This window comes from Bacteroides faecis (assembly GCF_020091505.1).
Classification (GTDB): Bacteria; Bacteroidota; Bacteroidia; order Bacteroidales; family Bacteroidaceae; genus Bacteroides; species Bacteroides faecis.
The window spans coordinates 6,109,938-6,167,608 of record NZ_CP081916.1 but is presented as its reverse complement, the minus strand read 5'-3'; the positions used below and the strand labels follow the sequence as shown (position 1 = coordinate 6,167,608).

Genomic DNA, 57,671 nt, shown 5'->3' with positions numbered 1-57,671 from the left:
CAGTCCGATCGCTCCGATTCCGAATTCGCCGGTAATCGCCCAGAGGAATATGAAGAGTCCGATGCCTGTGAAGGTGTTTCTGATACCTTGCGTGCGTTGATCCGTCGGTTTGCTTTCCCGGATGAATCCTTCCGGCAGCGGCTGTCCGGCTGCAAGTGCCTGTTCGGCAAGGCGATAACGTGCCTTCCGGTTCTTGTAGCGGAAGAAGAAGACTACAAATATGATGAATACCGGCATTCCGAAAATGGCAATGATGCTGATAATGGCTACCAGAATGCCTCCTCCGACTGCATTTCCGAAATTATTGAACGGGAAGTCGTCATCGTCAGAAACGATGGAGATACTTGCTTTTCCGTGCGGTCCGCGAGGGGTGCTCGCTTTGCTTGTACTTACATGGGTGGTATCGGCGTCTTCGTCATCCATGCCGACCACTGTCACGGCAGTGTTGCCGGCATTTGTTTTTGCATCTTTGTCCTTGGTCACGGTCACTTTTACGTTTCCGGTAGAATCGTTGATAACAGTGGTCTGTTTCTGGGCATTTGCCAGAGAAAAAATGGTCATCAGGACCAGTAAAGCAATTACAATTCGTTTCATATGATTATTTTTTTATTTGTTTCTTTGTCTGTTAGACGTAGTTCGTATGTCAGAAAGTTGCAAAGAGACGAAATATTTTTGATATTTGCAGGAATTAATAAATGAAAAATGAATTTACCCGCTTCTTTTATCGACTATACCCGTGCCTTGCTGGGCAACGAAGAATATGAAAAACTGGCTGTCGCCTTGCAGCAAGAACCTCCTGTCAGCATTCGATTGAATGAAAAGTTGGGAGCACTTTCACAAAATGCCGGCGCAGCCCATTCTTCATTCTTCATTCATCATTCTTCATTAAACAAAGTTCTTTGGGCATCCGACGGCTACTACCTTGATGAGCGTCTGACGTTTACGTTCGATCCGTTGTTTCATGCCGGTTGTTATTACGTGCAGGAGGCGTCGTCCATGTTTGTGGAGCAGGTGTTGCGGCAATATGTCAATGCTCCGGTGATGATGCTCGATCTTTGTGCGGCACCCGGCGGGAAGTCTACTCATGCGCGTAGTGTGCTTCCCGAAGGAAGTCTGCTCGTGGCGAATGAGGTGATCCGAAACCGTTCTCAGGTGCTGGCGGAGAATCTGACTAAGTGGGGGCATCCGGATGTGGTCGTAACCAACAATGATCCGGCTGATTTCTCAGCACTTTCGTCTTTCTTTGACGTCATTCTGACTGATGTACCCTGTTCGGGTGAGGGAATGTTTCGTAAAGATCCCGTAGCTGTGGAGGAGTGGAGCCCGGAAAACGTAGAAATCTGCTGGCAGCGTCAGCGGCGGATTATTGCGGACATCTGGCCTTGTCTGAAACCGGGAGGTATATTGATATATAGTACGTGTACCTATAATACCAAAGAAGATGAAGAGAACGTACGCTGGATTCAGGAAGAGTTTGGTGCCGAACTGCTGCCTTTGGATGTCCGGGAAGAATGGAATATAACGGGGAATTTACTCAATGGAGAGGGCGAGTTTCTGAAGAGTTTTCCTGTCTATCATTTCCTTCCCCATAAGACAAAAGGCGAAGGTTTCTTTTTGGCCGCACTTCGCAAACCGGAAGTGGAAGAGGAGGAGAATGTTGTATTTTCTTTTTCCAAAGTGAAGGCTGCAAAGAAGAAAGATAAGAAAGGAGGGGCGGTGACTTCTTCTCCTGTTTCGAAAGAAAATAGGACGTTGGCAGGCAGTTGGCTGAACAGTGAAAATGCTGAAAGATATGCTCTGTTGGCGGAAGAAAAAGAGGTAAAAGCCTTTCCGCAGCAATATATGGATGAGCTGGCTGCCATGAAGCAGTATTTGAAAGTGGTGCAGGCAGGTGTACTGATAGGTGAGGTGAAGGGAAAGGATCTGAGTCCTGCTCATGCGTTGGCTATGAATGCTTCACTTTTGCGGCAGGATGCTTTTGATACGGAAGAAGTGAGTTATGAACAAGCTATCGCTTATTTACGAAAAGAGGCTATCGCCTTGTCGGAAACAGCCCCTCGCGGTTATGTATTGCTTACTTACCGGAATATTCCTCTCGGATTTGTGAAGAATATCGGTAATCGGGCCAATAATCTTTATCCGCAGGAATGGCGCATCCGTAGCGGGTATTTGCCGGAGGAGATACGGACTTTTTAAAATGAAGAATAAAGAATGGGCTGCGCTATCCACGCTGCACAGTAATTCTTCATTTAGTTCATTCTTTATCAGAAAAGAATATATTTAGGCACGGATTACACGGATTAACACGGTTGTTTTACGTAATCATAGCACTAAAACCGTGAAATCCGTGTAATCCGTGCCTAATCCTCAATTTATAATTTAGTTCATTTCTGTACAGTTTTGAATGAAGAATGGGCTGCGCTATCACGCTGCACAGTAATTCTTCATTCATCATTCTTCATTTAGTTCATTCTTAAGGAAGTATTCCGGTAGGTATTTCCTTATAATTCAGCATGAAACCGATTTGTCTGCCTGTTCCCGGTTCTCCTCCTTCCGTAATTTCTTCCAATGTATAGGATGGAGGCGGCTCGGGCGATGTCCGGGTATCTTCGAGAGGCGGTGTCCCCCAGTTCAGTTGCAGGTTCTTGTCCAGTCGGTGAGATAAGTAGGGAGTTCCCCATAAGATGAATTTATGTTCTGAGGGCGGTGCTGCGTCCAGCGAAAAAGTAAGGCTTAATGTCAGTCTATCCTCCGTTCCTTGTTCCAATGCATAACTTCCCTTGGTGATTAACTCCAGTCCTGATGAAAAGGCAGTTTGCTTTCCTTGTTTGAAGAAGTAAGCGTCCCGGGCAGCGTTGCTGATGAGAAAGATGTCGTCGATGCCGGGCAGGAGATTCTTGTCTATGTTGGGACGTATAGAGTTGCGAATCAGATTTATATCTTCGTAGTTATCCACTACTTTGATGGGCAGGGTACACGTTTCCTGTGTGGCATTGTCCGTCACTTTCAGGTAAGTGCTTCCGGTGAGAATACCGGTTACGTAAATCTGGCATCCGGCAGGAACTCCGCTCCAGCCGGTTTCTGTTCCGGCACTTGCGATGTGAGCATTTCCAATTTCCAGTGAGTAATCTCCGTTTCCGCTTTCAATTCCCAGGTAGCGTCTTCCACCCATGGGCACCTCGTATTTGCTGTCATAAAACCGGAGAGGAGCGTCGGCATCCTCTTTGCAGGCACTCCATAAAAGAAGAATGCAAAACAAAATGGAGGAGTAAGAGAGGGTTCTAGTTTTCATAATAGTTTAGTGTTTTTATACTCCCCAAATGTAATGCATTCTTTTTATTTATTCAATCATAAAGACGAAATAAAGAAGAATTTATAACTTGCTTTTATAAATCCGTGCCATCGCCTTTTGATATTGATTCTCCAATTGGAGATAATTCTGGTGACTTTGATAAATGACGGATACTTCCACAAAATACTCGATCATACTGATTTGTCCCCCTGTCAGAGCCTGTTTCAGCAGGGCGAGGTCTTGTTGCGCCTGAAAGGTTTTCCGGTATTCCTCCATCGAAGTATGCAGCGTCTTGGCTTCCCGATAAAGCTGCGCCAGTTCAGATTCCACTTGCAGGGCGGCGTTGTCTTTTTGCAAGTCGATGTTCAGCGCTTGTGCTTTGGCTATCTTCACTTTGTTGCGATTCTCGAAAAGCGGGAAGGAGAAGCCGACTACTACTCCGTTGAATGGAGTTCCGGTTTCCGTGTTCCGGCGATAGCCGAGTTCCAGCTTCGGGAGCCATTGCGATTTGTTGACGGCGATCTGCTTGCGGGCAACGAGGCTTTCGTTGTTGAATGCCATCAGGGTGCGGTCGGCAGAAAGCACTTCCGATTTCAGCATCTGATAATCGGCGGGGAAAGGCGTTGCGGGATACGCGCTTTCTTCGAAAACTACGGGGATGTTGCCGTTCAATGTGTTCAGTTCCTGCAGTTTATTGCGCAGGGCGGTCTCATTGAGCGAAGTTTCCGTTTTGACATTCAGCAGTTCCAGATTGATTTTATTCGTTTCCAGTGCGTTCGCATCTCCGGTTTGCAGGCGTTTAGCGTACATTTTGGCGAGTTCTTCCGCATTGCGCAGCCGTTCCTCCAGAATGTGCTTTTGCTGGCGGAGCATAATAATATCCAGGCACACCTCTTTCGCCAGCAGTAACTTTTCCTGCCGGAAAACGCTCGCCTGACTGTCAAAAGCACCTGCCTTCAGCCGATTCAGTTTGTTGCGGGTGGCGTATAAACTCGGAAAATCGAAGCTTTGCGAGACAACAAGTTCGCCAATCGTTTCGTTTTTATCTTTCGCGCCCCAAAGGTGAGCATAAGACAATGTCGGATCAGGCAGGTTGTTGTCCGTTTTGGCTTCCAGCTTTTGCGAAGCGATCAGCTGGGCGTTTGCCTGCAACTCCTTATTGTTGGTTTCAATATTCTTCAAAACCTGTTCGATGCCGCTTTGGGCGCGCACTTCGCCCGTCGGGGCGAGAAGTGCGCAACTTATCAAAGAGCCTATAATGATGATTCGTTTCATACTTTTTTCTTTATTCGTTTCTATTTATCCTCCGTAGCCGGCTACACGGTTTCTGTTGCAACCTCTATCGTTCCTCCCTGAATTTCAGCGACTTCACCTTCTTTTTTCCGGTGCATCATCAGATAAACAATCGGAACGATGAAACCGTTCAGGAAAGTCGATGTTAAAAGTCCGCCCAGAATCACCTTCGCCATCGGGCTCTGGATCTCGTTGCCCGGCAAATCACCGCCCAAAGCCAACGGAATCAGTGCCAGGGCAGAAGAGAGGGCCGTCATCAGAATCGGGTTCAGGCGGTCGAGAGAGCCTTGTATCACACTGTCGTATACATTCAATCCCTCTACCTGTTGCAGATGGTTGTAGTGGCTGATGAGCAGCATACCGTTACGGGTCGCTATGCCGAACAGAGAGATGAAACCGATAATTGCCGGAATACTCACTTCTCCGGTCGTGATGACGAGAGCAAAGACACCGCCGATCAACGCCAGCGGCAGGTTCAGCAAAATCACACCCGATTCTTTGACACTGCGGAATTCGTGGTAGAGCAGCAGGAAGATAATGACGATGCTCATAAAAGAGGTCAACGCCAAGGTACGGCTGGCTGCCTGTTCGCTTTCAAACTGGCCGCCATATTCGATGTGGTAGCCTTCGGGCAACTGGATGGAGGCATCAACCTGCTTCTGAATATCGTTGACAACACTGCGGAGGTCGCGGTCGGCTACATTCGCGGAGATGACGATTTTCCGTTTTACGTTTTCGCGGTTGATCGTGTTCGGTCCCATCGAGGAAACGACTTCCGCTACGTAGTTCAGCGGAACTTTGCGTCCGTCGTTGGTATCCACCATTAAGTTGCGTATTTTCTCCATTTCGTCGCGTGCGTCGTCCTTCACCTTCACGATGAGGTCGAAGCTCTTGCCCTGCTCGTACACTTGCGAGATGACTTTTCCTGCCAGCGCTACGTTCACGTATTCGGAGAATTCCGGCAAGGTGATGCCGAATTTCGCCAGCATTTCCCGTTTGGGCTGTATTTTCAGCTGCGGGCGTTCGATTTGCTGTTCCACGTTCAGGTCGGCAATTCCCGGAATGTCACTGATGGCTCCCTTGATCTGATTTCCCAGTGAGAACATCTTGTTCAGGTCGTCTCCGAACAGTTTGATGGCGATATTTGCTTTCGTACCGGACAACATCGCGTCGATACGGTGGCTGATGGGCTGACCGATTTCGATGTTCGCTCCTGTGATCGTTCCGAGCTTTTCGCGTACCTCGGCAACGAGTTCGCTGCGCGGTCGGTCTTTCAGTTCGAACGGGGCCTCTATTTCCGAAACGTTTACTCCGAGCGCATGTTCATCCAGTTCGGCACGTCCCGTTTTGCGGGCTACGGTTTGTATTTCGGGGATGGTGAGCAGCAGTTCTTCGGCACGGTGTCCCATTTTGTTGCTCTCTTCCAGCGAAATACCCGGCAGGGAACTGATATTGATGGTAAACGAGCCCTCATTGAACGAAGGCAGGAAGCTGCGTCCGAGTGTGAAGAATACCCCCAAGGCAACGAGAAAGAGGGCGATTGTACCTCCTAGCGTCGCACGTTTGTGTGCCAGCACCCATGTCAGCGCTTTCTCGTAAATGCCTTTCATCCAGCGGGCTACGAACGATTCTTTCAGTTCTTTATTGGTCTTGTTGCTGCCCAGCAGATACGAGCAGAGTACCGGAGTCAGTGTCAGGGCAACCACCGTAGAAGCGAACAGCGCCACGATGAATGCAATGCCCAGCGGCACCAGCATGCGTCCTTCCATTCCGCTCAGGAAGAACAAAGGGATGAAGCTGACAACGATGATCAGCGTTGAGTTAAGAATCGGCATTCGCACTTCCTTCGAAGCGTTGAATACCACTTCCAGTGTGCTGAGTCGTTCAGCTTCCGCTTTCTGACGGTTTTCCCGCAGTCGCTTATATACATTTTCCACATCGACAATGGCGTCGTCCACCAGCGAACCGATGGCAATCGCCATACCTCCCAGACTCATCGTGTTGATTGTCAGCCCCATGTAGTGAAGCGTGAGGATAGAGACGAGCAGTGAGAGAGGCAGTGTCACCAGTGAAATCAGTGTGGTGCGCACATTGGCCAAAAACAGGAAAAGTACGATGACGACGAAGATACCTCCTTCGAAAAGGGACTTCTTCACGTTGCCGATAGAGCTTTCGATAAAGCGGCTCTGGCGGAAAATGTCTGTAGAAACTTTTACGTCCGCAGGCAGATTCTTCTGAAGGTCTTGCAGGGAAGCTTCCAGTTTGTCCGTCAATTCCAGTGTACTGGTGGCGGGCTGTTTGGTGACGGTCATTAATACCGCGGGTTTGCCACGTTCCGAGGCAGTACCCAGTTTCGGGGCTTTCGGCCCAACTTTTACGTCGGCGATATCTTCCAGTGTCACCGGAAAGCTGTTCACCGTCTTCACTACCGCTTTGCCGAGTTCTTCCACTTTTTGGGTGGAAAGTACTCCGCGCACGATGTATTCATTTCCGAATTCATAAAGTACGCCTCCGTTGGCGTTCAGATTCATATCTTGGGTGACAGCCATTACTTCGCCCATCGACACCCCATAGTGGCGCATCCGTTCGGGGTCCAGCTGAATCTGGTATTCCTTGATATCACCTCCGAGCACTGCTACTTGTGCCACCCCTCCGGTGGAGAGCAGGCGCGGGCGGATGGTCCAGTCGGCAATCGTCCGGAGATCGAGCATAGAGGTGGAGTCGGCGGTCAGACCGACAATCAGCATTTCGCCCAGGATGGATGACTGGGGGCCCAGCGTGGGTTTGCCTACGTTGACAGGAAGTGACTCGCTGACTACCGCCAGTTTTTCGCTGACGATTTGACGGGCGAGGTATATATCTGTGCCCCAGTCGAATTCTACCCAGACAACGGAGAAACCGTTGGTAGACGAAGAACGGACACGGCGCACGCCGGTAGCCCCGTTTACGGCTGTTTCGACGGGGAAGGTGACGAGCTGTTCCACTTCCTCGGCTGCCATACCGTTGGCTTCGGTCATGATGACCACTGTCGGGGCGTTCAGGTCGGGGAACACGTCTACTTCCGTATGCATGGCGGTGTAAGTTCCCCCGATGAGCAGGAGAATGGCCGCGCAGAGCACAACCAGTCGGTTGTGCAGGGAGTAATGTATGATTTTATTTAGCATGATATTTCATTGATTAAGTTTGGTTCCCCCGTTCACTTTTGAAGAAGCTGTGCAGGGGGTAAACTTGCGTAATTATAACTAATTCTGTGTGCACTGCAAGGAAATCCGCTTACGGCACCTTGCTGCTGTCGCTAATGTTCGTGGCTGTGCGCAGGTATGGCGTTGCTTGCACTTGCCAGACGAACCTGATAAGCCCCTTCGGTCACTACGCGGTCTCCGGCCTTGACTCCGGTCAGTATTTGTACGCTTTTGCCATTGTCGGCACCGAGAGTTACTTCCTGCTTCTTATAGCCTTCTTCATCCAGTTGCAGGTATACGAAGAAGATACCTTGCTCTTCCGTTAAGGCAGTGCGAGGTAAAGAGATCACGTTTTCCAGTTCAGAGGAAAGCAGGTAAACTTCGACAAATGATCCCGGAATCACTTCGCCTTTATTGTCAAATTCGAAAGTGACGGGCACATAGAATGAGTTGTCTCCGGACGTTTTTCCGAAGGAAAGCAGTTTGCCGCTCAGTTCTTTCAGTTCGTACACCTCATTATTATAAGGAGTCTGGAAATTGGCGGAACTGATAGTGCGCAGGTATGGATAGTATTTTTCCGATACTTCAGCGCGGAGGAAAAGCCGGCGGTTCTGCGTCACGCTGACCAGTGGCTGACCGATGGTGACGTAGTCTCCCTCGTTGACCAGAATGCTTTTCACGTATCCGGCAATGGGCGCGGTGATATTCTGGCCTATGGCAGAATGATTTTTGGCAAGTGCTTCGTAGCTGAGACGCGCATTCTCGTAGTTCTGCTCCGCTTGTGCGAAATCTTTGTCAGACACAATCTTGTTTTTGACAAGTGACTTCATTCGCTCGTATTCCTTTTTAGACACCTCATAAGCGATTCGGGCACGTTGTACCGGATCACCGTCGGCGATGTTGTGCGAAGAAATGGTAATCAGCGGAGTGCCGCGGCCAACGCTCATTCCTTCCGTCACTTTTCCACGGAAAGAAACGACTCCGGCTACCGTAGCTACGGCAACCGATTCGTCTCCTTGGGCAGCTAATACCTGTCCGCTTGTTTTGATGACTTGCTGGAAGGGGGCCGGTGTGATGGTGCTGACCTTCACACCGGCTGCGTCGGCTTTCGCTTTCGGGAGAATGATTTCGTCGCTGTGTTCTCCGGCTGGTTCACTGTGTTCGCCGGCAGCCTTACTGCTCTTTCCGGCATCCTTGTCGTGGTCGTGGCCTCCGCTGCATTCACCTTCGTGTGAATGGTCGGCACCTTCGGCTTCGTGGTCATGTCCTTCTGTTTCGTGATCATGTCCTTCGTGCTCATCATGATTGTGTGTGACGGTTTCGTGGTCATGTCCTTCATGACCGGTCTTTTTACTATTGCAAGAGCCAAGGGCGAATAAGCCCAGCACTCCTATAAAGATAAGTTTCTTCATAAATGTAATTTTCCTACTAAGTTTTACTGTTTATTTTACGCTGCAAAGATAGAGTAACGCAGATGCAACTTGCTTGCATTTACGTCTTTACGCAAAAACAGAGTAGGGAGGGGCGCGAAGGGAGGAGGTACGAGGAATTTTCGTACCATGCAGGGATTCACGATAGATGTAGTAGTTCTTGACTCGTCTTTCCTGCGGTCGTAATAAATGTTCGATGATCACATCCGTAAACAGGGTGGCGATGAATACGTAGTTCGGACCGCTGTCAGTGTGTACGGAGGGGATAGGAGAATGGAAGCGTGTCATGCATTCGCTGCTGCAGCATGAGTCGCTGGCGGGGTGATGATGGTGGTTGGGGCATTGCTGCTCAACCGGTTGGTCCTGCTTCATGCAGATCATCCCGTTGGGGTGGTGATGATGGGGAATAACGGCGGCTACCAACATAATAATGTTGATAATGAACAGCATCGTTACTATAAATCGTTTCTTCCCTTTCATCCTTTATTTTACAAAAATGCTTTCAAATTTAGTGAAACTTCCAATATATCTTTAATTGTAAAACTTCATTATTTCTTTTCCGACCCTATCCTTTTCTCTTTCTCTTGTTCCTGCAAGCGTTCGAGCAATTCTGTGGCGGAAACGTAAATCACTTTTCCATCGGGCGTGCCTTGGCTAAGGAGTTTACCGTGGCGGGCATTTTTTTCCAGTAGCCGTTGTTCGGCCAGTTGAAGCCCACGCCGCAGTTTATCACTCAATTCTTGCATTTCATTATTTGACATAACTTTTGATGCGATTAAAAAGTTCAAGTTCGTATATCCGGTCCTCACCTTGTTGGCAGCCTTCGGCTACGATTACTCGGGGAGAGACACTGTTATCTGCTAATAACCAATAATCTACACGTGACGCATATATTCGGAACAGGTTGTTTATGCCTGCCTGATAGCGGCGGTAGATTGTATCTATAGGCACATTGTGCCCTCCTTCGTTGACCCGTTGTAATACACGGTTGACTGCTAATTCCGGAGAATTCAGCCAAAAATAGATCAGGCTTACTTTATATCCGGCATTTTGTGCTCTCGTAATGAGTCGTGTATACGAGCGAGTCGCTAATGTCGTTTCAATGGAGAAACTAATTCTTGCTGCCAATAGCTCGTCAATACGTTTCAACATTAAACGTCCGGCTTCTATAGCCATACTTTCCGGATTGAACGGTGATAACCCTTTTGCAATCTCATCAGCATTGACAAATTCTTTGCATAATAATATTTCAGGCAATACAGTGTAAGAAGCTGTTGTTTTTCCAGCTCCATTGCATCCGCTTATAATATATAATTGCCTTGTTTCATCCATTTCAAATTATCTGTTTCAGATATAATGTGACAAATATACAAATACTTTTCTTTTCACCTAAAGCAGATCATGTCTTTTTATTGTTTATTATTTCTTTTCCAGTTCCTGCAACGAGTCCATTTTCTTCTTTTCGAGGAATTCGTAGATGCCGCAAAGATGCTCTGTCACCTTCTTATTGCCGAATTCGTAAACTTTCGTCACCAGTCCGTCAAGGAAGTCACGGTCGTGCGAAACGACAATCAGCGTACCGTCAAAATCCATCAGCGCTTGTTTGAGGATATCTTTGGTTTTCATGTCGAGGTGGTTGGTCGGCTCATCCAGAATCAGTAGGTTGACCGGTTCCAGCAAGAGCTTGATCATTGCCAGACGGGTACGTTCCCCTCCCGAAAGCACTTTGACTTTCTTCATAGACTCCTCCGGTCCGCCAAACATGAATGCACCGAGCAAATCACGTATCTTGTTGCGTATTTCTCCTTTGGCCACATCGTCAATTGTCTGGAACACTGTCAGGTTTTCATCCATCAGCGAGGCCTGGTTCTGGGCGAAATATCCGATTTGTACATTATGTCCCAGTGTCAGTGTGCCGTCATGGTCGATCTCGTTCATGATACATTTGACAAGCGTCGATTTTCCCTCACCGTTCTTGCCTACAAAAGCCACTTTATCGCCACGTTCAATCGTCAGATTGGCATTGCGGAATACGACATGGTCTCCGTATGTCTTTCCTACGCCTTCCATCGTGACAGGATAGCTGCCCGAACGGGGCGAAGGAGGGAACTTCAGCCGTAGTGCCGAGGTATCTTCTTCGTCTACTTCCAGCAGCTCCAGTTTCTCCAGCATCTTGACACGGCTCTGCACCTGTAAAGTCTTCGAATACGTCCCCTTGAAACGTTCGATGAATGCTTCCGTCTCGGCGATGAATTTCTGCTGTTCGTCATAAGCTTTCTGTTGCTGTTCGCGACGTTCCTTGCGCAGTTGCAGATATTGGGAGTAGTTAACTTTGTAGTCGTAGATACGTCCCATCGTAACTTCGATGGTGCGGGTGGTGATGTTGTCCACGAATTTACGGTCGTGGCTGATCACGATGACCGCTTTGCCGTTATTTATCAGGAAATCTTCCAGCCACTGGATCGATTCGATGTCCAGATGGTTGGTCGGCTCGTCGAGCAGGAGTACGTCCGGTTTTTGCAGCAACAGTTTGGCGAGTTCGATACGCATGCGCCAGCCACCGCTGAAGTCGCTTGTCTGCCGCTGGAAATCTTCGCGGGTAAAACCGAGACCAAGTAATGATTTTTCTACATCCTCTTCGTAGTTGGTGGCGTCGATGGAGTAAAATTTTTCGCTCAGGGCGGATACTTCCTCTATGAGCGCCATATAACTGTCGCTTTCGTAGTCTGTTCTCGTTTCCAACTCCTTGTTCAGTGCGTCGATCCGTGCTTCCATCTCGTGCAGATGTGCGAAAGCCTGTGCTGTTTCGGCAAACACCGTTCTGCCGTCTTCCGTCATCAAATGCTGTGGAAGATAGGCTACCACGCAGTCTTTTGGGGCCGATACCTTACCACGGGTAGGCTGTCTGACCCCTGCCAGAATCTTGAGTAACGTACTTTTCCCCGCTCCGTTTTTTCCCATCAGGGCGATGCGGTCTTTTTCATTGATAACGAAAGAAATATCACTAAATAGGGTAGTGCCGCTAAACTCTACGGCTAGTCCGTCTATGGAAATCATACAATTCTTTATAATTTGAGGCGCAAAGATAGCGAAATATATCAATCTTTTTTATAACTTGCGGGCTGAAAAGCATTATTAACTGAAATATGTTGACTAAAAAGTAATTAAAAAGAATAAATTTAAAAATAATATAGAAACGATATGGAAGGCGGACAAACAAATGAATTCAGACCTCTTATCCTAGTGGCTGAAGACGACGACAGCAACTTCAAACTGATCAAAGCAATCATCGGAAAGAAATGTGATATACAGTGGGCGAAAAACGGTGAAGAAATCGTGGCACTGTTCAAGGAATACGGCAAAGAGGCCAAAGCGATCCTGATGGACATCAAAATGCCTGTGATGAACGGACTGGATGCTACAAAGATTATTCGCGAGGAAAACAAGGAAATTCCTATCATCATGCAGACTGCCTATGCTTTCAGCTCTGACAAGGAGAATGCGATGAATGCGGGAGCCAGTGAAGTGCTGGTGAAGCCGATTACGTTGTCGATTCTTCGCGGTACGCTGACGAAGTATTTTCCCGAACTTGTCTGGTAAGCCGTTTTTTCCCGGTAAATAGTCCTTTGCTTCGGTAAAAACGATCTTTATTCGGCAAAACGGTATTGAAGAGTAGAAATAAGGTATAACAACGCAGGCGTTTTTTCCTGTTTTGTATTTGTGATATTAACAAATGGCTGACGGGGATTATATGGATTCTTATATATGAAAATCCACATTGTCCCCGTCAACTATGTCCGGACGTTTCAGTGTAAACCGGGTTTTCAGATTGATCCTGTAACCCGGACGTTGGAGTGGCTTGCCCCTTTGGCGGGAAAAGCCTTTAAAAGTAAAATAGGCGAACCTCACGGTCAGCCTATTTCTGTTCGTTTCCGTTAATTTGTTAGAGTTCAGAAACGACTCTATGTAAAGCTCTCCTTTGAGAGATTTAAGAGCAATTTTTATCGGCTTCCGCCTGCCCACCAAACGGGTTCGGAATATACGTATTGCCCGTCACCGAAGGCTTCTTTAATGGCTACATTGGCCAATACGTCATCTGCTCCGTAACCAAAACGCAGCGGGAATCTGTTTGAGTTCAGCGGATTTTTCAGCTCCACTAAATTCTCGTTTGCGCCTTTCATACGACGATAATCGTTGTAAGCTTCCAGAGATTCGCCGGATGCTCCGAAGAATGCCAGATATTTTTGTATCATTGTTTCTTTTAATGGGTTAGCGGCAAAGAGAGGAGCTACTTCGTTGTCAAAATAAGCTTCAGCAACGGCATTACCCAAAAAGTCGGCTTTTCCACCTAACCAGTTTCTGGCAGCGTCGGCAACTGTATTTTCCAGATTGGAGAATGCGGCGACAACTGCATCTTTCAAAGCTGCTTTGGCATCATCAGTTCTGCCTCCAAGGCGGCACAGTGCTTCTGCTTCAAGGAATTTAACTTCATGATAGCTGATCAGTTGTGTAGGCGCAGTCATAGCCCATGAGGCCATAGACATGCCGTAATTATTCTGTAATTCCTGAGGGGTGCCGTTAGGAGCCACTTTGATAGCATCGATTGTAGTGGCTTGCTTTGCACCACCTCCGTAAGCGACATTTCCGCTCGGATCAGGTTGAGTAAATGACCGTGGGGCTCTCGGGTCATTTCTTTCTGCAAATTTCTCGATAAGGCTTTCGCTGGCAGCAAGACTGTTGCGGCTATAACTGAAAGCCCAGAGAGGATTTAACTGAGAGTCGCCGTCATAAATATCCAGTTTGCACTCTTCACTTGCATCTGTAAATGATTTGCTTACATAGGTCAGGATATTCTGGAGGTCAGTTGTCTGGTTGGCGCTTTTGTTGAGCAAGCGCATTGTATAGCGTGCTTTCAGGGCATAAGCCGTCTTGAGCCACAGGCCGGCTTGTGCATCCGGGTCCGACCCATAGATGAGGTCTTTAGATCCAACTGCACCGGACAGACCTTCGTCTTCGGCTGTTCCATCTTTCAAGAGCGTGATGGCGTCATCCAAGTTCTGCATAACTTCTTTGTAGATAGATTCTTGCGAATCGATTTTAGGCTGCATATACATCGGCGTACCGTCCGGATTCAAAATTCCTGTTTCGCTGAAAGGAGTGTCTCCGAACACATCGGCTACTACCGCGCCGTTGTAAGCCAGGAGGATTCTGGCTATCGCTTCAGTTACCACATTTCCTTTTTCCGAGGGATCTTCCTGGCATTTATTGATCACAATTTTTGCATTCTTAATATTGGCGTAAACGCTGATCCACGCATTATTGTAAGTGGTGGCAGTGGTCGGTTCACCGCTGCGGACTTCTGCGCGGTAGAGCTGGTTGCCGATGCCCGCTTCGTGTTCCATATAAACGGACGAATAGAGTGAAAAATCTCCCCCTACTGTACTGAATGCAGTGCTGACTCCCAAGTCGGTTATCAAAAATTTCGCCGGGGCATCCTGCGGATTATTGGGATTCTTGTTGACTTTGTCCATTGCATCTTCCGTACAAGCAGAAGCAATGACAGCAGTAAAGAAAGAAACTGCCAGCAATTTTCCTATTGATTTATATTTTTTCATTGTCTTGCAGATTAAAATTTAATATTAAAGCCGAAACCAAAGCTAGCTGTTTGCGGCATTGAATAGTCTTCGAAAGCTCCGGACATGTTGTTGTTTCCTTGGCTGGCTTCCGGGTCGAGGTCAGGCATTTGCGCCCAAACCAAAATGTTTCTGGCGAACGCGTTCACAGAAAGTTCCATCCATTTTTTCTGGAGTACTTTGTAGCTCACTGCAACTTCGCGAAGTTTGATGAAAGAATTGTCATATACGGAAGATTCATCAATATCGTTCAGACGGCTGTAGTACACTTGCTGTGCATTGGCTCCTGTGATGGCGATGTCGTTTTTGGTTCCATCCTGTTTGTAACCGTCAAAGATGATTGTTCCTTCACGGTTCTCTGTTCTTTTGCTTACACCGTAATAGTCGGACAGACCGGTGGTTCTGCTGTACATCTGACCGCCTTGTTTCCAGTCGAGAACAGCACTGATGGTACATTTCCACAGGCGTAATGAAGTGTTGAAGCCCATTACGAAATCCGGAGAAACTTTTCCGATCACTTGCGCTTCGCCGGCGATGGGCAGACCGTTTTCGTCAACCAGTCGGTTGCCGTCAGCGTCTCTCTTGTAACCTACGCCGTAGATGACAGGGAATTTTTCTCCTGCCGATGCGCGAACCTGTGGAGTGACGTAACCTCCTAGTGAGATGTTTTCTACGCCCGGAGCCAGTTCGTCTACATAGTTGTCAATCTTTGTCCAGTTGAAAGCGAAATCCCAGTCGATATTCTTAGTGCGGATCGGGTTGAAGCCCAATGTGATTTCATGCGTGTCGGTATGAATTTTACCACCGTTGGTCAACAGTTTGCTGGCGCCGGTAGAAGAAGCCAAAGGCACTGAGAATATTTGGTCTGTAACGTTTTGGCGCGAATAAGTGTAGTTCAACGTGATCAGGTTGTTGAAGAAATTCACGTCAGCACCGATTTCGTAAGAACGTGTATTCTGAGGTTTCAGATTCGGGTCGAATATGGTGTAATAAGGGGTGTACGCAGTGGTACCTTTGATCGGGTACATAATGGGGTTCAGCGAATAAAAACCTCCTCCGTACGTTGGAGTCGAGTAATAATTTTCAAGGAAATCCCCTGCCTGTCCTACTTCTGCATAAGAAACTCTCAGTTTGGCGTAATTGACTACGTCGTTTTTCAGTTCCTCGAGTTCTGTCAGGATGAACCCTGCTGACACGGAAGGATAGAAGAACGAACGGTTGTCACGCGGCATGTTGGATACATAGTCTTGACGTCCGGTTACTGTCAGATAAAGCATGTTTCTGTACGCAGCCGATACGTTGGCGAAGAAACCGACTGTACGGTTTTTCCACCTTTCCTCTTCCGTTTGCTGAGTGGTGGCATTGTTAATGTGGTTCCACCCTGCGAAGTTGTAGTTTGATCCGTATTCGTAGTATTTCTTTCTGTTGCTTTGGATGAACTCATTACCGACTACAGCATTCAGGCCCCAGTCGTCATTGATGTGCCAGTCGTAATTGATGGTCAGCAATGAGTTGTAGGTAGCGTTTGTCCAGCCGTAGTTTTCTATCTGGCCGCGACCGCCTCCGGTGTTGCTTCCGTATCCGTAGCTGTCGGAGTAGTGCGTGGTGTAGGCGTCAACACCCACCATGTATTTCGCATTCAGCTTGTGGTTGGCGGTGCCGAAATCTGTTTGGTAGTTGGCGTATATATTTCCGAAGAAACGGTTGGTGTCTTCCGTATATTTGTTGTTGTCTATCGCCCAGTAAGCGTTGTCAAAACTGCCGCGGAAAGAATTTTGCTTATAGATGTCACCGTCCACATGGCTAGGAATACCTGCCAGGTCGTAGCTTGCGGGAGATGCGTAAACGGTTCTCAGCAGACCGTTTCCGGAAGTTACCGCTTTGTCGATGGAAGTTGTGATGTAATTTCCGGCGAAACCTGTCGTGAAATTATTGGTCAGCTTTGTTTCTGCGCTCACTTTCACGTTATATCTGTCCATACCTGTTTTGGGGATAATACCATCCTGATGCGTATTTCCCAGCGATACGGAGTAAGAACTTTTTTCCAGTGTTTGCGCTACGTTCAGTGAGTTGCTCCAAGTCACGCCTGTCTCGAAGAAATCTTTTGCGTTGTCGTAAGCCTGTGGAGCAGCCCAAGGGGCGAGACCTGCTGAGGCGCGCTGTGGCACATAATATTTGCCGGATTGCTTGCCGTGCTTTTGGGTGAATTCATTGTCGGTGTTACCGCCGTATTTGGAGTCGTTGGGCAGTTCGGAGATTTTAGGTCCCCAGGATAGCCCCGAAGTAGGGCTGTAATTGCCACCGGACCCTTGCGCATACGTTTTCTGGAATTCGGGCAGACGCCCAATCACGTCAAAGCTGACATTGGATGAGAAGCTGACCTGTGGTTTGCCTTTCTCCAGTCCCTTACCGCTTTTGGTGGTGATGATGATTACACCATTGGAAGCACGGATACCGTAAAGTGCCGAAGCTGCCTGTCCTTTGAGGATGTTGATGCTTTCAATGTCGTTCGGGTCGATGTCTACCGCACGGTTGGCAAAGTCCACACCGCTCACACTACCGTTGTTCTGTATCTGTGTATCCACGTCTGGGGTACTTGTTACCGCCATTCCGTCAATCACATATAGAGGAGTGTTGTCTCCGGAGAAAGAACGTGCACCACGGATCGTAATCTGCGAAGATGCCCCCGGCATACCACTCGAAGGTTTGATATCCAAACCGGATACTTTTCCTTGCAGCGCTCCTGCCAGACTGGAGTTGGAAGCTTGCGTCAGTTGTTCGGATTTTACATCCTGAACGGCATATCCCAATGCTTTCTTTTCGCGTGAGATACCCATTGCCGTTACTACTACTTCATCCAGTGCTTTGGCGTCACTTTTTAATACTACGTTGATGACTCCTTGTTTGATCGTTACAGTTTGCGGAACCATTCCTACATAGGAAACGCGCAAAGTTTTAGAAGAACTTGGTATGATGGGGGATTCTCTTTTCCGGAAGCGTTAAGTGTTATTGAGGCTATTTAAGCATAAAATGATAAAAAGATACCATTTTGAATGATTTCCTGATGTTCTTTTTATGATAATGTCGGTTTTAACACTTTCTTTATGTCGCACTATGTTGTTTAAATATCGCAAAATTAATAGTAGAGCCTTCTTGTTGTATCTATTTCTTTGATAATTTCTTTCAATATGCTACTTTATAGTTAAAAACGTAACACTTTTTTAATTTTGATATAAATAGTGTTATCTTTGCAACCTGTTAGAGACTAGAAGTCTATTTATAGGTTAAATTTAAGAGAGAATTTATGAAAAGAAAATTGATGTTCTTTATGACCTTCCTTTTTGTGGGTATAGGTCTGGTGACAGCGCAGACATCCCGAGTTACCGGTGTGGTAACTGCCGAGGAAGATGGCCTGCCTGTTGTGGGTGCCTCCGTATTGGTGAGTGGCACTACTCTTGGTACTATCACGGATATTGATGGTAAGTTTACAATTACGAATGTACCAAGTTCTTCTAAGACTTATTAATATTTTAAAGTCCCTCTTTTTCCTCTTTTTCTGTCTTATCTTATTGTAAATCAGACTATAAATACTGCTTCCGCAACTAGGTTTCACGACTCCCTTACTGTAATCGCAACTTTATCTTCCTCTTTTTCGATATCAGTGTTCTTTTTCGGGCAGGGCTTCGCTCGTTTTCAAGACGACGGATGCTTAGGTTCTACCTTATTATAATATAAGAAGGGCTGCCTCATTTCTATTTGGGAGCAGCCCTTCTTGCTTTTTCCGGTTTATCTTTAATGCATACTTTGATTCATTTGGATAGACTTTTTGAAGATAAACCCTTTTGTTGTGTGCTTTGGGGATGAGCAGCCTTACGGCATTTCTGTTTCCATTTGGAATTTACGGCTTACTTTCATCAGATTAATGATGTAAGTCACTACATTTTGCGCTTCCTGCACCATAGTCAGATAAACCATACTTACCCGGATGCTGCCCGCTTGACTCTGGATGCGTTGCAATTCTTTGCGTTTCAGTTGCGAGAGCTGTCCGTTGAGGTCGTTGGCACGACGGATTTCTTCTTCCATATTCTGATAATCGTTGTTTTCCAGCTTCTTGCGGCATTGCTGAATCAAGTAGGTGATGTCTTCGGCTACATCGCTGAATTCACCTTTTTGAATGGCGTCAAGAGGGTTGAAGTTATTGTCGATGTGTTCGAGGCAAGGCTCGCAGAGGCGCGAGATGCTGTATACCAGTTCGCTGGCGAAGTCGTTGCCCTGGTAGTAGTAAAGCCCTTTTTCGAGCACGGTGTTGTTGTCGAGACGGCACATGGCTACGGTTCCGGTGCGTTTCATCTGTTTGATGAGTTGCTTTTCGAATTTCGTAGAGCCCATGGCACGGCGCAGTCCGCGCAGGTTTTCGTGAATGAAGGAGGTGACGGTCAGTTCGAAATTCGTTTCGGCGTATTCCAGTACTTTGGCGAGTTCCTCGCGGGTATGTTTACGCATCAGTTGCAGGGCCTCTTCGCTGTCGGAAGTTTGCATCAGTTGTTTCAGCGTTTCGTTGCCTTGCTCTTTCGCTTTGCGTTTTTTGTACATCACTTGGCTGCGGATCAGGATGAAGATGGCGATTCCGATCAGTGCGATGATGGAGATGTTTCCACCATAGTGCAGCACGAGAGCTACGAAGAAACAGATGGTGAAGGCGGCTCCGGCAGTGATGAACCAGCCACCGATGACGCTCAGAACGCCTGTGATACGATAAACGGCAGAATCACGTCCCCATGCACGGTCGGCGAGCGAGGTACCCATCGCTACCATGAAAGTGACGTAGGTAGTGGAGAGGGGCAGTTTCAGTGATGTTCCCAAGGCGATGAGCAGTCCGGCGAGAACGAGGTTGACAGAGGCACGGACGAGGTCGAAAGCGGCTCCGTCGGCTATGATGGCTTCATTTTTACGGAAACGGGAGTTGATCCATTGTTTCGCGCCTTCGGGCATGATGCGGGAGGTTCCGTTGGCAAGGGCCATGCTGAAACGGACCAGTGTGCGTGCCATCGGTGTGCTGCCGAAGTTTTCTTCTCCTTCGTCCTGTCGGGAAAGGTCTACCGAGGTTTTGATAACGGCATGTGCCTTTTTAGAGGTACAGAGGGCGAAGACCATGATGGTGCCCGCTCCGATCAGGAAGTACCAAGGGGTTTTGGCAGGACCCAGCAGCGAAGTCATCAGGAAGCTGTCCGGGCTTGTTCCTGTTCCGTTGGTGGTGTAATCTATGAAGGAGGAGTAGCCTGCGAGAGGAACTCCGATGAAGTTGACAAGGTCGTTACCGGCGAAGGCGAGGGCGAGGGCGAAGGTTCCCATCAGTACCACTACTTTGAATACGTTGACTTTGAGCCAGTGGAGCACTTGCATTAGTATTGTGAAGAAGACGAAGAAGCTGCCGATCAGCAAGAGGGTGTTGTCTTGTATCCACTGTTTGTTTTCGGGAGTCATGAAGGAGCTGTCTTTCAGCCCTTTGATCAGCATGAAGTAGATGATGGAAGTGGCGGCTATGCCACCGAACAGACCGATGCTGTATTTGATGTTTTTCGTGTAGTTGAACGTGAAGATGATGCGGGCGAGCCACTGTACTAACATACCAAAAAAGAAGGCAATGGCTACGGACACAAAGATGGCCATGATGACGGAAAGGGCTTTGTCGGTATTGATCAGGTCGCCCATGGCGAGAGTGGCGTCATTGTTTACTTTGATCAGGGAGAGGGCGAAGGTGCCTCCGAGCAACTCGAATACCAGCGAAACGGTGGTGGAGGTGGGCATCCCCATCGAATTGAATACGTCCAGCAGGACGACATCGGTCAGCATGACGGCGAGCAGGATACACATGATTTCGGCAAAGTAGAAATGCTCGGGCTGGTAGATGCCGTGCCGGGCAATGTCCATCATACCATTGGACAGGGAGGCACCGATGAAAATACCGATACCGGCAATGAAAAGGATGGTTTTGAACGAGGCGGCCTTGGCTCCTACCGCCGAATTCAGAAAGTTGACTGCATCGTTACTGACACCGACTATCAAGTCGAAGACGGCGAGGACGAACAGGAAAATGATAATGCATAAGTAAATTGTCTCCATAAAGAAAGTTGTGTATGTTATTTTTTTCGGGTGCAAAGGACGGGATTTGAGGTTGCAGGGGGATGTCATACATGTTACATTTGTGTTACAGCGTTCTTTCTTTTGTCTTGAAACAAAAGAAAGAACCAAAGAAAAATTCAAGGCTTACTTTTTTCTCCTACTCGCTTCCTTCACTGTGCTAAAGGGCAGAAACTCGCTACGCTCAAACAGTCTGCCCTTCTTAACGCTTCGTTACGGGCGCTCGCTTGACGGAGAAAAAAGTAGGCCGGGGGAACCATGCGGGGTGGGATGCATGCGGGGGGGTGAGAGGGGAGTATGTAAGATGATAGGGGGGATGTGGTGCGGTGGAGTTGTTTTTTGCTATATTGCTTGTGTGGTTGTAGGGCGTTTGTTGCTGATGGCTTGTTAGTTAGAAAAAAGATGTGGGAAAGAAACTTCTTTTTTAATGGATTGTATTGTCGTTTATTTTTAGGGGGAGTTTGAATCGTTGAGTTGGTTTGCTATTGTAACTGGTCACTTATTTATGTACGGATTTGAGCTGACTATCCGTATGGATTTGAGCTAGCTGTCTGCATGGATTTGAACTGACTATCCGCATGGCTTCCCCTCTTTCCCGAAGGAGGAGATTTGAGATACTACCGACTTTTTATTCGGCCCCAATAAAGATACTGCTAGCTTCTAATTTAGCTCAAATCCGTACAGAAATAAACTAAATTATAAATTGAGGATTAGGCACGGATTACACGGATTAACACGGTTGTTTTACGTAATCATAGCACTAAAACCGTGTTAATCCGTGTAATCCGTGCCTAAATATATTCTTTTCCGATTCGTTTTGAATGAAGAATTGGCTGTGCTATCACGCTGCAAAGCAATTCTTCATTCTTCATTTCCAAACAGCCATTTGTAGAAATCGTATTGGGCACGGACGTTGGGTGTGCCGGGTGTTTTTTTCTTGAATACGTTTTGCAGGTTTTCGTCTACCAGGCAGGCTTTTTGATTGTCGGCGAGCTGGATATTCAGCATTTCGATCAGGCTGGTGCGCAGGTCGGGATCGAGGATGGGAGTGACGGCTTCGATGCGGCGGTAGAGGTTGCGGCGCATCCAGTCGGGTGAGCCCATATACACTTTGGGGCGGCCTTCGTTGCCGAAGTACCAGATGCGGGCGTGTTCCAGAAAACTGTCGACAATGCGGGTAACACGGATGTTACGGCTGTATGACTGTCCCGGGATGAGGCAGCAGATACCGCGGACGATGAGGTCGATTTGTACGCCGTGCTCGGAAGCCTCGTAGAGTCGGTTGATCATTGTTGGGTCTTGGAGGGCGTTCATCTTGAGGATGATACGTCCGCCTTTGTCTTGGTCGGCAAGGGAAATTTCCCGGTCGATGAGGCGGTTCAGTTCCGGTATGAGGTTGAAGCGGGCGACAAGGAGGGTGGTGAATTTCGGATCTTCCTTGCCTTGCAGGGTGCGGAAGAGGTTGTAGAGGTCGTTCACTATTTCCTTGCGGCAGGTGAAAAGTCCGCAGTCGGCATAGAGGGTGGCGGTCTTCTCGTTGAAGTTGCCCGTGCTGATGTAGGCGTAGCTGGGGATTTTCTCGCCGTTCAGCCCACGACGACGAACGAGGGCTACTTTGGCGTGTACTTTCAGGCCGGGGATGCTATAAATGATTTTGATGCCGGCAGCTTGCATCATTTCGGCAGTGGCGAGGTTGTTCTCTTCGTCGAAACGGGCTTTGAGTTCGACAAATACAGTGACCTTCTTGCCGTTTTGGGCAGCGGCTATCAAGGTGTTGATAACAGCGGAGTTTTCGGCTACCCGGTATTGGGTGACCATTATTTCACGTGTTTCCGGGTTGTGCACTGCTTCGTAGAGGAAGTGCGTGAAGTGCTCGAAGGAGTGGTACGGATAATATAACAGCAGGTCTTTTTTCGCGACGTAGTTGAAGATGGATTCCTTTTCGTCGAGGATGGTCAGCTTCATCGGTTGCGGCTTTTCGATGCGGTGGAGAGACTTGTTCGGGTTGGGCAGATGACGCAGGTCCTCCAGATTTAGATGTTTGTCACCGGGGACAAGTTCGTCACGGTGGATGCGGAAGGCGTCGATCAGAAAGTCGAGGAAGTCCTCCGGCATGGCTCGGTCGTAGACGAAGCGGCAGACGTCGCCTATTTTGCGCTTTTTTACTTTCTTTTTCAGTTGTGCCACGAGGTCGGCGCTGCTGGCGGTGTCGTCTATCAGGATATCGGCATCGCGGGAGATTTTGATGCAGTAGCTGGAGTCGACGTCGTAGCCGGGAAAAATGAGGTTGAGGTTCGCTTTGATGATGTCTTCGGTGAACATGATATAAAAGTGGTTGTCATGGGACGGAAGTTCGATGAAACGGGGCACTTTGGCGTACGGCTGTTTCATGACGAAATAAGATGGCTTCCGGTTGGTGGCGTTCTTTTCATCTTTCAGATAAAGACGGATAGCGAGGTAGAGCCGGTTATCCCGGAGGAAAGAGACAATTTTGTCCTTCGATACGGGCACGGGTTGCAGGTAAGGGAAGATTTCTTCCCGGAAAAAGTCCTTGATAAACTGCTGATGGAAAGGTTCTACATGTCTGTCCTGGTAGAAAATGATATGGTTTTTGCGCAGGGCGGGTAGTATCTTTTCTTCATAAATGCGTACACGGTCGTCCAGCTGGCGGTTTACTTCCTGATTGATTTCCTCTACGAGTTCACGGGCCGATTGTACGGTTTCTTCATCGCTTTCGGTGGCACCGGATGCAACGGCCTTGTGGTCTGCCACCCGAATTTTGTAAAACTCTTCCAGGTTGGAAGAATAGATGGAGATGAAGTTGATGCGCTCGTATAGCGGCAGACGCTCGTCCAATGCTTCGAGCAACACCCGATAATTGAATGAGAGCCAGCTGATATCACGTTTAAAATAATTATATTTGCTTTCCATGTGCTTTAAGATTTTCCCAAATATAGTATCTTTGCAGGACTAAACAAAGAAAATTATGACAAGAATTGGATTATTGTCCGATACCCACGCTTATTGGGACGAAAAGTATCTCGAATATTTTGAGTCATGCGACGAAATCTGGCATGCCGGAGATATCGGTTCGGTAGAAGTGGCCGAGAAGTTGGCGGCTTTCCGTCCGCTCCGGGCGGTTTACGGAAACATAGACGGGCAGGAAATACGGAAGATGTTTCCGCAGGTAAACCGTTTCACGGTAGATGGAGCCGAGGTCTTGATCAAGCATATCGGCGGTTATCCGGGCAAGTACGACCCTTCCGTCATCGGCAGCCTCATGGCTCGTCCGCCGAAACTTTTTATCAGCGGACACTCTCATATATTAAAGGTGAAATACGATAAAACGTTGGACATGTTGCACATCAATCCCGGTGCCGCCGGCATGTCCGGATTCCATAAAGTGCGGACAATGGTGCGCTTTGTCATCGACAACGGAACGTTTAAGGACTTGGAAGTAATTGAACTGGCAGGGTAGATTTCTTACAATTCATTTTGTCACGTCAGATTTCTTTCCGACCTTTGCACGCAGTAAATGAATAACTCAGACGACAATGAAAGGAATTATTCTAGCCGGTGGAAGCGCCACTCGTCTTTATCCGCTTTCCAAAGCGATTTCCAAACAAATCATGCCCGTATACGACAAGCCGATGATTTATTATCCGCTGTCAACGCTTATGCTGGCAGGAATACGGGAGGTGCTGGTCATCTCTACTCCGCGTGATTTGCCGATGTTTCAGGACTTATTGGGCTCAGGTGAGGAGCTCGGAATGTCTTTCTCTTACAAAATACAGGAACAACCTAACGGACTGGCGCAAGCCTTCGTGCTGGGAGCTGATTTCCTGAATGGTGAGGCAGGTTGTCTGATTCTTGGGGACAATATGTTTTATGGACAGGGGTTTTCCGCCATGCTCCAGCGCGCTGCCAGCGTGGAAAAGGGGGCCTGCATTTTCGGCTATTACGTGAAAGACCCGCGGGCTTACGGCGTAGTAGAATTTAACGGGCAGGGAAAAGTCGTTTCTCTGGAAGAAAAGCCATTGGTGCCAAAGAGTAATTATGCCGTTCCCGGACTTTACTTCTACGACGCTACCGTAACGGAAAAAGCCGCTTCTCTCCAGCCTTCGGCTCGTGGAGAATATGAAATAACGGACTTGAACCGCCTGTATCTCGAAGAAGGCACGCTGAACGTGGAACTGTTCGGACGCGGATTCGCTTGGCTGGATACCGGCAATTGCGACAGTCTGCTCGAGGCTTCCAACTTCGTGGCCACCATTCAGAACCGGCAAGGCTTCTACGTCAGCTGTATCGAAGAAATAGCCTGGCGGCAAGGATGGATTTCGTCCGGACAATTGCTGCTGCTCGGACAGAAACTCGAAAAGACCGAATACGGTAAATACCTGATAGAACTCTCAAAACAACCCTTGAAATAAACATAAATAATCATATATGAAAACTTATCTGGTGACCGGTGCCGCAGGATTTATTGGCGCCAATTATATTAAGTATATCTTGGCCAAGCACAGCGACGTAAAAGTGGTAGTTCTTGACGCCCTGACGTATGCAGGTAATCTGGGAACTATTGCCAAAGATATTGATAACGAACGTTGTTTCTTTATCAAAGGAGACATTTGCAGCCGCGATGTGGTAGACAGCCTCTTTGCCGAATACCGTTTCGACTATGTGGTGAATTTCGCTGCCGAAAGCCATGTAGACCGCAGCATCGAGAACCCGCAACTGTTTCTGATTACAAACATTCTTGGAACGCAGAACTTGTTGGATTGTGCCCGTCGTGCCTGGGTAATGGGCAAGGACGAACAAGGATATCCTACTTGGAGAAAAGGAGTTCGCTACCATCAGGTATCTACCGACGAAGTGTACGGCTCACTCGGAGCCGAGGGCTACTTTACGGAAGAAACTCCGCTTTGTCCGCACAGCCCGTACAGTGCTTCCAAGACAAGTGCGGACATGGTTGTCATGGCTTATCACGACACCTACAAAATGCCGGTAACGATCACCCGTTGTTCCAATAACTACGGTCCCTATCATTTTCCGGAAAAACTGATTCCGTTGATTATCAAGAATATACTCGAAGGCAAACATCTGCCTGTCTACGGTGATGGAAGCAATGTACGCGACTGGCTTTATGTAGAAGACCACTGCAAAGCTATCGACCTGGTAGTGCGTGAAGGCAAAGAAGGCGAAGTGTACAACGTAGGCGGCCACAACGAAGAAACCAATCTTGAGATTGTGAAACTGACCATTGCCACCATCCGTAAACTAATGACCGAGAAACCGGAATATCGTCAGATCCTCAAGAAGAAAGTGAAAGGCGAAGACGGAGAAATATCTATCGACTGGATCAACAACGACCTGATTACTTTTGTCAAAGACCGTCTGGGACACGACCAACGCTATGCGATTGATCCTACAAAGATCACCAACGCTTTGGGCTGGTACCCCGAAACAAAATTTGAAGATGGCATCGTGAAAACAATCGTGTGGTATCTGGAAAATCAAGACTGGGTAGAAGAAGTGACCAGCGGAGACTACCAAGGATATTACGAAAAGATGTACGGAAAATGATTTAAATGAAGAATTAAGAATGAAGAATTAAGAATTATTATGCAGTATAATAGCGCAGCCAATTCTTCATTCTTCATTTAGTTCATTCCTCATTCTTAATTTAAAAAGAATCCTATCGATAGCAAAATACCCATTAACAGCATATTACGTGAAGTTTCGCCTAATATGCTGTTTAGTTTTTTGCCACTGTGTATCCGGACCATTCGTTTCCATGTGAGGAAGTGAGGAATCAGATAGAGTAATGGAAGGAGGGCGGCGTATAAGTGTCCTTCGAAGAGAAACCAAAAGCACAGAAGGCTTGCTGTCATCCCCAGCATCAAATAAAGATAACTTCCGAACTTCTCGCCAAAACGGACGATGACCGTTCGCTTTCCGCTTCGCGCGTCCGCTTCCCGGTCACGGTAATTGTTGACTACCAGTAAGGTATCAATCAGCAGCCCACATATTAAAGAAGCGATTGTGGTGTCTGTCGTCCATGTCAAGGCTTGTACGTAGTACGTTCCGCCTACGGGGACGAATCCGAAAAAGACGATGACCAGAATATCTCCCCAACCGTTGTAGGACAATGGATAAGGCCCTGTGGTATAAAGGAAAGCGAATAGCACGCAGAGAAGTCCTACTATGATTAGCTCCCATCCGGCATAGAACAACAGCGAAGAGCCGATCAGACAGGCAAATAGTACGGTGATGATGATTCCGTTTCGCATGGCTTTCGGTGAAATCCAGCCTTGTGCACAAGCTCGTTCCGGTCCCAGCCGGTCTTCGCGGTCGGTTCCTTTGAGGTAGTCGAAGAGGTCGTTGATAAAATTGGCGGCTATTTGCATCAGGCTGGCGAACAGGCAACAGATCAGAGCCGGCAACCATTGAAAATGTCCATCCATATAGGCAAGTGCACTACCGATCATGACTGGCGTGATAGCTCCTGTCAGAGTTTTAGGACGTGCTGCTAATATCCACGCATACAGTGAGTTACGTTTTGCTTCTTCCATGATTTAATATATAATAATAAGTTTTGGCGGACAAAGATACATGATTTTTCCTATCTTTGCGCCTCAAATAGTGGGGGAATGTGTTATTGGTATTCGTTCGCTATCAGTTTGTAATATCAGTTTATAATGTATGAGCCGGTCTGGCATTCGGAATGCAGCCAATAAACTAACGAAAGAAGAAGTGAAAAATAAAAGAAAATGAAGAAAACAAATATCCTGTTCATAGTATTCGTATTGTTCCTGTTCGTTTCTTGTAAATCGAAGAAGAATGTCGTATCGACTTTGCCTCGTCCTGTTCTCAATGTCGATTCTATCCGTCCTGACAGCTCTGCCATTATTGACGGTCTGTTTACTCCGGATCATTCGCAGCTTGCTGATCTGAAAGTTTCGACGAAACAGCAGAAGAAAACAGTAAAGAAAGAAACCGTCTCCGAACAGGAAGAACGTAACTTAGTTCTTCGCGGAACGAAGATCACGTCCTCCACCGTGAGTGTTTCTTCCGCTTATAGCGGCATCGACCGTGTGGTAGAATATGATTTCACGCACCGTGATGTTCCCGAAGCCTTCGAAGGTTTCCGTATCGCTTTTATTTCCGACTTGCATTACAAAAGCCTGCTGAAAGAGAAAGGCTTAAATAACCTTGTCCGTCTTTTGAACGATCAGAAGCCGGATGTTTTGCTGATGGGAGGGGATTATCAGGAAGGCTGTGAATATGTGGAACCGTTGTTTGCCGCATTGGCCCGTGTGAAAACACCGATGGGGACTTTCGGAGTGATGGGAAATAACGATTATGAACGCTGTCATGATGAAATCATCCGTACGATGAAGCATTACGGAATGCGCCCGTTGGAGCACGAGGTCGATACGTTGCGCAAAGACGGCCAGCAGATTATTGTTGCCGGTGTATGCAACCCTTTCGATCTGAAACAAAATGGCGTGTCGCCTACGCTGGCGCTTTCACCCAACGATTTTGTCATCTTATTGGTTCATACTCCGGACTATGTGGAAGATGTTTCAGTAGCTAACACGGACATTGCTCTGGCAGGGCATACTCATGGCGGACAAGTCCGTGTATTCGGTTACGCCCCGATACAAAACTCTCATTACGGCACTCGCTTTCTGACCGGGCTGGCGTATAATTCAACAAAAATGCCATTGATTGTCACAAACGGAATCGGTACTTCTCAAATGCCTGTCCGTATCGGTGCTCCGGCAGAAATAATAATGATTACCCTTCATCGCCTGAAGGAGTAGATGAACTTTCGTTTATTCCTTTTTGCCGGATATATTCTGTGATGTACTCCCAAACTTTCGGATGTAAAAAATATCTTATATCTTTCTTCTCGTCGAGTGCCTGACGAATAAAGGTAGAACTTATCTCAAAGGTAGGCGAATGAACTAAGCGGACTGTCTCAGGCAGTCCGTTTTCATTTACCGGAAATCCGGAGCGGGGATAGACAAGAATCCGGTTTTCTTTGACAATGCGTTCTGATTGATACCAGCGGTCGAAACGTGTCCAATTATCCGAGCCGATAATTAAATAAAATTCTCGTTCCGGATAGGCTTCGTGTAGCTTTTCCAACGTATGTACGCTGTATGAAGGGCGTGGCAGATGAAACTCAAAGTCCGAGGCATGGAAATGGGGGTATCCTTCTGTTGCAAGCTCCACCAACCGGAGACGCAGCTCATCCGGCCATAGCTCCGTTCCTGCTTTCAGTGGATTTTGCGGGCTGGTCATAAACCAGATTTCATCCAGACCTTCATACTCACAGAGGTAGTTGGCCAGAGCCAGATGTCCGATATGAATCGGATTGAACGATCCGCTGAATATTCCGGTTTTTAGTTTGCTGCTTTCTGCCATTCTTGCCTTTCCTTCTTTCTGATGCTCGTTTTATCTCCTTTTTACTCTTCCTTCTTTGCTTCAGGTTATTCAGCCTTGACTTCTTGCTTCAATCTTTTGGCTTCCTTTTCCATCTTTAGCTTCTTTCTCCATTTTGGGAAAACGATTGCTTGTCTGACAGCAATTAAGAAAAAGATGCCGGCGGCTATCCAAAAATGCAGATAAAGCGAAAGAATACCGAATACTATATCGACAATGCCGATAATACCGCACAGATACATAAACTTTTCAGTCGCACCTTCTTGCTTTTCTATGCTTTCTATTCGCTTTTTCAGAGGCTCTTTCATTCCTTCTCCAGAAATTCCCGGATCACTTTCAGCGTTTCAGCCTTTGCTGTCTCCAGATCATCATTGACAATCACCCGGTCAAACTGGGGAGCAAAAGTCATTTCATATTCCGCTTTTGCGATACGGCATTCGATTACTTCGGGATCATCCGTGCCCCGGCCTGTCAGCCGGCAGCGAAGTTCTTCTATGGAAGGCGGTTGTACAAAAATAGACAAGGCACGTTCGCCGTAATACTTTTTGATGTTACATCCGCCCACTACATCCAAGTCGAATACCACATTCTGGCCCTTCTCCAGTTGCTTTTCCACTTGCTCTTTCAGTGTTCCGTAATAACGGTCCTTGTACACTTCTTCGTATTCCAGAAACTCGTTGTTCTCAATACGGCAACGAAACTCTTCGGGAGTGAGGAAGAAATATTCAACTCCGTGTTTTTCCGTTCCGCGTGGAGGACGGCTGGTTGCAGAAATAGAGAATACGAGATTTAAATCCTGCGTCAACAGATAGTTGATAATGGTAGATTTGCCCGAACCAGAAGGGGCAGAAAAAATAATTAACTTACCAGTCATGTTGAATGAAGAATGAAGATTTTTTTTACATCACGTTCAGCACTTGTTCCTTGATCTGTTCCAGCTCATCTTTCATCTGCACGACGATTTTTTGCATTTCGGCGTGGTTGGACTTGCTGCCAAGCGTATTGATTTCACGTCCCATTTCCTGAGCGATGAATCCGAGCTTTTTGCCCTGTCCGTTACCGCTTTCCAATGTGCTGATAAAGTATTTCAGGTGATTGGTAAGACGTTGTTTTTCCTCGTTGACATCCAGCTTTTCGATGTAGTAGATCAGTTCCTGTTCCAGCCTGTTTTTATCGTAATCCATGTTCAAAGTCTTTTCGAGCGCATCCGTGATACGTTCTTTGACTTTCTCCACCCGTTCTTTTTCGTAAGGAGTTATCTTTTCGAGCAGTTGGGAGATGTTGGCGATTTTCTCACGGAATTTCTTTTCCAGTGCAGCGCCTTCCTGTTTGCGGAAGTCCACCAGATGTCCGATTGCTTCGAGAACGGTGGCGCGTACCATTTGCCATTCTTCTTCCGAAAGCTCCTGAATTTCAGTTTTAGACATGACATCCGGCATGCGGAGCAGCGTCTGAAACCAGTCGGTCGGTACGGGGATACCGAGGTTTTCCGAGATAGCCTGAATTTGCTTGTAATAGCCTTCCACCAACACCTGGTTGATCGGAGTTGCGCTCTCCGCACTCTCTTTTTTTTCGATCCAGAGGCTGAAATCCACCTTTCCGCGCTCCAGTACTTTGGAGATCTCGTTGCGGATTTCTATCTCTTTTTCACGATAAGCCGGAGCGATGCGAGTGGAAAGATCCATTGCTTTGCTGTTGAGCGACTTGATTTCTACGTTTATCTTTTTATCTGGAAGTTCGGCCGTAGCTTTGCCGTATCCTGTCATCGACTGTATCATAAACTTAAAGTTTTGTGCAAAAGTACATGAATATTTTAAGAATTGGAAATAATCATGTAAATTTGCATGTATGTTTGATTATCAGAGGCTTATGCGCGTTGTTCTTAAAGTTGGTTCATATCTGTCCTAATAAACTAGTCGCAAATATAGCTATTTTCAATGATACATTTAAATAATAGTTGTAATAAAAGACTTTGATTGCAGAAAAATAATGCAAGAAGTATTAGGTTGACGAAATGTAAGCTCTGATCTATTTGGGACCAAATAGAAATAGAGAGCGTAAGTAATTCAAATAATGAATTGGACTAGATTGTTGCGCTGGTAATAGTGCTAGCTAATATTGGCAGTGAAGCAGTCTCTATTCATAAATATAATAAAAAGGAGAAGAATACTGGGAAATGTCTACTTTTAATGATTCGGTTAAGCGGATTGGAAAGAGTGATGCAACTTCAAAGACAACAGTTTCACTGGGAATGTGAGGGCAAAATTCTATAATGAAATTGATATCTCCAATGAAGTTTATACGTAGCTTATTAGGAGTAAATATAAAGATGACGTTAATGATAAAGAATAGTTTACTAAATAAGTGCTTTTTCAGTACGTAGATAATATGGCGTAATTATATTTTTTTCGTATATTTGGGGCGGTTCTCGGAAAATAGGGTATCTTTTTATTTATTTAAAAAATAATTATATGGAAAACGCAATTGGATGTATCCTAGGAAATGCATATACCTCCATGTTATCCTCTACAGGTAGACATCTTTCTTCTGCCATATGGGGGAAAGTTAGTTGTTTTGTTGCTGGTGCAGTTGCGGGAGCGGGTGTCACTTATTGTGTTATCAAAGGTAAGGAGATAAGAGAAAAATTGCTTACCCTTATGGTAGTTGATCCTAAGACTTCCAAGGCATTCATTTTGGATAATCTTTCTCATAAAAGTTGGAAGCATGCAGGGAATATATATAAAATAAACAATTGTACTACAGTCCATATCGGGCTATCTGTTCCTGAGAATAACGGACGCTTTTCAAAAGGTAACAATATTGAGCCGTTGCATAAGTCTTCGGCAGAGCAGACCGTTGGTGCTTCTGATTTATTTGCCGGAGAAGTGCTTAAAGAGCATGACTTGTTTTCTTGCACCCAGTATCTTGAAACAATGTCTCCCCTTCCTAAAGAAAATGCGGCTGATGGACAGCGAACCAGTGAAGTTGCTGTTTCTTATCCTGTCTTTTCTAATTTCACTTTTGTCTTCCTCTGAGTAATGAGATTATTGGTAAATTGTTTAATGGAATGCGGGGTAAGTATTTTTATGAAAAGACATCTCTAGAACTGTTGACTTATGTGTTGACTGGCAGGGGTGAGAAGTCTGAGGGTACCATATCCATTGAATGGATTGCCTCTCCCAGGAGTTTCTCACTGTTCATTGGCATTGTATGTGCTCCTTATCACAACAAATGGAAAATGGGCAAATCTCTCTTTACCGGGCGTATAAATAAGAATCCCTCATGTGATTTCTCTATAATGACCGAACTGGGTTTAGTGGATGATAACAGGGTTTCTCCTGCACTAGAAAAGAATAACTATTTTGTAAGAGAGAAAGATAAGGACTTGAAATTCCTTCTTGTGTTTCTTTATGAACTCTTCTGAAACCATCATTCTGTATTTCTTTATCCACTCCTCTTGTCCCTTCCCGGACAAGGGTATTTTTTGTTTCCTTGTAAATTATTCCAGCTATTTTCTTGCTATATTTCAGCTATTCTGTATAGCTCTGTTTTAGCTTTTATATATCTGAATATTAGCTTGCTATATCAAAGACAATGTCTATATTTGCCCCGTTTTCAAGCTTGATTACATTATTAAATATAATAAATATGAAAATGGAAAAAGTATTTTAGATATCCTTGGTATGTCTTTATTCCAGACTACACTCTCTGATTTTTTGGAAGGTTTTAAATTCAGGATGCAGAAGGGGGGGGGAGCGGAGAAGTCAGGCCGGTGGCGATTTCTTTAAGTAATAAAGGGGTGGTATACGGCACGTTCGGATTTGTCTTCGTTCTGGGGTGTTCGGTTTCGACTGCTCAACGCATAAAGAGTAGCGGTGTCATTGATGCAGCTATTTCTCAAAACGGTAAGGTCGTTGTAATTGATGTTGAGCGGGCTTTGGACATATTGAGAGTTTCTAATAAAAAATGGGGGCGCAAGTAGCTTCAGGTAATTAACCGGAATAGACAGTTTCGCTGGGAAATATGCTGGCTGTTTTCAACGGTGGAACTGTCTGTTCATAAATCAAGAAAGAACCTATGAAAAGTCAATTGACCTTCAATGAAGTTCATATGTAGTTTAATAGGTGCAAATCTATGGATATAAAGATAACTTACTAGTAGGTATGCTTTTATAACAGATTGATTTTAAAAGGATTACCCTCCTTTCTTTACTTTGTTGCTTATATTTGCTCTCGAAAATTTAGAAAGTAACCACTAAAATCTTAGAAGATGGACAGAAAGGACAAAAATTAGAATCTGTAAACGGCGCAGTACTTCAAAATGAAAAGAAAGCCTTAGTAGAGTCTCCCAAAGCTGATAAGGAGGCTGAACAGAAAAATAATAATAGTAGAAATAACAGATTTGGAAATATAGTATATCCAAAATGGAGGTTATACAAGAGAACATTCAAACAAGAAAATAGAAGAGGACTTGAAAATACATACTCTCAAGAGAACGTGTTGGATTGCCATTGTAATTTCAGTAATATCATTGATACTTACAGCAATAAATATTTGGGCGTATATCAAGAATAAATGGTATCTGCTCCTCTATTCTTTGAATTTAGAGAGTTTAGGTGAAGGCAACTTTATCTTTGTCGGTGGTGGTACGGATGAATGGGCGGCTAATGTTCCGTCAGAATGTGTTCACCCCAGCAGGAGAATATTGGTCGTAACTCACGATACGACATTACTCTCCCCGAGCCGATAGCAAATGAGCTAAGGATGTTGAAAGCAAAATTGGAGAAATCTGCCAAATTGAGGTTAAGGCGAATGCTTTGTGTTGGATGAGATAGATATGTGACGGATTTTTTATACTGAAAAAAGAAATCTTAGGAAAGTTCAGTGAATCGGAAATCTGTTGTATGGAAAGCTTTGGGAGTATAAAAAACAAGAATTAGTTATTAAAATAAGGTAAAGCAACAAGTTATTTCGATTATTGTATGTTCTGTAGTGAAGAAATAATGAAATGTGAATTATGGAGAGTGATTATTGTTAAATTCAGATAAAACGTTTTATTCAGATCATTCAATATCTATAAGTTTACGTTTGATTATAATTTATTTAGAGAAATAATTTTGTATGGCAACAGTAAAAGTAAAATTCCGTGCATCTTCCGTTGCTACGAAAGAAGGTACACTTTTCTATCAAGTGATTCATAAACGTATAGTAAGACAAATACATACCGGATACAAGTTGTTTCCTGCAGAATGGGATGCGATACATTCGGAGGTTATTCTACCTTCAGCAACCAGTGAAAGTCGAAGAGATTACTTGCTTTCTTTGAAGAATTCTCTGATGGAGGATAGTATAAGACTGAAGAATATTATTACTCGTCTTGAACGTTCAGGCATTGCTTATACTTCGGATAGTCTGGTGGAGCTTTATTGTGCATCCACAGAGAATAATGGTTTTGTATCCTTTACTCTAAATCTTATCAAAGAGTTAAATCAAGTCGGGAAACACCGTACTGCTGAAACTTATATGACTACATTAAACAGCTTCATACGTTTCCGTAAAGGGAAAGATGTCCTGTTGGAAGAAGTTGATTCCAGTTTGATGATGAAATATGAGAGCTTTTTAAAATCTACTGGTATTTGTCCGAATACCACCTCTTATTATATGCGGAATCTTCGGGCTATTTATAATCGTGCTGTGGAGAAGGACTTGACGGTTCAGCGAAGTCCTTTTAAATATGTATATACAGGGATAGACAAGACGGTTAAACGTGCTATTCCGTTAGAGGAGATTCGCCGTTTGAGGGAGCTTGATTTAACAAAGAGTCCTTCTCTGGCTTATGCAAGGGATATATTTATGTTTTCTTTTTACACGCGTGGTATGTCATTCATTGATATGGCTTTTTTGAGAAAGAAAGACTTGCAGAATGGTATTTTGTCTTATCGCCGACAGAAGACAGGGCAACAGTTGTTCATCAAATGGGAGAAGCCAATGCAAGAAATAATTAACAAGTATGATACTCAGGGGAGCCCTTACCTACTACCTATTATACGAGATATGGAAGTGGACGGAAGGAAACAGTATAAAAAAACTGCCCATTTGGTGAATCTAAAACTGAAGAGACTTGGGATGCAGTTAGGATTATCCATACCTTTAACTACATATGTTGCCCGCCACGCCTGGGCTAGTATTGCCAAAAGTAAAAATATCTCCTTGTCTGTTATCAGTGAAGCTATGGGACATGACTCGGAGAACACTACTCGCATTTATCTAGCCTCATTGGATGCTTCTTTGGTAGACAAGGCGAACAGTCTTATTCTTAAGTCATTGTAGAGATGAGATAATCTACAATATAGCCATGAAACTGTAAATCGGCAATATGTATCAAAGGATATGTATGGTTTACTGTTATTTCTTTTGCATATTAAAACTTTCCTAAAGCAAGGGTATAACAAAGTAAAACGGGAATTCGGAACGGTTTAATAGTCATTATATATCATTCTTAATTCTATAATGATATCGCACTGGCTATTAAAGAGAAACTACAAGAAGGGATAATATTGATATAAGCTAAATATGTTTAGCAAAATATGGTTCTCTCTATAAGAGAAATACCAACGGGCACAAAGGTACGTAATTTATTGGAAATAATAGCATAAAACATATATAATTTTGGGTAATTGCTTCTTCTAGAGAAGGATTTACTTAACAGATGTTTAATCATTATCAATTATATAATGATTATAACTGTCTGATATTTAAACCGTTGAATTAAATGTTACATCTTTTTATTTATCTTATAGAGAGAAATAAAAAGTAAGGTTGTAAATAGACCTTGAATGCATCTTGTATGGTGAAGATGAAAAAGTTTAATAATAGTGGGGAGAGATCTCTAACTTTTGTGAAATATGATGATAACTACTTGATATATAACGTTGTATGTAATCAGGTAGGATTAGAACTATTGGCTTGAGGTTTTATGGCGCTCCTGAAAGATGAACAACGGATGCATTGGTATGTAATGCGTGACCTCAAACGTCCCAATGCTAAATTGCCTGCTTATAAGCAGCTCAGTGATGAACATCTAGAAGTATTTACTCCTATGCAATGGCGGTTAAAGTTGAAAAATGGCAAACGAATTCGTGAAGAAGTACCGTTTATGCAGGACCTGCTTTTTATCCACGATACAAGAGAAGTTCTAGATCTGTTTGTTCGTAAAATACCGACCCTTCAATATCGTTACCAGAAAGGTGGCGGTTATTGTCAGCCTATGCTGGTTGCCGATTTGGATATGGAGCGTTTTATACGTGCTGTCCGAGGTTCGGAAAATCCTAAATATTATTTACCTGAAGAGATAAGCGATACAATGTATGGTCGTATGATCCGTATTATTGGAGGTCCTTTTGAAGGTTATGAAGGCCGTCTGCTTACTACCCGTGGCTCTAAAGTCAAACGTCTTCTTGTCGAACTGCCTAATTTCTTTTCGGTGGGTGTAGAAGTAAATCCTGATTTGATAGAAATAATATAATTATGTACGATTATATACTATTATTCTAGTTGTTTATAATCAGCGTTGTAAGAATATATGATAATTAATTGGGGGATTTAAATTATGAAACACGCATTTGACCGTTTTATTCATTATTTACAGAAAAACTACTTTAGTTATTGGGTTGTATTGGGAATCGATACATTCATAGCTTTACTGTGTACTTGGGTGTCATTTATTGGCATTCATTATATTACGGAAACTTCCAAAGAAATAGTTTCGCTTTTCCATATCTTGGCGGTTTCAGTTATATCGAGTGTTTTGGGGGCTACTCTATTTCATACTTATCGTAATACGATCCGTTTTTCCCAGTTGAAGGAATTATGGAGGTTGGCGGGAAGTGTGCTCATAAAGGCTGTCTGCATAGCCATTGTCATTTGGTTTCTTCTGCCACAGACGGGATTACATAACAGTCAGAAAATAATTTTTGTACTGTTTGACGCTATGCTTACTTTTATTGTTATGGTTGGGTTTCGTATGCAATTGATTATTGTTTATGAATTCTTGCTGAATGTACTGAATAAAAAGAATATGCGTATTCTGATTTATGGCATTGATGATAAGAGTGTGGCATTGAAAGTTCGGTTACTGAACAGTTCTCATTATAAAGTTGTAGGCTTTTGTATTTATGGGGCAGGTAACTCTATTCGGCGTGTGGCTGATCTTCCTGTTTATTCTTTTAAAGATGAAGAGTGCTTCAATAAACTGATTCATAAGAAATGTATCGGAGGTATCTTGTTTGCCCGCTATGAAAATACCCGTGAAGAGGAAGGACGTTTGCTTCAGTATTGTAAAAGAAACGGGTTGAAAACATTGATAGCTCCGAGTATCAGTGAGGCTGACGAAAACGGAAGTTTCCACCAATGGGTGCGTCCTATCAAGATTGAGGATTTGCTGGGCCGCTCAGAAATTCATATTAATATGGAGGAGGTGATGACTGAGTTTTGTGGCAAGGTTGTGCTGGTGACAGGAGCTGCCGGTAGTATTGGTAGCGAGCTTTGCCGGCAACTGGCTCAGATGAATATTAAGAAACTGATTATGTTTGACTCCGCTGAGTCTCCTTTGCATAATGTCCGTTTGGAATTTGAGAAGAATTATCCCGGTCTTGATTTTGTTCCTGTCATTGGAGATGTCCGTGTAAAAGAACGTCTTCGTATGGTGTTCGATATCTATCAGCCTCAGATAATCTTTCATGCCGCTGCATATAAGCATGTTCCGTTAATGGAGGAAAATCCCTGTGAAGCTGTATTGGTCAATGTTGTCGGTTCCCGTCAGGTTGCCGATATGGCAGTTGAATACGGAGCTGAGAAGATGATCATGGTTTCTACCGATAAGGCTGTGAATCCTACTAATGTCATGGGATGCTCGAAACGATTAGCCGAAATCTATGTACAGAGCCTGGGATGTGCTATCCGTGAGGGCAAAGTGAAAGGCCATACCAAATTTATCACTACCCGCTTTGGCAATGTATTGGGTAGTAACGGCTCTGTCATTCCCCGTTTTAAAGAACAGATCGAGAATGGCGGTCCTGTCACAGTGACTCATCCTGATATCATCCGTTTCTTTATGACTATTCCCGAAGCTTGCCGTCTGGTAATGGAGGCTGCTACGATGGGTGAAGGCAATGAGATTTTTGTTTTTGAGATGGGCAAGGCCGTGAAGATTGTCGACCTGGCTACCCGTATGATTGAACTTGCCGGTTATCGTCCCGGTGAAGATATTGAGATCAAGTTTACGGGCTTGCGTCCCGGTGAGAAGCTTTATGAAGAAGTCCTGAGTGATAAGGAGAATACGATTCCTACCGAGAATAAGAAGATAATGATAGCGAAGGTACGTCACTATGAATATGCTGATATCCTTGATACTTATACAGAGTTTGAGAAGCTATCCCGTACGGTAAAGATCATGGATACAGTGAAGCTGATGAAGAAAGTGGTACCTGAGTTTAAATCCAAGAATTCACCTCGATTTGAAGTTCTGGATAAGCAACCGGAATAATCTATAACACTAACATAAATCAACAATGGATACAAAAGATTTGAAGATTGCTGTTGCAGGTACCGGCTATGTTGGTCTTAGCATAGCAACGCTTTTGTCGCAACATCACCAGGTGACGGCAGTCGATGTGATTCCTGAGAAAGTAGATATGCTCAATCGTAAACAATCACCTATTCAGGATGAGTATATAGAGAAGTATTTGTCTGAAAAGGCATTGAATCTAACCGCCACGCTTGACGGTGCCAAGGCATACAGTGACGCTGATTTTGTGGTCATTGCGGCTCCTACTAACTATGATCCTGTGAAGAATTATTTCGATACCCATCATATAGAGGATGTCATTGATCTGGTTTTAAGTGTCAATCCTGATGCTGTGATGGTAATCAAGTCTACTATTCCTGTTGGATATTGCCGTGGACTTTATTTGAAGTATGCCCGTAAGGGAGTCAAGAAGCTTAACCTGCTTTTTTCTCCGGAGTTTCTTCGTGAGAGTATGGCTCTTTATGATAACTTATATCCAAGTCGTATCATTGTTGGCTATCCAAAACTGATTGATGGCGAGCAGTTTGACGAGGAAAACGAAGCTATTAAGTCCATTGCTGATGTTCCCGCCCTAGGGAAAGCTGCGCATACTTTCGCAGCATTGCTTCAGGAAGGTGCAATCAAGAAAGATATTCCTACTCTTTTTATGGGCATAAAGGAGGCGGAAGCTGTCAAACTGTTTGCTAACACCTATCTTGCTTTGCGTGTCAGTTATTTTAATGAACTTGATACTTATGCGGAGATGAAAGGTCTGGATTCCCAGTCGATAATACAGGGTGTTGGACTGGACCCTCGTATTGGTACGCACTATAATAATCCTAGTTTTGGTTATGGCGGTTATTGTCTGCCTAAAGACACGAAACAACTGTTAGCCAATTATCAGGATGTACCTCAGAACATGATGAGTGCTATTGTAGAAAGTAACCGTACAAGAAAAGACTTCATCGCAGATCAAGTGCTGCGTAAAGCGGGGTATTATACTGCCTCCTGTTCATGGGATGCCCAGAAAGAGCAAAAAATAACCATTGGCGTATATCGTCTGACCATGAAGTCCAATTCTGACAACTTCCGTCAAAGTGCCATTCAGGGGATTATGAAACGTATCAAGGCGAAGGGCGCTACTATTGTAATTTACGAGCCTGCTATGCAGGATGGTGAAACATTCTTTGGTAGCCAAGTGGTCAATAACCTGATCAAATTCAAGGAAATAAGTCAGGCCATCATCGCCAACCGCTACGATTCTTGTCTGGATGATGTGAAAGACAAGGTATATACTCGTGACATTTTCCAAAGGGATTAACTTTATGGTAACATACAATGTTAGTTTAGAGAACAAAGTGGTTTTGGTGACGGGTGCAGCCGGTTTTATCGGAGCCAATTTGGTAAAACGCTTGCTGAATGAATTTGATAGCGTGAAGGTTGTCGGTATTGATAGTATTACCGAATATTATGATGTACGTTTAAAATATGAACGCTTACAAGAATTGTCTGCTTATGGTGACAGATTTGTTTTCATAAAAGACAGCATTGCTAAAAAGGGAGTTGTTGACTCCATCTTCACTGACCACCACCCGCAGGTAGTCGTGAATCTTGCTGCTCAAGCCGGTGTGCGTTATAGCATCACTAACCCCGATGCATATATTGAAAGTAACCTTATTGGATTTTATAATATTTTAGAAGCCTGTCGTCATTATAGTGTGGAGCACTTGGTATATGCTTCTTCCAGTAGCGTATATGGAAGTAATAAGAAAGTGCCTTATAGTACTGATGATAAGGTGGATAATCCTGTATCACTCTATGCTGCTACTAAAAAGAGTAATGAACTAATGGCTCACGCTTACAGTAAGCTTTACAACATACCAAGTACAGGTTTGCGGTTCTTCACCGTTTATGGTCCCTGTGGTCGTCCCGATATGGCATACTTCGGTTTCACCAACCAACTCCGTGAAGGCAAGACTATTCGGATCTTTAATTACGGTAACTGCAAACGAGATTTCACCTACGTTGATGACATTGTGGAAGGCGTTGTTCGGATCATGCGACATGCACCTGAGAAACAGAATGGCGATGACGGACTTCCAATTCCACCATACAAAGTATATAATATTGGTAACAACTCACCCGAGAATCTTCTTGATTTTGTGACCATTCTTCAGGAAGAGCTCATAGCAGCCAAGGTACTTCCCGATGATTACGATTTTGAGACGCACAAAGAATTGGTACCGATGCAACCTGGTGATGTACCAGTGACATATGCTGATACGACTCCTTTGGAACAAGATTTTGGATTTAAACCGTCAACATCACTACGTGAGGGATTGAGAAAGTTTGCGGGGTGGTATGCTAAGTATTATGGCACATTTAAATAACATCCATAAATCGATTATATAAAAATAAAAAGATAAAACCATTATGAGCATTTTTGCAGGTAAAACCCTTATGATTACTGGTGGAACAGGTTCCTTCGGCAATGCAGTTTTGAATCGTTTCCTCCGTACCGACATCGGTGAAATCCGTATTTTTTCACGGGATGAAAAGAAGCAGGATGATATGCGTCACGAATATCAGGTAAAGTATCCTGATGTGGCGCACAAAATCAAGTTCTTTATTGGCGATGTACGTAATTTGCAGTCATGTAAGAACGCAATGCCTGGAGTTGACTATATCTTTCATGCTGCGGCTTTAAAGCAGGTTCCAAGTTGTGAGTTTTTCCCCATGGAGGCAGTGAAAACCAATGTAATCGGTACTGATAACGTTTTGACAGCTGCTATTGAGGCTGGCGTCGGTGCTGTGATATGTCTATCTACGGATAAGGCTGCCTATCCTATCAATGCTATGGGTATCACGAAAGCTGTTGAGGAGAAGATTGCTGTAGCTAAGAGCCGCTACTCAGGCAACACCAAGATTTGCTGTACGCGTTATGGCAATGTGATGTGTTCTCGTGGTTCTGTAATCCCTCTGTGGATAGAGCAAATTCGCAACGGTAATCCTATAACACTAACTGAGCCTACGATGACTCGCTTTATCATGTCGTTGGAAGAGGCGGTAGACCTTGTATTGTTCGCATTCGAACATGGGCAGAACGGTGACATCCTCGTACAGAAAGCTCCGGCTTGTACAATTCAGACTCAGGCGGAGGCTGTTTGTGAATTATTTGGAGGCAAGAAAGAAGATATCAAGGTTATCGGTATCCGTCATGGTGAGAAGATGTATGAGACATTGCTTACCAATGAGGAATGTGCCAAGGCTGAAGATATGGGCAATTTCTATCGCGTTCCTGCAGATAATCGTGGATTGAACTATGATAAATTCTTCAAAGAAGGTGAAACGGAACGTAACACACTTACAGAATTTAATTCTAATAATACTTATATATTGAATGTAGAAGAGACCAAGGCTAAAATAGCTGCTCTTGATTACATCAAAAAGGAATTGAGTGGCGAGGGTAATTTTGTACAATAATAGAGCTATGAATATTTTAGTTACCGGTGCCAGAGGTTTTGTTGGTAGAAATCTTTGTGCCCAACTTAATAATATCAAAAACGGAAAGGCTCGTTGTTATGGTGATCTGAAGATTGATGAAGTCTTTGAGTACGATCTCGATTCCACTTCCGAACAATTAGATGTCTGGTGTCAGAAAGCCGGCTTTGTGTTCAACCTTGCCGGAGTGAACCGTCCCAAAGACAATGAGGAGTTCATGAAAGGTAATTTCGGTTTTGCAGGCACATTGCTTGATACACTGAAGAAACATCATAATACTTGTCCTGTCATGCTCTCTTCCAGTGCACAAGCTTCTCTGACAGGTCGTTTTGGCAACAGCGAATACGGTCGCAGCAAAAAGGCTGGTGAAGATTTATTTCTACAGTACGGTAAAGATACGGGAGCCAAAGTGCTGATTTATCGTTTTCCGAACCTTTACGGCAAATGGTGTCGTCCCAACTACAACAGTGCTGTCGCTACATTCTGCAACAACATCGCTAACGACCTTCCGATACAAGTCAATGACCCACGTGTAGAACTGGAGCTGCTTTACATTGACGATCTCGTAGACGAGATGATTCATGCCTTGAAAGGCGAGGAACATCGTTGCGAGTTTGAAGGTCTTGATGTACATCCATTGGTGGATGGCAGATACTGTTATTGTCCGGTTACCCATAAGGTTACATTAGGTGAAATAGTTGATTTGCTGCATCAGTTTGCAGAAATGCCAGAGACGCTGATGATCCCTGAAATCCCGTCAGACTCGTTTGCCAAAAGATTGTATAGCACTTATCTGAGTTATTTGCCCAAAGAAAAAGCAATCTTTGATCTGAAGATGAATGTAGATCAGCGTGGCTCATTTACAGAACTTGTACATACCTTGAACTGTGGCCAGGTAAGTATAAATATCTCCAAACCGGGTGTTACTAAGGGTGAACATTGGCACAATACCAAATGGGAACAATTTATCGTTGTCAGCGGTCATGGACTTATCCAACTCCGCAAGGAAGGTACAGAGGAAGTGTTGAACTATGAGGTAAGTGGTGACAAAATACAATCCGTTATCATGCTTCCCGGATATACCCATAACATCATCAATCTCTCCGATACGGAAGACCTGGTAACGGTTATGTACTGCAATGAGATATTCAACCCGGATAAACCGGATACATACTTTGATAAAGTGAAAAAATGATCATGGAAAAACAACCCAAATTCGATTATTCAGATATAAAGTTCAAGGATAATGGTAAGTTGAAGCTTATCATCGTAGTGGGTACTCGTCCCGAGATTATCCGTTTGGCAGCTGTTATCACCAAATGTCGTCAGTATTTTGATGTGATTCTTGCCCATACCGGTCAGAATTACGACTACAACCTCAACGGCATATTCTTTAAAGATTTGAAGTTGGCAGAGCCTGAAGTATATATGGATGCTGTAGGCGATGATTTAGGAGCCACTTGTGGAAACATTATCAACTGTTCTTACAAACTCTTTGCTCAGACAAAGCCGGATGGTGTTCTCGTGCTCGGTGATACCAACTCATGTTTGAGTGTTATTGGTGCAAAACGTCTGCATATTCCTATCTTTCATATGGAAGCTGGAAACCGTTGTAAAGATGAGTGTCTTCCTGAAGAAACAAATCGCCGTATCGTTGATATAATTAGCGATGTAAATATGGCATACTCTGAACATGCCAGAAGATATTTGGCGGATTGTGGACTCCCAAAGGAACGCACTTACGTTACAGGTTCTCCAATGGCCGAGGTACTCCACGAGAACCTTGCAGATATTGAGTCATCTGACGTTCACAAGCGTTTGGGACTTGAGAAAGGCAAGTATATTTTATTGAGTGCTCACCGTGAAGAGAACATTGATACCGAGAAGAATTTCTTTTCTCTTTTTAATGCTATCAATGCTATGGCAGAGAAGTATGATATGCCAATTCTTTACTCTTGCCATCCACGTTCACGTAACAGGTTACAAGCTTCAGAGTTTCAATTGGATCCAAGAGTACAAGTCCAGCAGCCCCTCGGTTTCCACGACTACAATTGTCTCCAAATGAACGCCTACGCAGTCGTATCTGACTCCGGTACTCTTCCAGAGGAAAGTTCCTTTTTTACCAGCGTTGGACATCCTTTCCCTGCGATATGTATTCGAACCTCTACTGAGCGTCCTGAGTCGTTGGATAAGGCTGGATTCATCCTCAGTGGAATTGATGAGAAAGGACTTCTTCAGTCTGTTGATACCGCCGTCGAACTTGTCAGAAATGGTGATTACGGGATTCCAGTACCTAACTACACCGACGAGAATGTATCCACTAAGGTGGTTAAAATTATTCAATCTTACGTCGGTGTTGTGAATAAAATGGTTTGGCGCAAGGAGATGTGATCTCTCTTTCCCCTCAATGCCTTGCTATATTTATACATAAAGTTAAACATGTGTATAGGTTTCACAGAGATTCGAATCCTCCGCACGTTTTGATTTAATAACAATCTAATTTAGATATTCATTGGGCGCACGACACATAGAAGATAATCAATAACAATTTGCTGTATCAAAAATTGGGCTGTTAGTATAAATATATTAAAGATTATTGAAGTATATACGATGTAAGTGCTGTCATGCTGAAAAGCCTGTAAGAGTTTAATGTCTATATACGTTTCCGTTATGGTAAATAGGAATATGTTAAAACCTATTCGCAGAAGGTTCCGGGCAAGTTTAATCAGACTTCGTGGGTATAAGGGGATAAAAGGCTTGGTGTACTTTTCGGGGTATGCCTTTATCAAGAAAACTAAATATGTCGGTTGGCTACCAGCTAATATTTGAGCATATATGCTAGAAAATACATCTAATAACAAAACTATTGCAAGAAACACTCTGATGCTGTATGTCAGAATGTTGATAACAATGTTTGTAGGACTCTTTACTAGTAGAATTGTACTTAATGCATTAGGTTTTACTGATTATGGTATTTATAATCTTGTTGGTGGTCTTGTGACCATGTTGTCATTTCTTAATATCGGATTGTCAGGAGCTTCGCAACGTTTCATTTCTTATGAGATGGGAAGAGGAGATATTGCATCTATGAAGAAGGTATTCTGTACAGCTGTTATTACACATAAAGCTTTAGCAGTAATCGTTGTTGTTCTGTTTGAAATAATAGGTGTTTTATTAGTAAACTTTAAACTTGTAATTCCAGATGAACGTATTTTCGCTGCTAACTGGGTCTTGCAGTGTAGCTTGATTACAACAGCGGTTTCAATCATTAGTGTACCTTATTCGTCCTGTGTAGTTGCTCACGAAAAGATGGGGCAGTTCGCTTATATCAGTATTTTAGAGACTGTACTAAAGTTAGGTGTGGCATTGGCGATTATGATATCACCCATTGATAAATTGATATTATACTCTACTCTTATTTTACTTATCCAAGTTACTGTTCGTTTAATTTATACTACATATTGTAAGCGTAAGTTTGAAGAATGTACCTTTATGTATCAGTTTGATAGAGCCTTGTTTAAAAAAATATTTTCATTTGCAGGATGGGGATGTATTGGAAATATGGGGTGGGGATTGAAAGATCAGCTCTTAAATATTATCCTTAATCTCTTTGGGGGAACCACAGTCAATGCAGCTCGTGGTGTAGCAACACAGGTTAATGGTATCATTAGTAGTTTTGCTAGTAATTTTACGATGGCCATGAATCCACAGATTACCAAACAGTATGCCGCGGGAAATCTGAATCGTAGTATTGCTCTCACCATAGCAGGATCTAAATATGCGTTTTTTCTTTTGTCATTGATTACGATTCCATTCTTGATAAATGAACATTATGTGCTTCGTCTTTGGTTGGGGGAAGTTCCAAAGTATACAGATGCATTTGTTGCTATTATCTTGATTAGTTCTTGTGTATACTCTATGTCACATACTGTTTCTACAGCAATTCAAGCAACTGGCTATGTAAAGTGGTTTCAGATTCTCCTTGCAGCAACACTTTTATTAGAGGTCCCTGTAGCATACATCATTTTGTCTCTTGGAGGTGCTCCCTATGCGGCTGTAATTCCTAATATTTTTACATGCTTACTTTCGCTTATAGTTAGAATAGTCATACTCCACCATTATGTGCCTCAATATAGCATAACTGATTATATATTTGGCACTATTTTCAGAAGTGTAATAATTTTCAGTATTGCTTATGCAATATCTTATTATATTCGCTCACTTTTTGAAGAATCATTTTTCTCACTGGTTATTACTGCAGTACTGTCTACTTTAGTAGTATTACTTTGTGTATTTATATTAGGGCTTAGTAAGTACGAAAAATCTATGGTAATAGAAAAGATTAGAAATATTATTCATAAGAAAATAAAATAATCACATATGGCATCAAAATTTAAAGTTGCTATTATTAACCACTCATTTCAAGTTGGTTATTTTTGTCGTCGTTGGGAATTATTTGCGTTGCAGCATCCTGATGTTGATGTGTATCTGTTGGCTCCTAAAAAGCGTGAATGGTATGGGGGTAAAACATACCAGTATGATAAGTCGGTAAACAAGGTAATTGAATCTCAAGGATTTGATAAGAATAATTATCACCGTAGGGTCTTCAGAGTGCAGAAATCGAAATATTTAGGCTGGACTTCTCCTGATTTTAAGGATCTGTTTGATGAGATTCATCCTGATATAGTATATCATATTGGTACGCATAACATGAATTCGCTAAAGCAGGTGTTGCGTTTGCGTTCAAAGTATTATCCTGAGATGAAGGTGATAGCTTTTAGCATGAGAGGTCCTGCTATGAATCTGAAACTTGAGTTTGATAACTGTTCATTCTTGCACAAGTTGGTTCGCAGATATATATATTGGCAGAGTAAGAAACGTTTGAATTATATAAATAATCATATTGATGCGTTCTTCTGTCATTATCCTGATGCTATAAAGTGCTTCCAATTAGAGGGGTATAAGGGCCCTATCTATATGCAGACTCAAGTTGGTGTAAACGAAGAGTGGTTTCATGAGGATGTTAATGCTCGCAAGGAGATTCGCGAAAAATACCATATTGCTGATTCTACATACGTTTTTGGTTCTGCTACTCGATTCTCTAAAGATAAAGGTGTAGATGTGATTCTTCGAGCACTTCCTTTAAATGGTGATTGGAAATACCTCATGATGGGTTCCGGTTCAGATGAAGAGAAAGGACGTCTTCGTAGTATAATTTGTGAACGTCACTTAGAGGATAAAGTTATAGAAACTGGTATGGTGGATTGGTACGATATGGCTAAATATTGGAATGCAGTTGATTGTGCTATTCACGTGCCTTTGACGACTCCACACTGGGAAGAAACTTTCAGTCTATCAGCAATACAGCCCCAAATTACTAAGAAGCCAATTATTGGAGATACTTCTGGTTCTGTTCCTTATCAGATTGGTTTCTCCGAAATGTTGGTGCCAGAGGGGGATGTTCAAAAACTCCATGAAAAGATATTGTGGGTGTTGTCCCATAAAGAAGAGGCTGCTGCTATTGGCTTAAAAATGTATCAACGCACTCACGATTCATTTGAGGTACAGCATCTTGATGATATGTTCTATGATACTTTGGTGGAGGATGTTATCCCGGGAAAGTATGATGAGAACAAAATAGATATGGCATCATATAAACCAAAGAATAGATAATGAAGGGATATAAGCTTTCAAAATATGTTGAGAAGGTATTTGAGACATCTTCAAGTGAATACTCGGAGTGGTTCGGATATTACAATTATGACACGTTAACCAGTGATCATTCCAAATTACTTTGCAATCGCATCAAAGAAGATGGAGTAAAACCACGTGCTGATCTCAAAATTAAGGTTGGCTACTATGATATCCCTTCTGGTGAGTGGCATCATGTGGGTGAGTCTGATTCTTGGAACTGGCAACAGGGTTGTATGGCTCAATGGCTTAATGATAATGAGGTAATCTATAATAGTTCAGAGAATAATCACCATATTGCCATCATCCATAATATTAAAACTGGAACAGAACGCAAAATTGATTGGGCTATTTATGGTATTACACCTGATGGAAAAAAGTCTATTGCTCTTGATATGGAACGTGCTCATTGGTGTCGTGCATATCATTATGAGTCTGTAGCTGATAAAAGTAAAGATGGTCCTGTTTATGAACAGGATGGAATCTTTGAGATTGATCTGGAAAACAACACCCGCAAACTAATCATTTCTATTCAGGAGGTAATTACTCTCGACAGTCGATCATATTTCAAGAAAGCAAAGCATTGGATTGAACATGTGATGATAAATCAGGAAGGAACAAAATTTTGCTTTTTACATCGTTTTTCACCTGTAGAAGACGTTTTTCGTTATGTAACGCGTCTGATTATTGTAGACATGAATACGATGCAAATGACGTGTATACCGAATTGGGAGAAAACACAATGGTCGCATTTTGGATGGGATGGTGATAATTTTGCTATTTACACGTATCCTCAGACGGGAGTTGGTATTACGGAAGAATCGTTCAATGCAAGAGTCGGAAATAGACTGTCGAATACGAAGAAGCTATCCTTCAAAACCCGTATGGCAAATTTTTGTAGATCTTTTTATCCTCAAACATTTGAAAAGAAGATGAGAGGATTGATTACATATTACCAATATTACGCACAAAATAACGGAGAATATGTACTTTTGAAAGAATTCAGAAATGATTCTTTTTTGATTGACGGGCATCCTACATTTGTAAATAATTCTTCATTAATGGTTACGGATACATATCCTGATAAGAACAAAATCCAGAGATTGCTTATGTTTGATCAGGAAAAAAATAAGGTATACGAACTCGGAAAATTCAATGCAACTTATCAAGGAAATCCGGCAAGTTGTGACTTACATCCTAAGGTGAGCAGAGATGGACAGTATGTTGTAGTAGATAGTGCTCACGATGAAAAACACCATATGATAGTCTTGAAAATTAAGTAATCATACTGGAGAATAAACATGATTAAAAAAACTAAAAAACAATATGTGTTGTCGTCATCCAAGTTGGAGATGAATGATATGTCTTGCTTTGACTTCTGTGGTGGGTATTTATACGTTGATGCTGAACTTAGATTACAGCAGGAGCGAGATAAAAAAGCTAGAAACTATCTACTTGTCGATAATGCTTTCTGTACTGACGTTTACCCAAAACAAGTGGCTGAAGATATAAGAAATTTCGAGGGCGACTCATTATTGGATCTTAGTAAAAATTGGACTGGTCGATGGCTGCTTATTCGTGGCAATGAGTTGATAACAGATGCTACTGGCTTGATGAGTGCATTCTATTGGACTAGAGGTAATGAGTGGATAATATCATCATCATTGGCACTCTTGGCAGAAGTGCTAGGTTACCCCATCAAAGATAGTGTTCAGACTTCTGGGCTTGACTGGCATCTGTTGCCTAGAACTATAATGCCGAATGTAAATGCATTGTTTTGCACTCAGCAGCTTCGTTTTACCAATAAACTTGAGGTATTGCCCATTGAGCGTTTCGTAGATAAGAGGAGCCTAACTACAGAGGATAAGATAGCACAAGTAACCGGTAGGCTTATTGTAGCACTTAAGAATATTGAAAAGTATTCTGGGAGAAAAATTTTGATTGCACTTACGGCAGGAAAGGACTCTCGATTAGTGTTAGCTTCTGCATTATCAGCAAAGGTCGATTTCTCAACTTATACGATGGAACATCCGAAGATGCAGAGGGCAGATAGAAAACTTCCGGGGAAGATGGCGAAGAAATTTGGTTTTCCATGGACTTTCATCAAAATGAAGGCTCAATCAAAAGAACGGAGTGATGAGTATCTTCAGTTTAATGGTGGTAATTCCAAAGGGGCGGATATCATATTCTATTCATCTGGTCAACCACAGCAATTACCGGAGGATACTATAGTGATTAGGAGCGGAATCTTTGAAGCAGGACAACAGTACGGCAGACGCACCATGGGTAGTACGATGGAGACGTTGCGAGAAGGGTTCTTCAAATATTACAAAACATCACTTAAAGCAGACGGACAGAAGGAGGCGTTTGAAAAGTGGGAACGCAATGCTAAAAAATATCCTATTCCGTTTATCGACTTGAGAGACCGTTTCTATATTGAACAACGAGTAAATGGATGGGTTTCTGCCATAGAACAAGCTCTTACGATAAACGACTTTGATTCTATTCAGATTGCTAATTGTCAGGAACTGATAAGTCTACTGCTTGCTGCAACGGCTGATGAGCGAGAGGACAATACTCTTGCATACAGGATGATTGAAGCACTTGTTCCAGAGTTACTGAAGTACCCTGTCAACAAGCAGTCTGCAATAGATAAAATTAATATTATCCGTCGTGCCATCGTAAAAAGATTATTCAGATGATGGACAATACTACTAATAAAGGATTTTCAAGCCTCTTCTTGATAGCTGTTGTGTTCTATATTTGGCATACAACTATACCGGCATTAGGATATAAAACTCCCGCTGTCTTATTTGCCGGATGCATACTTTTTTTGTATGCTTATATTTTTGTGAAGAATCGTATTATTAGCAATAGTGTGGGTTCAATTCTTCCGATTCTAGGTCTGTACTTTCTTGAGTTGGTGTATTCTGGTACAAGTAATTTTGCTATTAAAATATATCAGATATTGCAGATGGGACTTTATCCATTATTGATACTATATATTGCGAAGTATGGAAATGAAAGGTTGGTGCGATTCCTGTTTTGGGCTGTTATAGGCTCTTACGTATTTACAGCTATCACTACTTATGCGGGATGTATAATGTATCCTGGTGCGGCACGAACACTTGCGCTCCCGGAAGAGGAAATGGGTGCTAATATATTTGCCATGTATAAGATGGCGAATATTGGAAACTTGACGTTTACCTATTCGCTTGTTCTGTTGATTCCGCAGCTTATATTTTTGATTAAATCAAGAATAGTAAAGAGATTACAATCTATTACCATGTTAGTGGTTTTGGTTATTACTATTTTGGAGACAGAGTATACCACTGCATTGCTATTAATGACAATCTGTTTTTCTCTGTTTTTTATACCTGTTCACATAACTAAAAAGCATATTTGGGGGTTGATAACCGTTGCAGGTATTATATTTATATTCAGCAAGCTATTCATTGGTGACCTATTGATTGGAGTTTCATCTTCGGTAGGAAGCGAAACGATGGCTGCTCGACTAAATGATTTAGGTATGATCTTGAAAAATGGAATGAAATCTGCTGACGAGGGTGATGTTGGAAGTAGAATGGAACTTTATAATATGTCTATTCAGTCATTCTTGAAAAGTCCTTTGCTTGGTGGTATCAAAAGTATTGGTGGACACTCTTTGTTCTTTGACAGTCTCGGTAGATTTGGACTATTGGGATTAGCGGCATTTGTTATAAGCTACAAGAAGATCTGGAGTGAGTTTTATAAACCATTTTCGGTAACTCCATATTATGGTTACCTATTGTTCAGCTTTATACTGCTTGTCGTAATGGCTTTTTTTAATCCGAAAGACAATCTTAGTGTTGTAACATTTACTATACCTTTATTTACACTTTTTTATAATCAACAATATGAAAGTTCTTTGGATCGTCAATAAACCTATAGGTGCATTACATGAGAAGTTATTTGGTAAGAAGTCTACTGGTGGCTTGTGGATGGAGGCAATGTTGGAGAGATCACGAGAGGATCAATCCATTAGTATTGTCATAGTTAATATATCTTTTGTTAGAGAAGTACAGAAATATGTCTTTAAAAATGAGACGTATTATACTATACCTGGAGTACCTAATGAAAAATATGATTATAAGTCCCAAAAGGCTCATAGGTATTGGCGAGAAATTATAAAGGCAGAAAAACCAGATTTGATAGAATTGTGGGGTACTGAAATGCCTTTTAGTATACCAGCACTTGAGGAAGCAGGTAATATCCCATCTGTGGTGTATGTTCAAGGTATTCTTGATAGTATTGGTAGATACTATCAAGCAGGTTTGACTGCTGATGAACTCCGTAAGTCATATACTTTCCGTGATGTGATTACAGGGGATACCATTAAAAAGGTTCAAAAACGATATTTGAAAAGAGCTGTTATAGAGAAACAATTGGTATCTATGGCAAAGAATATCATTGTAGAGAATCAGTGGGCAGAATCTTATTATATGAGAATGTGTCATGACGTTAGAGTTTTTAGATGCCCTCTATCAATATCTGAGATATTTTCATCTATTGAATGGTCTTTCGAAAAGATGCAACCGTATACAATAATGTGTTCAGCTGCTAACTATCCGATAAAGGGATTACACATGTTGTTGAAAGCTCTTACGATTGTTAAAGCATATTATCCCGATGTGAAATTGTTTATTCCTGGTACGCCTCTTCGACCTGTAAACTCAGTAAAATCGTGGATAAAACAAAGTGGTTATGACAAGCTTATTCGTTTAATGATTTCAGAATTAGGATGTGCGGAGGTAGTTTCGTATACAGGCCGTTTAACAGCTGAGGATATGGCAAAAAAAATGTCTGAAGTAAATGCTTTTGTTATGTGCTCAGCAATTGAAAACCATTCTAGTACGCTCAAGGAAGCCATGTCTGTAGGTGTGCCTTGTGTGGCTTCTTATGTAGGTGGCGTTCCTGAATATGCTCGCAACAAAGAGAATTGTCTACTTTATCGTTTTGAAGATTATGAACATCTTGCTATGAATCTAATTAGCTTATTCCGTTCTCAAGAACTTTGCCAAAAGCTTTCTGTTCAGAGTCGTTTTGACATGAAAAATAGTCGTGAACAGAATGATTTTTATCAAATTTCAAAGGATATTTATAGAGCTATTTTGAACAGATAAAGTTTTTTTGATAGAAAATAGGTTTGTATGAAAGCAATATATTTAGCATTATTATCATCTAAACACCTTATTGATAAGATAAGTGCTGATACAGGACTAAATCCAGGTTATGCGGGTCAAAAATTCAATCGTCTTATTATTGAAGGATTAACAAAGAATGGTGTTGATATTAAAACGTTGACCTCTATACCTATGAGTCGGCGTTTCTCAAAAAAACTATTTTGGAATGTACCTGATGAAGTAGAAGATGGTATACACTATCAATACATTCCATTTATAAATATTCCATATATTCATCACATATGTCTTTTTATGTATACTTTTTTCTATTTACTTTTTTGGGGAAGTATAAACAGAAAAGAAAAGTTTATTCTTATAGATATTTTGAATGTTAGTATTTGCATAGGTGCTGTATTTGCATGTAAATTGACTGGTTTACACTGTATGGGAGTTGCTACTGATATGCCTGGGTTAACGGTTGGTGCATCTGGAGCTAATAGTAAGAAAAAATATAACTTTTCGTCTAAAATTATTCATTGGTATTTACATTCTTTCGATAGTTATGTTCTTTTGACTCAACAGATGAATTCTATTATTAATAAAAACAACAAACCTTATATAGTAATGGAAGGTCTTTGCGATTCAAATATTCAACCAAATCACGTGGATTCTTGTGATACAAGTATAAAATCAATATTATATGCAGGTGGGTTACACGAACGCTATGGTTTGAAAACACTTACGGATGCATTTATGTCGCTTCCAAATGTAAATTATCGGTTGATTATTTACGGAAGTGGCCCTTTTGTTAAGGAGTTAAAAGAGGATATAAAGAAGGATTCACGAATTGAATATCGGGGAGTTGCTCCAAATGATGAGGTTATGAAGGCTGAGTATGCTGCATCAGTTTTGGTTAACCCTCGTCCTACGAAAGAAGATTTTACAAAGTATTCGTTCCCATCAAAAAATATAGAATTTATGTCAACAGGTAGGCCTTTGTTGACCACAAAGTTACCTGGTATGCCTGTTGAATACTATCCGTTTGTTTATTTATTTGAGTCAGAAACTCTTGATGGTTATAAAGTCACTCTCAAAAATGTATTAGAGAAAGGGTATGATGAATTAGAAAAAAAAGGAAAAGAAGCACAACAATGGGTATTAGAAAATAAAAATAATGTTATTCAAACAAAAAGAATCGTAGAATTATACCAATTGACAATCTGCTAATATGATGAATATAACTATATATTTAGGTCCTAGAACTGGTAGTTCTGTTGATGCTACTCATATTGAAAAAGGTAATCCGGGTGTGGGCGGAACTCCGTTCTGTATGTTAGAATTAGCTGTCTACTTACATGATACAAGGAGGTATAATGTGACTATTCTTGCTGTAAGAGAGTATCGGCTTAAACAAGGTATAAGATTTTTCCAAATTGAAAGGGACAGTGATATCTGTAATGTAGTGGAAGAATTGAAAACGGATATTCTAATTTTAAGTCAATTCAACAATCGGAATTTAGAAGTTAAAATTGCAAAATTAAAGTGCAAAGTGGTTATATGGTCGCATAACTATATATTTTCTCATTTTTGTAATTTTATAACAAATACACCTCAAATTGTATGTAATGTATTTGTTGGTAAACAGTTGTATGACAGGTATATAGATGATGATGTTATTAAGAAATCTACTTTTATTTATAATATGTATTCCGACAAATTTCCTGATATAAAAAGAGAGGATGATCATAAAACTGTTGTATATATGGGAGCATTAATTCCTGGTAAAGGTTTTCTTGAATTATGTTCAATATGGAAGAAGGTATTAAATAGAATACCTGAAGCAAAATTACTTGTAATGGGGAGCGGAAAATTATATGGAGAAGCAGAACTTGGAAAATTAGGTATTGCATCTACTAAATATGAACAATTATTAGAAAAATATATCCTTGATACACAAGGTAATATAATTCCTTCTGTGAAATTTTTAGGAGTTGTTGGGGAAGGAAAAGAAGAAATCTTTCGAAAGGCTTCTGTTGGAATTGTCAATCCTTCTGGTAGAACAGAAACTTTTGGAATGGGAGTAGTAGAGATGGGAGAAGCAAGATTACCTGTTGTTACAATAGGAAAGAATGGATATTTCGATACAGTACAATCTGGGAAATCAGGTATTTTATCTAAAAGTTTGGATACTATGGCAGATGATATTGTGAAACTTCTTACTGATCATAGTTTGAATAAAAAAATGGGAGATGAAGCGAAAAGAAATAATCAACGTTTTCTTCCAAGTGTAATTGGGCCTCAATGGGATGTACTCCTTGAAGATATTTATTCAGATACTTTAAAATTTGAAATACTAAAACCAAGTAGGCCGTATTCGAATAATTTTAAATGGATTAGAATATGTATTAGCAAGATTCGATTTGGATTAGGAATTAGATATATTCCATCTATGATAAAAATTGAAAGTTATCTTGTAAAACTGTTATATAAATAATTTTGTATATGAAACTCTGTTTGATATATAATTTCGCTCAACATTACCGTACCAGTATCTTTACTCTTATGGATAAAGAGTTTGATATGGATTTTTTGTTTGGAAATTCTATGGGGGACGTAAAAAAGATGGATTACTCTTTCTTGCGTGGTAATGTAACAGAGACCCACACTCGGAAATTTTTAGGTGGATGGTCATGGCAACCTAAAGTGATTTCTTTATTATTTAAAGAATATGATCGTTATATTCTTTTAGGTGATACTCATGCTTTGAGTACATGGATATTCTGTATACTTGCTCGTATCTTTAAGTCTCATAAAAAAGTATATTTTTGGACTCATGGTTGGTATGGTAAAGAAAATCGTATTGAAAAATTTTTGAAATATTTCTTTATGAACTTGCCTAATGGAGGAGTGTTCTGTTATGGTAATTATGCACGAGAACTAATGATAAACGAAGGTTTCGATCCTGAAAAATTGTATACTATTCATAATTCTTTAGCATACGATCAACAAATAAAGGTTAGAGAAGAACTTAAGGAGACTTCTCTGTACAAGGTACATTTTGGTAATAACAATAAAAATTTGTTTTTTGTAGGCCGATTGACACCAATTAAAAAGCTTGATCAGGTTTTAAAAGCAATGGCTATTTGTAGGGATAGGGGTATTAATTATAACCTTACCTTTATCGGAGATGGAGAGAAGGCAGACGAATTGAAGGAGCTTGCAATGGAACTGAATCTAGAGTCACAAGTATGGTTCTATGGTTCATGTTATAACGAAGTAGAACTTAGTTTACTCATTTATAATGCCGATCTCTGTGTAGCTCCTGGAAATATCGGTTTGACAGCTATGCATTCAATGGTATTTGGTACACCATGTATTACCCATAATGATTTTAAATGGCAAATGCCTGAATTTGAGGCTATTCGTGAGGGGGTGACCGGGATGTTTTTTCGAAGGGATGATGTAGAGAATCTAGCAGAAAAAATTGATGAATGGTTTATCACAAAGGGTGAATCAAGACAAGATGTTAGAGAAGTTTGTATGAAAGAGATAGATGAGCAGTGGAATCCTTATTTCCAAATAGAAGTGTTGAAGAAAAATTTGAAATAATATGTTTCCAATTGCACATTATATAAAAGGTATAGCTAAAAATTTGTTTAATCCACATATTTCAATATTTGCTATTGTGTCTGCAAATGCTCAAGTGGACAAGACAGCATGTATATACCGTGGCGTGAAAGCAAAGAGAGTCAGCATTGGTGCTTATACTTATGTAGCAGCTCATACAGAAATAGAGAATGCTAGAATAGGAAAATTCTGCTCGATTGCTGACCATTGTCGTATAGGCATGGGAGCACATACATTGAAATGTCTATCTACATCACCACTTTTTACTCAAAAGCGAAATGGTTGTCAAGTCATGTGGACAGAAACCAATGTAAACGATAAACCATTAGAAGAAAATACGGTACAGATTGGTAATGATGTATGGGTTGGTTCACATGTACTAATTAATGGAGGCATAAAGGTCGGTAATGGTGCTGTCATAGGAGCCGGTGCGGTAGTCGTAAAGGATGTTCCTGCTTATGCTGTAGTAGGGGGAGTTCCTGCAAGAGTAATCCGTTACAGATTTCCTGAGGAGTTCATATCTAAATTGGAGGAACTCCAATGGTGGAATATGCCAGAAGACTTATTGAAAGCAAATATAAGTGTATTTCAGGAAGAAAATCTTAACTTAGATAGTATTAATAGATTGGTAAATAGTAATTTGCATGTCGAACTTTAACTTCTGATTTAAAAAACTACATCTGTTTTGTTACTGCAAGCCTTAT

47 protein-coding genes (1 of these 47 only partly in view) are annotated in these 57,671 nt (G+C 42.8%); 29 read left to right on the top strand and 18 right to left on the bottom strand.

What is annotated here, in order from left to right; all coding sequences use genetic code 11:
* Positions 1-594: the 5' portion of a DUF6249 domain-containing protein gene (locus K6V30_RS24670; RefSeq protein ID WP_010539276.1), read on the bottom strand. 252 nt of this gene lie to the left of the window's left edge; 594 of the gene's 846 nt are visible here — the first part of the coding sequence; it begins with the start codon at positions 592-594; its stop codon lies beyond the left edge, outside the window.
* 108 nt (positions 595-702) lie between these two features.
* Between K6V30_RS24670 and K6V30_RS24665 the strand changes: the two genes are divergently transcribed.
* Positions 703-2,196, top strand: a complete 1,494-nt coding sequence (locus tag K6V30_RS24665; RefSeq protein ID WP_055271435.1) for a methyltransferase RsmF C-terminal domain-like protein — start codon at positions 703-705, stop codon at positions 2,194-2,196.
* Positions 2,197-2,473: 277 nt separating this feature from the next.
* Here K6V30_RS24665 and K6V30_RS24660 read toward each other — a convergent pair whose 3' ends face one another.
* The 8 genes from K6V30_RS24660 to K6V30_RS24625 all read right to left on the bottom strand — a co-directional run bounded on the left by K6V30_RS24660 (position 2,474) and on the right by K6V30_RS24625 (position 12,254).
* The gene (locus K6V30_RS24660) at positions 2,474-3,292 is read right to left on the bottom strand and encodes a hypothetical protein (RefSeq protein WP_055271433.1); all 819 of its coding nucleotides are present in this window, start codon (positions 3,290-3,292) and stop codon (positions 2,474-2,476) included.
* Between the two features lie 81 nt (positions 3,293-3,373).
* Positions 3,374-4,567 carry a TolC family protein gene (locus tag K6V30_RS24655; RefSeq protein ID WP_055271430.1) on the bottom strand — a complete coding sequence of 398 codons (1,194 nt, stop codon included), beginning with the start codon at positions 4,565-4,567 and terminating at the stop codon, positions 3,374-3,376.
* 41 nt (positions 4,568-4,608) lie between these two features.
* A complete protein-coding gene (locus K6V30_RS24650; RefSeq protein ID WP_055271428.1) occupies positions 4,609-7,749 on the bottom strand; it encodes an efflux RND transporter permease subunit in 3,141 nt (1,046 codons plus the stop codon).
* Positions 7,750-7,880: 131 nt separating this feature from the next.
* Positions 7,881-9,179 (bottom strand): efflux RND transporter periplasmic adaptor subunit, encoded by a 1,299-nt coding sequence (locus tag K6V30_RS24645; RefSeq protein WP_055271426.1) that lies wholly within the window; start codon positions 9,177-9,179, stop codon positions 7,881-7,883.
* A gap of 87 nt (positions 9,180-9,266) precedes the next feature.
* Positions 9,267-9,677, bottom strand: a complete 411-nt coding sequence (locus K6V30_RS24640; RefSeq protein WP_010539270.1) for a DUF6769 family protein — start codon at positions 9,675-9,677, stop codon at positions 9,267-9,269.
* 68 nt (positions 9,678-9,745) lie between these two features.
* Entirely contained in the window at positions 9,746-9,958 is a 213-nt protein-coding gene (locus tag K6V30_RS24635; RefSeq protein ID WP_010539269.1) for a hypothetical protein, read from the bottom strand.
* Positions 9,948-10,529, bottom strand: coding sequence for an ATPase (locus K6V30_RS24630; protein WP_010539268.1), 582 nt, complete (start codon positions 10,527-10,529; stop codon positions 9,948-9,950). The genes K6V30_RS24635 and K6V30_RS24630 overlap by 11 nt, the downstream gene beginning before the upstream one ends.
* 87 nt (positions 10,530-10,616) lie before the next feature.
* The gene (locus tag K6V30_RS24625) at positions 10,617-12,254 is read right to left on the bottom strand and encodes an ABC-F family ATP-binding cassette domain-containing protein (protein WP_008761073.1); all 1,638 of its coding nucleotides are present in this window, start codon (positions 12,252-12,254) and stop codon (positions 10,617-10,619) included.
* A gap of 144 nt (positions 12,255-12,398) precedes the next feature.
* Between K6V30_RS24625 and K6V30_RS24620 the strand changes: the two genes are divergently transcribed.
* Positions 12,399-12,797 (top strand): response regulator, encoded by a 399-nt coding sequence (locus K6V30_RS24620; RefSeq protein ID WP_010539267.1) that lies wholly within the window; start codon positions 12,399-12,401, stop codon positions 12,795-12,797.
* A 165-nt stretch (positions 12,798-12,962) separates the two neighbouring features.
* Positions 12,963-13,136, top strand: coding sequence for a hypothetical protein (locus K6V30_RS24615; RefSeq protein ID WP_153880789.1), 174 nt, complete (start codon positions 12,963-12,965; stop codon positions 13,134-13,136).
* 62 nt (positions 13,137-13,198) lie between these two features.
* Here the strand turns inward: K6V30_RS24615 and K6V30_RS24610 are convergent, their stop codons facing one another.
* Positions 13,199-14,812, bottom strand: a complete 1,614-nt coding sequence (locus tag K6V30_RS24610) for a SusD/RagB family nutrient-binding outer membrane lipoprotein (RefSeq protein ID WP_022301007.1) — start codon at positions 14,810-14,812, stop codon at positions 13,199-13,201.
* Between the two features lie 11 nt (positions 14,813-14,823).
* Entirely contained in the window at positions 14,824-17,805 is a 2,982-nt protein-coding gene (locus K6V30_RS24605; protein WP_255323218.1) for a SusC/RagA family TonB-linked outer membrane protein, read from the bottom strand.
* A gap of 329 nt (positions 17,806-18,134) precedes the next feature.
* Here K6V30_RS24605 and K6V30_RS24600 point away from each other — a divergent pair, with 329 nt between their 5' ends.
* On the top strand, positions 18,135-18,356 hold the full coding sequence (locus K6V30_RS24600; protein ID WP_055271422.1) for a carboxypeptidase-like regulatory domain-containing protein: 222 nt from the start codon (positions 18,135-18,137) through the stop codon (positions 18,354-18,356).
* Positions 18,357-18,700: 344 nt separating this feature from the next.
* On the opposite strand, the gene K6V30_RS24595 is transcribed toward K6V30_RS24600, so the two are convergent.
* Together K6V30_RS24595 and K6V30_RS24590 are read right to left on the bottom strand one after the other, a co-directional pair.
* Entirely contained in the window at positions 18,701-20,953 is a 2,253-nt protein-coding gene (locus tag K6V30_RS24595; RefSeq protein WP_055271421.1) for an inorganic phosphate transporter, read from the bottom strand.
* A gap of 879 nt (positions 20,954-21,832) precedes the next feature.
* The gene (locus tag K6V30_RS24590) at positions 21,833-23,902 is read right to left on the bottom strand and encodes an RNA degradosome polyphosphate kinase (protein ID WP_055271419.1); all 2,070 of its coding nucleotides are present in this window, start codon (positions 23,900-23,902) and stop codon (positions 21,833-21,835) included.
* Positions 23,903-23,957: 55 nt separating this feature from the next.
* On the opposite strand from K6V30_RS24590, the gene K6V30_RS24585 reads away from it, so the two are divergent.
* The 3 genes from K6V30_RS24585 (at position 23,958) to rfbB (ending at position 26,554) form a co-directional block, all read left to right on the top strand.
* Complete coding sequence (locus tag K6V30_RS24585) at positions 23,958-24,449, top strand: metallophosphoesterase family protein (RefSeq protein WP_008766431.1); 492 nt, start codon at positions 23,958-23,960, stop codon at positions 24,447-24,449.
* Between the two features lie 76 nt (positions 24,450-24,525).
* Entirely contained in the window at positions 24,526-25,401 is an 876-nt protein-coding gene (gene rfbA, locus K6V30_RS24580; RefSeq protein ID WP_055271417.1) for a glucose-1-phosphate thymidylyltransferase RfbA, read from the top strand.
* A gap of 16 nt (positions 25,402-25,417) precedes the next feature.
* Positions 25,418-26,554 (top strand): dTDP-glucose 4,6-dehydratase, encoded by a 1,137-nt coding sequence (gene rfbB, locus K6V30_RS24575; protein WP_010539260.1) that lies wholly within the window; start codon positions 25,418-25,420, stop codon positions 26,552-26,554.
* Positions 26,555-26,649: 95 nt separating this feature from the next.
* Here the strand turns inward: rfbB and K6V30_RS24570 are convergent, their stop codons facing one another.
* Positions 26,650-27,543, bottom strand: a complete 894-nt coding sequence (locus K6V30_RS24570) for a 1,4-dihydroxy-2-naphthoate polyprenyltransferase (protein WP_055271415.1) — start codon at positions 27,541-27,543, stop codon at positions 26,650-26,652.
* A 198-nt stretch (positions 27,544-27,741) separates the two neighbouring features.
* Here K6V30_RS24570 and K6V30_RS24565 point away from each other — a divergent pair, with 198 nt between their 5' ends.
* Positions 27,742-28,797 carry a metallophosphoesterase gene (locus tag K6V30_RS24565; RefSeq protein WP_055271412.1) on the top strand — a complete coding sequence of 352 codons (1,056 nt, stop codon included), beginning with the start codon at positions 27,742-27,744 and terminating at the stop codon, positions 28,795-28,797.
* On the opposite strand, the gene nadD is transcribed toward K6V30_RS24565, so the two are convergent.
* The 4 genes from nadD to K6V30_RS24545 form a co-directional block, all read right to left on the bottom strand.
* Entirely contained in the window at positions 28,772-29,404 is a 633-nt protein-coding gene (gene nadD / locus K6V30_RS24560; protein WP_055271410.1) for a nicotinate (nicotinamide) nucleotide adenylyltransferase, read from the bottom strand. The genes K6V30_RS24565 and nadD overlap by 26 nt on opposite strands.
* Before the next feature lie 65 nt (positions 29,405-29,469).
* On the bottom strand, positions 29,470-29,730 hold the full coding sequence (locus tag K6V30_RS24555; protein ID WP_055271408.1) for a hypothetical protein: 261 nt from the start codon (positions 29,728-29,730) through the stop codon (positions 29,470-29,472).
* On the bottom strand, positions 29,727-30,296 hold the full coding sequence (gene gmk / locus K6V30_RS24550; protein ID WP_010539255.1) for a guanylate kinase: 570 nt from the start codon (positions 30,294-30,296) through the stop codon (positions 29,727-29,729). The genes K6V30_RS24555 and gmk overlap by 4 nt, the downstream gene beginning before the upstream one ends.
* 25 nt (positions 30,297-30,321) lie before the next feature.
* Positions 30,322-31,200 carry a YicC/YloC family endoribonuclease gene (locus K6V30_RS24545; protein WP_010539254.1) on the bottom strand — a complete coding sequence of 293 codons (879 nt, stop codon included), beginning with the start codon at positions 31,198-31,200 and terminating at the stop codon, positions 30,322-30,324.
* Positions 31,201-31,893: 693 nt separating this feature from the next.
* On the opposite strand from K6V30_RS24545, the gene K6V30_RS24540 reads away from it, so the two are divergent.
* The 21 genes from K6V30_RS24540 to K6V30_RS25255 all read left to right on the top strand — a co-directional run bounded on the left by K6V30_RS24540 (position 31,894) and on the right by K6V30_RS25255 (position 57,625).
* A complete protein-coding gene (locus K6V30_RS24540; protein WP_109114749.1) occupies positions 31,894-32,457 on the top strand; it encodes a hypothetical protein in 564 nt (187 codons plus the stop codon).
* Between the two features lie 32 nt (positions 32,458-32,489).
* Positions 32,490-32,846: a hypothetical protein gene (locus K6V30_RS24535; RefSeq protein WP_109114750.1), complete on the top strand. Its 357-nt coding sequence runs from the start codon at positions 32,490-32,492 to the stop codon at positions 32,844-32,846.
* Positions 32,847-33,194: 348 nt separating this feature from the next.
* On the top strand, positions 33,195-33,404 hold the full coding sequence (locus K6V30_RS24530) for a DUF3853 family protein (protein WP_224207233.1): 210 nt from the start codon (positions 33,195-33,197) through the stop codon (positions 33,402-33,404).
* Between the two features lie 1,138 nt (positions 33,405-34,542).
* On the top strand, positions 34,543-35,751 hold the full coding sequence (locus K6V30_RS24525) for a tyrosine-type recombinase/integrase (RefSeq protein ID WP_010539245.1): 1,209 nt from the start codon (positions 34,543-34,545) through the stop codon (positions 35,749-35,751).
* A gap of 646 nt (positions 35,752-36,397) precedes the next feature.
* Positions 36,398-36,946, top strand: coding sequence for a UpxY family transcription antiterminator (locus tag K6V30_RS24520; protein ID WP_109114752.1), 549 nt, complete (start codon positions 36,398-36,400; stop codon positions 36,944-36,946).
* A gap of 84 nt (positions 36,947-37,030) precedes the next feature.
* On the top strand, positions 37,031-38,965 hold the full coding sequence (locus K6V30_RS24515; protein WP_224207232.1) for a polysaccharide biosynthesis protein: 1,935 nt from the start codon (positions 37,031-37,033) through the stop codon (positions 38,963-38,965).
* A gap of 25 nt (positions 38,966-38,990) precedes the next feature.
* Positions 38,991-40,307: a nucleotide sugar dehydrogenase gene (locus tag K6V30_RS24510; protein ID WP_224207231.1), complete on the top strand. Its 1,317-nt coding sequence runs from the start codon at positions 38,991-38,993 to the stop codon at positions 40,305-40,307.
* 4 nt (positions 40,308-40,311) lie between these two features.
* Positions 40,312-41,376, top strand: coding sequence for an NAD-dependent epimerase/dehydratase family protein (locus K6V30_RS24505; protein ID WP_130062189.1), 1,065 nt, complete (start codon positions 40,312-40,314; stop codon positions 41,374-41,376).
* Positions 41,377-41,419: 43 nt separating this feature from the next.
* A complete protein-coding gene (locus K6V30_RS24500; protein WP_224207230.1) occupies positions 41,420-42,469 on the top strand; it encodes a polysaccharide biosynthesis protein in 1,050 nt (349 codons plus the stop codon).
* A gap of 7 nt (positions 42,470-42,476) precedes the next feature.
* Entirely contained in the window at positions 42,477-43,682 is a 1,206-nt protein-coding gene (locus K6V30_RS24495) for a polysaccharide biosynthesis C-terminal domain-containing protein (protein ID WP_224207229.1), read from the top strand.
* 2 nt (positions 43,683-43,684) lie between these two features.
* Positions 43,685-44,878, top strand: coding sequence for a UDP-N-acetyl glucosamine 2-epimerase (locus K6V30_RS24490; RefSeq protein ID WP_109115626.1), 1,194 nt, complete (start codon positions 43,685-43,687; stop codon positions 44,876-44,878).
* 444 nt (positions 44,879-45,322) lie between these two features.
* Positions 45,323-46,861: a lipopolysaccharide biosynthesis protein gene (locus tag K6V30_RS24485; RefSeq protein ID WP_109115623.1), complete on the top strand. Its 1,539-nt coding sequence runs from the start codon at positions 45,323-45,325 to the stop codon at positions 46,859-46,861.
* A 6-nt stretch (positions 46,862-46,867) separates the two neighbouring features.
* Complete coding sequence (locus K6V30_RS24480) at positions 46,868-48,160, top strand: glycosyltransferase (protein WP_109115622.1); 1,293 nt, start codon at positions 46,868-46,870, stop codon at positions 48,158-48,160.
* Positions 48,160-49,461, top strand: a complete 1,302-nt coding sequence (locus K6V30_RS24475) for a hypothetical protein (RefSeq protein ID WP_109115621.1) — start codon at positions 48,160-48,162, stop codon at positions 49,459-49,461. The genes K6V30_RS24480 and K6V30_RS24475 overlap by 1 nt, the downstream gene beginning before the upstream one ends.
* Positions 49,462-49,479: 18 nt before the next feature.
* Positions 49,480-50,880 (top strand): hypothetical protein, encoded by a 1,401-nt coding sequence (locus tag K6V30_RS24470; RefSeq protein WP_224207228.1) that lies wholly within the window; start codon positions 49,480-49,482, stop codon positions 50,878-50,880.
* The gene (locus K6V30_RS24465; protein WP_109115619.1) at positions 50,877-52,100 is read left to right on the top strand and encodes a hypothetical protein; all 1,224 of its coding nucleotides are present in this window, start codon (positions 50,877-50,879) and stop codon (positions 52,098-52,100) included. Before K6V30_RS24470 ends, K6V30_RS24465 begins: the two co-directional genes overlap by 4 nt.
* Complete coding sequence (locus K6V30_RS24460; protein ID WP_109115618.1) at positions 52,075-53,340, top strand: glycosyltransferase family 4 protein; 1,266 nt, start codon at positions 52,075-52,077, stop codon at positions 53,338-53,340. The genes K6V30_RS24465 and K6V30_RS24460 overlap by 26 nt, the downstream gene beginning before the upstream one ends.
* A 27-nt stretch (positions 53,341-53,367) precedes the next feature.
* Entirely contained in the window at positions 53,368-54,567 is a 1,200-nt protein-coding gene (locus K6V30_RS24455) for a glycosyltransferase (protein ID WP_109115617.1), read from the top strand.
* A 1-nt stretch (position 54,568) separates the two neighbouring features.
* Positions 54,569-55,834: a glycosyltransferase family 4 protein gene (locus K6V30_RS24450; RefSeq protein WP_109115616.1), complete on the top strand. Its 1,266-nt coding sequence runs from the start codon at positions 54,569-54,571 to the stop codon at positions 55,832-55,834.
* Between the two features lie 8 nt (positions 55,835-55,842).
* Complete coding sequence (locus K6V30_RS24445) at positions 55,843-56,949, top strand: glycosyltransferase (RefSeq protein WP_109115615.1); 1,107 nt, start codon at positions 55,843-55,845, stop codon at positions 56,947-56,949.
* A 1-nt stretch (position 56,950) separates the two neighbouring features.
* Positions 56,951-57,625 (top strand): CatB-related O-acetyltransferase, encoded by a 675-nt coding sequence (locus tag K6V30_RS25255; protein ID WP_109115614.1) that lies wholly within the window; start codon positions 56,951-56,953, stop codon positions 57,623-57,625.
* Positions 57,626-57,671: the final 46 nt, after the last annotated feature.

What these genes read in the sequence shown, in the direction of transcription:
- K6V30_RS24665 (WP_055271435.1), top strand. Translation starts at nt 703, where the DNA reads ATGAATTTACCCGCTTCTTTTATCGACTATACCCGTGCCTTGCTGGGC.
- K6V30_RS24660 (WP_055271433.1), bottom strand. Translation starts at nt 3,292, where the DNA reads ATGAAAACTAGAACCCTCTCTTACTCCTCCATTTTGTTTTGCATTCTT.
- K6V30_RS24655 (WP_055271430.1), bottom strand. Translation starts at nt 4,567, where the DNA reads ATGAAACGAATCATCATTATAGGCTCTTTGATAAGTTGCGCACTTCTC.
- K6V30_RS24650 (WP_055271428.1), bottom strand. Translation starts at nt 7,749, where the DNA reads ATGCTAAATAAAATCATACATTACTCCCTGCACAACCGACTGGTTGTG.
- K6V30_RS24645 (WP_055271426.1), bottom strand. Translation starts at nt 9,179, where the DNA reads ATGAAGAAACTTATCTTTATAGGAGTGCTGGGCTTATTCGCCCTTGGC.
- K6V30_RS24640 (WP_010539270.1), bottom strand. Translation starts at nt 9,677, where the DNA reads ATGAAAGGGAAGAAACGATTTATAGTAACGATGCTGTTCATTATCAAC.
- K6V30_RS24635 (WP_010539269.1), bottom strand. Translation starts at nt 9,958, where the DNA reads ATGTCAAATAATGAAATGCAAGAATTGAGTGATAAACTGCGGCGTGGG.
- K6V30_RS24630 (WP_010539268.1), bottom strand. Translation starts at nt 10,529, where the DNA reads ATGGATGAAACAAGGCAATTATATATTATAAGCGGATGCAATGGAGCT.
- K6V30_RS24625 (WP_008761073.1), bottom strand. Translation starts at nt 12,254, where the DNA reads ATGATTTCCATAGACGGACTAGCCGTAGAGTTTAGCGGCACTACCCTA.
- K6V30_RS24620 (WP_010539267.1), top strand. Translation starts at nt 12,399, where the DNA reads ATGGAAGGCGGACAAACAAATGAATTCAGACCTCTTATCCTAGTGGCT.
- K6V30_RS24615 (WP_153880789.1), top strand. Translation starts at nt 12,963, where the DNA reads ATGAAAATCCACATTGTCCCCGTCAACTATGTCCGGACGTTTCAGTGT.
- K6V30_RS24610 (WP_022301007.1), bottom strand. Translation starts at nt 14,812, where the DNA reads ATGAAAAAATATAAATCAATAGGAAAATTGCTGGCAGTTTCTTTCTTT.
- K6V30_RS24600 (WP_055271422.1), top strand. Translation starts at nt 18,135, where the DNA reads ATGAAAAGAAAATTGATGTTCTTTATGACCTTCCTTTTTGTGGGTATA.
- K6V30_RS24595 (WP_055271421.1), bottom strand. Translation starts at nt 20,953, where the DNA reads ATGGAGACAATTTACTTATGCATTATCATTTTCCTGTTCGTCCTCGCC.
- K6V30_RS24590 (WP_055271419.1), bottom strand. Translation starts at nt 23,902, where the DNA reads ATGGAAAGCAAATATAATTATTTTAAACGTGATATCAGCTGGCTCTCA.
- K6V30_RS24585 (WP_008766431.1), top strand. Translation starts at nt 23,958, where the DNA reads ATGACAAGAATTGGATTATTGTCCGATACCCACGCTTATTGGGACGAA.
- rfbA (WP_055271417.1), top strand. Translation starts at nt 24,526, where the DNA reads ATGAAAGGAATTATTCTAGCCGGTGGAAGCGCCACTCGTCTTTATCCG.
- rfbB (WP_010539260.1), top strand. Translation starts at nt 25,418, where the DNA reads ATGAAAACTTATCTGGTGACCGGTGCCGCAGGATTTATTGGCGCCAAT.
- K6V30_RS24570 (WP_055271415.1), bottom strand. Translation starts at nt 27,543, where the DNA reads ATGGAAGAAGCAAAACGTAACTCACTGTATGCGTGGATATTAGCAGCA.
- K6V30_RS24565 (WP_055271412.1), top strand. Translation starts at nt 27,742, where the DNA reads ATGAAGAAAACAAATATCCTGTTCATAGTATTCGTATTGTTCCTGTTC.
- nadD (WP_055271410.1), bottom strand. Translation starts at nt 29,404, where the DNA reads ATGGCAGAAAGCAGCAAACTAAAAACCGGAATATTCAGCGGATCGTTC.
- K6V30_RS24555 (WP_055271408.1), bottom strand. Translation starts at nt 29,730, where the DNA reads ATGAAAGAGCCTCTGAAAAAGCGAATAGAAAGCATAGAAAAGCAAGAA.
- gmk (WP_010539255.1), bottom strand. Translation starts at nt 30,296, where the DNA reads ATGACTGGTAAGTTAATTATTTTTTCTGCCCCTTCTGGTTCGGGCAAA.
- K6V30_RS24545 (WP_010539254.1), bottom strand. Translation starts at nt 31,200, where the DNA reads ATGATACAGTCGATGACAGGATACGGCAAAGCTACGGCCGAACTTCCA.
- K6V30_RS24540 (WP_109114749.1), top strand. Translation starts at nt 31,894, where the DNA reads ATGGAAAACGCAATTGGATGTATCCTAGGAAATGCATATACCTCCATG.
- K6V30_RS24535 (WP_109114750.1), top strand. Translation starts at nt 32,490, where the DNA reads ATGCGGGGTAAGTATTTTTATGAAAAGACATCTCTAGAACTGTTGACT.
- K6V30_RS24525 (WP_010539245.1), top strand. Translation starts at nt 34,543, where the DNA reads ATGGCAACAGTAAAAGTAAAATTCCGTGCATCTTCCGTTGCTACGAAA.
- K6V30_RS24520 (WP_109114752.1), top strand. Translation starts at nt 36,398, where the DNA reads ATGGCGCTCCTGAAAGATGAACAACGGATGCATTGGTATGTAATGCGT.
- K6V30_RS24515 (WP_224207232.1), top strand. Translation starts at nt 37,031, where the DNA reads ATGAAACACGCATTTGACCGTTTTATTCATTATTTACAGAAAAACTAC.
- K6V30_RS24510 (WP_224207231.1), top strand. Translation starts at nt 38,991, where the DNA reads ATGGATACAAAAGATTTGAAGATTGCTGTTGCAGGTACCGGCTATGTT.
- K6V30_RS24505 (WP_130062189.1), top strand. Translation starts at nt 40,312, where the DNA reads ATGGTAACATACAATGTTAGTTTAGAGAACAAAGTGGTTTTGGTGACG.
- K6V30_RS24500 (WP_224207230.1), top strand. Translation starts at nt 41,420, where the DNA reads ATGAGCATTTTTGCAGGTAAAACCCTTATGATTACTGGTGGAACAGGT.
- K6V30_RS24495 (WP_224207229.1), top strand. Translation starts at nt 42,477, where the DNA reads ATGAATATTTTAGTTACCGGTGCCAGAGGTTTTGTTGGTAGAAATCTT.
- K6V30_RS24490 (WP_109115626.1), top strand. Translation starts at nt 43,685, where the DNA reads ATGGAAAAACAACCCAAATTCGATTATTCAGATATAAAGTTCAAGGAT.
- K6V30_RS24485 (WP_109115623.1), top strand. Translation starts at nt 45,323, where the DNA reads ATGCTAGAAAATACATCTAATAACAAAACTATTGCAAGAAACACTCTG.
- K6V30_RS24480 (WP_109115622.1), top strand. Translation starts at nt 46,868, where the DNA reads ATGGCATCAAAATTTAAAGTTGCTATTATTAACCACTCATTTCAAGTT.
- K6V30_RS24475 (WP_109115621.1), top strand. Translation starts at nt 48,160, where the DNA reads ATGAAGGGATATAAGCTTTCAAAATATGTTGAGAAGGTATTTGAGACA.
- K6V30_RS24470 (WP_224207228.1), top strand. Translation starts at nt 49,480, where the DNA reads ATGATTAAAAAAACTAAAAAACAATATGTGTTGTCGTCATCCAAGTTG.
- K6V30_RS24465 (WP_109115619.1), top strand. Translation starts at nt 50,877, where the DNA reads ATGATGGACAATACTACTAATAAAGGATTTTCAAGCCTCTTCTTGATA.
- K6V30_RS24460 (WP_109115618.1), top strand. Translation starts at nt 52,075, where the DNA reads ATGAAAGTTCTTTGGATCGTCAATAAACCTATAGGTGCATTACATGAG.
- K6V30_RS24455 (WP_109115617.1), top strand. Translation starts at nt 53,368, where the DNA reads ATGAAAGCAATATATTTAGCATTATTATCATCTAAACACCTTATTGAT.
- K6V30_RS24450 (WP_109115616.1), top strand. Translation starts at nt 54,569, where the DNA reads ATGATGAATATAACTATATATTTAGGTCCTAGAACTGGTAGTTCTGTT.
- K6V30_RS24445 (WP_109115615.1), top strand. Translation starts at nt 55,843, where the DNA reads ATGAAACTCTGTTTGATATATAATTTCGCTCAACATTACCGTACCAGT.
- K6V30_RS25255 (WP_109115614.1), top strand. Translation starts at nt 56,951, where the DNA reads ATGTTTCCAATTGCACATTATATAAAAGGTATAGCTAAAAATTTGTTT.